Source organism: Pirellulales bacterium (assembly GCA_035499655.1).
Lineage (GTDB): Bacteria > Planctomycetota > Planctomycetia > Pirellulales > JADZDJ01 > DATJYL01.
In genome coordinates, this window is record DATJYL010000179.1 from 1 (window position 1) to 57,671 (window position 57,671).

The following is a 57,671-nucleotide window of genomic DNA, read 5'->3' on the forward strand; positions in this document are numbered from 1 at the left end:
AGCTGGCCAAGGGTGATGTGCTGGAAGTGTCCCGGCTGGCGGGCGTTATGGCCGCTAAACGAACCGCCGATTTAATTCCCCTGTGCCATCCTTTGCCGCTGGATGGCGTGACGGTCGATTTTTCATTTCCCGACGATGAGCGCGGCGCGCCGCCAGATGCGGGCCTCATCCGCATCGAGGCCACGGTTTCCTGCACCGGCAAAACCGGCGTCGAGATGGAGGCCCTCACGGCGGTCAGCGTGGCCGCGCTGACCATCTACGACATGTGCAAAAGCGCCGAGCGCGGCATCACCATCGAGCGCGTGCAACTGGAAGAAAAAACTGGCGGCCGCTCCGGACATTGGAAGGCAGAAGCATGAAGTCGGCCAACGCCGCCCGCGCTTATTTGGGCGCGCGCTTCGCTTCGGCCAAAATCGGCTTCAGCTCCTGGACAAAGTCGCGCAAGTCCTTGAATTCGCGGTACACGCTGGCAAAGCGAACATAAGCAACCTGATCTAAATCACGCAAGTATTGCATCACCAGGTTGCCCAGGTAATGGCTGTCGACCTCGGTCTCGAAATTCGTGAAGGCGTCGTTTTCCACTGCCGTCACAATGGCTTCCAATTGTTCATCGCTCACCGGGCGCTTCCAACAGGCTTTGAGCAAGCCCGATTTAATTTTTTCACGATTGAATGGCTCCCGCACGCCGTCTTTTTTCACGACGTTGATCACCGGCTCCTCGACGCGCTCGTAGGTAGTGAAGCGGCGATTACAATGCACGCATTCCCGGCGGCGACGAATGGCAAAACCGTCCTGCCCCGTGCGGGAATCGATCACCTTGTCGTTATCCACTCGGCAATAAGGACATCGCATGCGGTTGCTCTACAAGAGCCTAGGATGAGTTTACAACGCTGGGAACAACTTGAAATGCCAGAATAAATGCCAGCAGATGCAATCGATCATCCGAATTGAATTGGCGAGTCTCCGTCCAGCGGCGTTGGCTGCGGGTTAGCCGCCGAATTACTGCTGCTTGATGTTTCCTGATGGGTCGCTTCCGCTGGCGGCGGACTGCCCTGGGGCCCCACCGGTAAACCATTTGGCAACGGCGGCAGAGCTTCCACTGCGGGCGAACCATTTTCCTTCGGCGCCTCGCGCGCCGTCGCCGTCCAATCTCGACGCTGGCGCGAACTGGGAATGTTCATCGCCTTGCGGTACTTGGTCACCGTGCGCCTGGCGACCGTCAGGCCGTGTTTGCCCAACTCACTGACCAAATCATCGTCCGAAAGCGGGTTGGCCTTGTCTTCCTTGTCGATGATTTCCTGCAATTTCATCCGCACGGTGTCCCAGGCGACTTCTTCGCCAGCGGCGCTGACCGTGCCACCCACAAAAAACCGCTTCAGCGGAAAAATGCCGCGCGGCGTTTGAATCCATTTATCATCCACCGCCCGGCTGACCGTCGTCACATGCACGCCTACCTTGTCGGCAATTTGCTGCATTTTCAACGGTTCGATCGCTTCCGGACCTTTGTTCAGGAACTCGGTTTGATGATCGACAATCGCCTGCGACACTCGGGTGAGCGTGTTGCGGCGCTGTTCGATCGATTCGATGAGCCACTGCGCGGCGTTGATTTTCCGCTTGATGTATTCCCGCGTTTTTTCATCCGTGTCGGGGCTTAACAGCAATTTGCGATAATAGGGGCTGATGAACAAATTCGGCGTGCGGCCGTCTTCCAAGCGGATTTTATATTTCCCGTTCTCGCCCAATTCCACAAACACGTCCGGCTCCACCGGCTGCACGTACGTCGAAGTGAACGCGGCCCCCGGCTTGGGATTGAGATGCCGCAAATGCTCCAGCGTTTCTTTAATTAGCTCCAGTGAGTAACCGGTTTTGCGCTCGATCTGCGGCAGCCGATTGTGCTCCAAATCTTCCAGGTGATTGGAAATCAGCGTTTTCAACTGCTCGTACTTTTCCATTCCCGGAACAAGTTGCAACAGTAAGCATTCTTTCAGGTCGCGCGCGCCCACCCCCGGCGGATCCAGCTTTTGCACAATCGACAGCGCCTGCCGCGCTAATTCCAACTGCGCCGGCGGCGCATCGGGCTCTAAAAAATCTTCCAAGCGGCCTTGCAGATAGCCGTTGGCGTCTAAATTGTAAATAATGCGGTCGCACCACTGGCGAACCGTCGGATCAATCTCGAACCAACTAAGTTGATGGTGCAGATAATCGTTGAGCGATTCCGGCCGATCCACGGCGTTGGCCATGGCATCGTGCTTGCGCTCCCCTTCCTCTTCCATGCGCGAGGCCGAGGGACGGCTACGCTCCTCGAAGTGGTCGGGCCATTCCTCGTCGAGTTGCAGCAGGCGTTCAAAATCGTCTTCGTTGTTCTTTTTTTCGTCGACGACCAGTTCGCGCTCTTCGACCGTGGGGGCGTCGGGGTTTTCCTGCTCGGCCGCTTGCTCCTCCGGCAAATCCGGATCAAGCTCCTGCAATTCCAGCGCCTCGTTTTCCTGCATTTCCTGATCGATCCGCTCCTGCAAAGCCAGGATCGGCAGTTGCAAAATTTCCATCGACTGAATCATCCGCGGCGCCAGAATTTGCTTCTGGACCATCCGCAGCTCTTGTCCGAAGGAAAGTCGCATAACGGGGTTCAGGGGACAGGGTTCGGAGTTCAGGATCCAGGATTCGGGAAACTCAATCTCGCACCATCATCCATCGGCTTGCGGTTTAGCATCAACCTCATATACACTCTCCCGCCACCATAACTCTACCACGTTTGGTTAAAATTTCTGTCGCCCGGACAGGGCATCGGCCAAAATTTCTTTATTCGCAAATTCCAACACACTGCCAGTGGTAATGCCGCGGGCCAGCCGCGTAATCTCTACGGGAAACCCCGCCAACTGCTGCGAAATGAACAGCGCGGTTCCGTCCCCTTCCAGGGTCGGATTGGTCGCCATAATCACTTCCTTAAATTCGCCGCTTCTCACCCGATTTACCAACCCCTCGATGGTCAACTGCTCGGGGCCCATTCCCTCCAGCGGAGCAATCCGGCCCAACAACACGTGATACAGCCCCTTGTATGTTCCCGGCTGCTCCAGGGCAATCAAATCGCGAGGCTGCTCAACCACGCACAACAACCGCCGGTCACGCTTGGGGTCGCGGCAAATTTCGCACTCGTCGCTTTCCGACAGATTGAAGCACGTTTTACAGTAGCGAACGTTCTCCTTCACATCGCGAATGGCATCCGCCAGGGCCAGCGCATCGATTTTCGAAACTCGCAACAAATGGTAAGTCAGTCGTTCCGCGCTTTTCCGCCCAATGCCTGGCAGCTTGGCCAGTTGCTCGATCAGCTTGGTGACGGACTGGGTAATCAAGGTTCAACAGTACAACTTTCAAAATGGTTGAAGTTTCAAGTCGGTTTCGATTGGACGCCGGGTGTCGATTCCACGTCGGCCGCGGCGGCCAACGCTTCCTTCAATCCTGGCAAATCCATGCCATCGGTCAAACCACGCAGCACTTCAGCGTGGAGTTCCTTCGATTTGGCAATCGCCGCATTGACCGCCGCAGGAACCAAATCTTCCATCAATTCGCGATCCTTGCGTTCCACCAACGACGGATCGATGGTGACGCGCAGCACTTGACCCAACCCATCGACTTCCGCTTCCACCATGCCGCCGCCTGCCTTGCCGGTGGCGCGGCGAGTTTTAAGCTCGTCGTTCATGGCCTGCATGCGGCTGCCAACCTGCTGAGCTTGCTTAATCAGCGACGCTAGATTGGTAAGACCTTTGAACATAATATTGTGTATTTGCGAGCCGTGTTTTTTATTCCAGGTTGGAAAGCGAAGGCGAATCGTCGGGATCCGTTCGCTGTCAGCGTCTAAACAAACCTTGGGTCAGAGGCGTCGAATAACTCCATCGCTTGCCGAACGAAAGTCCGCTGACAAGCTTCGTACATTCGCTGCCGCGAATTGACTACTTTTTGCGGCCCCTCCGGTTGATGCGGCTCGTCGTCATTCAACCGAAACTCCAATCGTAGTTCTTGGCCTGCCAACCGCGACAAGTTGTCTCGCAATTGTTGAGCGATTTCAGGTCGCTCACAGAACTGCTTGCAAAAATTATACCTTTTAGGAAATGTAACTACTAGCTGATTCGGCGCGCAAATTGCAGCATTTTCGGCCTGCATCGCCTTTTCGCCTGCTAACCCTCCCAATTGTTCCGCGGCCAATTGCCAGATATCCCAAGTCGAACCCTGGGAGGTATCGCTGATTTGTGAGGTCCGCCGGGTAAATTCTTCCGTCGGTGCGCTTTGTTCCCCTAGTTCAGCCGGCGGCGCGTGGCTTTTACCATTTCCCTGTGAATCACCGGCTAGAACCGTCGAACCGACGGCGGATGTGTTATCCGAGACAGCCGCGTCTTTGACGAAAGCCGATCTCAGCGCAGTTCCCCCCAAGCTAGTAGATTTCGTTCCCTCTACCGGCTCATCATACTTTTTTTTTGACGCCGCTGCGGATCCCAGCGGCTGGGCAGTCGCGCTGGCAGCGGTTCCTTCAGGTATCGCCGGCAATCCCTCGCGGATTTGAGAAATGAGTTGCGGCAGGGCGTCAAGATCTTCCAACTTGCAAATTCGCACCAAGGCGATTTCCGCCACGGTGCGCGGATGCGTCAAATACTTCAGCCGAGAAATCGTTTGATCCAGAATTTGCAGCACGGCTAAAGTGGTCTCCAGCCCCAATCGCTGACCGGCGCTTTGCACGGCCGCGACTTCCCCCGCCGAAATGTGTAACAGCGCATCGGCCGGACAGCCAACCGTCGCCGCCATCACATCGCGGAAGTATCCCAGCAATTGATCGAGCAACTGCCCCACGTCCACCCCTTCCGTTACCGCTCGATCGAATTCAGCCAGCGTTCCTGCAGCATCGTGGGCAATTAGTTTTGTCGCCAAGCCGGCGATCCGCTCCGCGCCGGCGGTGCCCAGCAGGCGATGCACGTCGGTCACGCTGATTTGTTTCGATCCAAACGCCAGCAATTGCTCCAACAGCGATTGGCTGTCGCGCATCGAGCCTGCCGCTCGCCGGGCCAAAATCTCCAACGCTTCCGGTTCTGCTTGTGCCCCTTCGCCGGAGGCAATTTGCCTTAGCCGCTGGACAATTTGCTTCGTCTGAATGCCGGCAAAATCGTATCTCTGGCAGCGAGAAAGAATCGTGATCGGGATTTTTTCCGGCTCGGTCGTGCAAAAAATAAACTTCACATGCTCCGGCGGCTCTTCCAGTGTCTTGAGCAGCGCGTTGAAGGCCGGTTCGGTCAGCATGTGCACTTCGTCAATGATGTACACTTTGAACCGCGCTCGGCTGGGCCGCACATTCACGTTTTGCCGTAGTTGGCGAATTTCGTCGATGCCGCGATTGCTGGCACCGTCGATCTCCAACACATCCATGTCGTCGCCTGCGGTAATGGAAGAGCAAATATCGCACTGATTGCAAGGCGTCGGCGTCGGGCCATGCTCGCAATTCAGCGCCTTCGCCAGAACGCGGGCCGCCGAAGTTTTTCCGGTCCCGCGCGCCCCGGTAAATAAATAGGCGTGGCCCACGCGGCTGGCCGCAATCGCCGCCGCCAAGCCCTGGGCCACGTGCTCTTGGCCAATCAGTTCCGCGAACGTCTGCGGCCGATACCGCCGGGCGATGACCACATATTCGCCGCTAGTCCGCCTAGCGGCTTCTTGCTCCAAACCGTCCGTGGTGATTTCATCGGCCATGCTGATCGATTGAATCTGTCGCTTCGAATTTATTTCGCCCCCGTCGTCTGCCCCGTCGTTGCCGAGCCATCGCACTTTCCAAGCGGCCTCCGATGAGAGGCCCACCGCACAAAGAGGTGACCGCTTATGGCTGCTGTATTTCTACCCTGACCAGGTTCACAGGCCTCCATTGCGGGGGCCTCTCATCCGAAGCCGCCGCGCCACTACCATTGTTTTACGGCCAATGGGGCATGCCGTCAAACCGCTAAACCGTTACGATAGTACCAACGACTTTTTTTCACATGGAGCTTCTGGAATGGACCTTAAACAACGCATCGTTTGGCAACTTCAGGTCATTCGGCAATTGAGCGATCAAATGCTCTCCGCGTTCACCTCGCCGGAAGAATGGACCCGCCAATTATTTCCCGGGGCAAACCATCCCTTGTGGATCGCCGGTCATGTGGCCTTCGTAGACAATCGCATTTTGGGAGTCTTTTTTTCCAAGTCGATGGAAAAACCTGGATACGCGGAAAAGTTCGGCAGGTCGTCCAAACCTTCGCCCAATCCGGCCGACTATCCGCCGCCGGACGAGGTGCTAAATTTCCGCCGCGAGCGCCGGTCAACTTTGCTCGATTGCATCGCTACGCTCTCCGATGCTGATTTCGAGAAGCCAGTTCCCGCCGGCCTGCCTCCATTCGTACAAAATTATGGACAGATGTTCGCCTTCTTGGCCGTTCACGAGGGCACGCATACCGGTCAGCTTTCCATGTGTCGCCGGGTGCTGGGCCACGCCCCGGTGGTTGGATAGTTCCAGCAAAACGCAATCAACGGTAGCGACGAGATTACGGCCGCGCCACCAAAAGTTTTTCCGCCACGTCGCGCCCCAGCGAAGTCACTTGCCCGGCCACTTCGACCGACAGCAAGCCCGCTTCGGTCCGATTGGCCACCACCCGCCCTTGCGTGCCCGGCAAAAGTTCCGCCGTAGTCAAATAACGCAAAAACTCCGGCGATTGGTCCAATACGCGCACCATGCGGAAGCGTTCCCCCTCGCGGCACGAAGCCAAGCTGTGCGTCGTCGGCGCCGCTACCGAGCCATCGGCCCGCGGAATCGGATCGCCGTGCGGGTCGGAGTCGGGGTAGCCCAAATAGGCATCGATCCGATCAATTAGCAAATCGCTGACCGCGTGCTCCATGTGTTCAGCTTCTTCATGAACTTCATCCCAAGTCAGATCCAGTGTCCGCACTAAAAACAACTCGATCAACCGGTGCCTCCGCACAACGCGCACCGCCAAAGCGTGCCCCGACGGCGTCAGCCGCGCCCCATGATGCGGCGTGTACTCCGCCAAATTGCTTTCCCCCAGCGTCTTGAGCATGCTGGTTACCGTGCCGGGCGAAACCCCCAGGGCCGCGGCCAATTGGCCGGTGCCCGCCGGCCCACCATTTTGCTCCGCGCAAATTTGATAGATCGCCTTGACGTAATTCTCAACGGTTAAGCTGGGCAAGTTCTGTTCCTCCATTCGGGTGGCCCGTCACGGCACTCAATTCTAGCCCCGTCGGGCAATTCCGCAAACCGGCCCAATTGCGAGAAATCCAAAACCACGACATGATGGATGTCTTTAACTTCTCACTTGCAGTGATCTTTTCATTAGCGTCCTTCAAGGCACGGGCAATGTTATGGAATCGACGACCACACGTCTCGCTTCGCCATTCGCTCGAATGGAACCGCCTGCGGTGAACGTGGCACTTCGATTAGCCGATTTCGCCCGCACCATGCCCCGTGCTGTCGCCGTGGCCGAAGCGTTGCGAATCCGCGCCGCCACCGCGACCCACGCAGCAACCATTGATGTCGCGATTTCTCCGCCTGGTTACCGTTGCCTGTCCTTCGCACAGCTCGAAACAGACAGCACCAACATCGCCGCCGGGCTGGCCGATTTAGGGATTGAGCCTGGCATGCGGCTTGCGTTGCTCATGCGTCCGGGCATCGATTTTGTTTCGTTAGTTTTTGCACTGCTCAAACTGGGCGCCGTGCAAGTGTTGATCGACCCTGGCATGGGCCTACGGAACGTTGTTCGCTCGCTGGCCGAAGTGCAACCGCAAGGATTCATTGGCGGGACCTCCGTCCAGGCAGCGCGAGCGCTCTGCCAAAAACAATTTCCCAAAGCGCGTTACAACATCCATGTTGGTGGCGGTTGGCTCGCTCGCATCCCAACGCTGGAACTCATCCGTCGCCGCGGCGCCGCGCAATCCGGTTTCAAAACCGCCGCTTCCACCGGCGAAACGCCCGCAGCCATTATCTTCACCAGCGGCAGCACAGGCCCCGCCAAAGGTGTGCTGTATCGCCACGGCAATTTTGATCGACAGGTGACCGAAATCCGTGACTTTTACGGCATTCGCCCGGGCGAGGTTGATGTCTCCTGTTTCCCGCTGTTCGGCCTGTTCAACGCCGCGATGGGCGTCACCAGCATCATTCCGCGGATGGATGTTACCCGACCGGCCCGCGTCGATCCGCGCCGAATCATTTCGGCCGTTAAGGATTGGAATGCCACGCAGGCGTTCGGCTCGCCGGCGGTGTGGAACGTGGTCGGGCGATATTGCGAAGCCGAACATCTCCGCCTGCCAAGTTTACGCCGCGTTTTTTCCTCCGGTGCGCCTGTTGCGGCCCACGTCCTGCGCCGCATGACGGCGTGCATTCACCCGCAGGGAGAAATGCATACTCCCTATGGCGCTACCGAGGCCTTGCCCGTGGCGTCGATTTCAGCCTCCGCCGTCCTGCGCGAAACGTGGCCCCGCACCGAGCAAGGCGCCGGCGTGTGCGTGGGCAACCGCTTCAAAGGCATCCAGTGGCGCGTGATTCGCATCACCGATGGGCCAATCCGCGACTTGGCCGAAGTGGAAGAACTGCCGCGCGGCCAGATCGGCGAACTCATCGTCCGAGGCCCGGTGGTTACGACCGAATACGTCACTCGAACGCAAGCCAACGCCACAGCAAAAATTCGCGACGGCACAGGAAACAGCTTTTGGCATCGCCTGGGCGATGTTGGTTATTTGGACGAACACGATCGCTTCTGGTTTTGCGGCCGTATGTCCCAGCGTGTGGTTGCGGCAGCGGCACACGGCACCAATGCCACGCTCTTCACTATCCCGTGCGAAGCTATTTTTAACCGCCATCCTGATGTCTTTCGCACGGCATTGGTCGGCGTCGGCCCACAGGGTGCTCAAACCCCGGTCATCATCGCGGAACCACAACCCGGTTGCTATCCGCGCGGACCGAAGCAGCGCGAAAAACTGATCGCCGACTTACGCAAGCTCGCCCAAGCCGGCGACTGCACGACGATGATCCAAAATTTTCTCATTCGCAAATCGCTCCCAGTCGATGTCCGACATAACGTGAAAATCAATCGCGAAGCATTGGCTCGTTTGGCCGCACGCAAGCTCCGCCCCCGGCCGAAATCGCAAGGGCACAACACGTGAGCGTTCTCGTCACCGGAGCCGCCGGCTTTCTGGGTCGCCACCTCGTGCAACAATTGCTGGCACGAGGCGAGCGAGTCCGCGCCTTTTGCCGCACGCCAAACGATTCGTGGGCCGGGCTGTTTGGCCCCGCTGCCCCGCATGTCGAAATTGTGCTGGGCGATGTTCGCGATCCCGCGGCCATCGGCGCGGCGCTGCGCGGCGTAAGCACCGTATTCCATACCGCTGGCGTGGCCGGCCTGTGGGGACCCTGGAAACATTATTTCGAAGTGAATGTGCTGGGCACGCGTAACGTCATCGCCGCCTGCCGCCGCAACGGCGTGCAGCGCCTGGTGTTCACCAGCAGCCCCAGCGTGGTGTTCACCACGACCGATCAGCACGGCGACGACGAATCGCTTCCCTATACGCGCCGATGGCTGTGCCATTATTCTCACAGCAAAGCGCTGGCCGAACAGGCGGTGCTGGCCGCCAGCGGCAGCGGCAGCGGCGATTTGCTCACCTGTGCGCTGCGGCCACATTTGATATGGGGTCCGGGCGACCGCCACCTTTTGCCTCGTCTGTTGGCCCGCGCTCGTTCCGGCCGCTTGCGCCGCATTGGCGACGGAAGCAACCTCATCGATACCGCCTATGTTGACAACGCCGCTGCCGCGCATTTGCAGGCCGCCGACGCATTGCTCCCCGGCTCCCGTGTTTGCGGGCGACCCTATTTCATCAGTCAAGGCGAACCGGTGAATTGCTGGCAATGGATCGACCAACTGTTGGCCTTAGCCGGCCTGCCGCCGGTCGCACAAACCATTTCCATCTCACAAGCGTGGCGTGCCGGACTGACGATGGAAACCGCTTATCGGCTCCTGCGGCTCCGCAAAGAACCGCCGATGACTCGCTTTCTCGCCGCTCAACTCGGTCGTTCCCATTGGTTCAATATCGCCGCCGCTGGACGCGATTTCGGCTACCAGCCGCACGTATCCACCATCGCCGGCATGCAGCGATTAAAAGATTGGCTTGCTGCCGGACAATCTGCCGACCTGGCGTATTCTTAACACTGTTTACCGGGCGATGTTCCGCTCTGCGCGCGGCACTTGCTACAATAACACTGGTGCTGCGCACGACCGCCGAATCCCTAGCCCGATTGACGAATTTGCCTCCATGAAAACCATTGATGTCCTGCTCGAAGAAACGGCGATCTCGCTCGACGAACTGTCGGCCCGCGCGGGCTTGCCGATCGAGCGCGTAGCCGCTATTGCCGACGGCCGCTGGACTCCCAGTCCGGCCGAACGCGAAAAATTGGCCGCGGCCTTAGGCGTGCCGGGCTCGGAAATCAGCTGGGGCCACACCATGAACCCACGCAACGTCCGCTATCACCGCTTTGGCCTGAAAGAGGATTTTTGAAGGGCTGAATCAACCGCGGAGACGCTGAGTCGCAGAGAAAGAATTGTGAAAACACAACAGATGAATGCCTAAAAGCCTCAATGACGAAATGACTAAATGCTTGCCAAAAATCCGGGAATAGGATTTCATCATTTAGTCATTGAGAAATATAGACATTCAGTCATTGGACATTCATTCGTCATTCGAATTTAGTCATTCGTCATTCCTCTCCGTGTCTCTGTGCCTCCGTGGTGAAAAAACAGGTGCTTTATGCCGCAAACCGTCGCCGAATTATGCATCTCGCAAAGCATCAGCTTCGAACAATTGGTGGAGCGGTCCGGTTTGGAAGCGGAGCGCGTAAAAGCGATTCTATTGCGCCGCTGGACGCCCAGCCCTACTGAGCGGCAAAAAATCTCCACCGTGTTCAACGTGCCCGTCGACGACATCGTCTGGGGCCATGCCACCCCCATCCAACATCTCTACGGCCACGGGCCGGGGTAAAGCAGATTGGCCTGGCCACAGCTTTCGCCCGAACGCTACTTGCCGCGGCGCAAGCCTTATTCTTTGCCTGCCCGCCGTGGCGGGCACGCAGGATGGCCGGGTAGTCCCTGAACCTAGCACGGTCCTGTGAGCTTTTTGACCAACGGGAATCAGGCCGATTCGAGACCTGGCCACGCCACGACTCCAAATTCCTATAACTCCTGGAATCGCGATTCATGTGGTGCCGAAGGCCCGACCTGCAACAACGATTCATGTGGGCCGAAGGCCCGACCTGCAAAAGCCAGGGGCATCGCCCCTGGAACTGAATCGCGCATAATAGACCTCGAAGCCCCAAGGGGGCGTTCTGCCGCGTATCAAGATAAGGTCCGCCGTGCCGCAATCATTATCGTCAATTCTGATTCACTTAATGTTCAGCACCAAAAACCGCGAACCATGGATTCGCGCCGCCATTGAATCGGAGCTGTTCGCCTACGGCACGACCGTCCTGAAAAACGCCGGTTGTCCGACGCTGGCCATGAATGGCACCGCCGATCATATTCACGCGCTGTTGAATCTGTCGCGCACAAAATCAATGGCCCAGATCGTCGAAGAATTGAAAACCAGCACATCCAAGTGGATCAAAACCAAGGGGCCTGATTTTCGCGGGTTTCATTGGCAGGCCGGTTACGGCGCGTTCTCAGTGAGCCCGTCAAAAGTTGAGGATGTCATCGAATATATCCGTCGACAAAAAGAGCATCATTGCGGGCAATCGTTCCAAGATGAATTCCGTGCGCTGTTGGAGCGGCACAAAATATCATTCGATGAGCGTTATGTGTGGGATTTATGGTGGTCGGCCAGCGCCGTCAAAGCGCCCCGTTGGGGCTTTACAAAAACGTTGTCGCGCCCCGAACCAGGGGCGATGCCTCTGGCGTATCACAGGTTGGGCCAACGGCCCACCGTTTGCCCCAACGGGGCAACCCGCATTAGCCCAGGCCAAGTTCCGGCCGCCGGGACGTCGGCCTGGGATCAAAGATCGACAAGATTATTATCAAGCCCCAACGGGGCGCGCTGAGCCAACCGCCGACAGCACAATGGTGATGATCTCGTCGCATCGACGGCATTTGTTCACCCATCGCCGGCCACGGCAAGAGCGCCCCGTTGGGGCTTTACAAAAACGCTGTCGCGCCCCGAATCCAGGGGCGTTGCCCCTGGCTAGCGCAGGTTGGGCCGTTGGCCCACGACGCGGGTTATTCGCCCGTCCGAAACCAGGGTGCGCGACGCCTAGCTGGCGCAGGTTGAGCCTTCGGCCCACACTCACTTGCGCCTCCTGCGTAACGCTATCATCAAACCACAGGCAATCCCCGCTAACACTGCTGTACTTGGTTCAGGAACAATTGCCACACGGAATCCGACGACGGCGTTGTCGTGGTCCTCAACCGACGGATTGATGTCGTACCGATACGAGGATGACATGTCGAACGAGCTGCTGCCCCACGAACCCCCGCGCAAGCCACGAAACGAACCGATCTGCGTCTCGTTCCACTGAAACACATCCCCACTCTGGTCAAACGTGCCGTAGGGGCTGGCCGAGGCGGTATAGGCCCCCACATCGGTCAAATAATTCTGACTGCTGCTGTAACTCGATGAGCCTGTAACGGCGAAGTTGCCTGTGTTGTCATCTTCGTAGTTAGCGGTGTTGGGTGTGTTTCCTGGCGGGGCTGAAGCGGGCGTAGTGTTCGTTCCGGTGGCGTAGCTCCAGTAGTGGCTGTCCGACGGTGGCCCACCTTGTGCCGTGGTTCGCGGGTCATATTACGCCGCTTTGTACCATTTGTTTTCCGTCGGGATGACCCACGTGGCGTTGGTGTTGCGCCCGACGTTGATGGGATTGGCACCGTTTAAGCTGTAGGAACCGCTCTCGGTGGTGTTCATACCTTCCGCGCCCGTCGGTTGGCCGTTATAGAGCCAATTGGCGAACCGGGCGGCATCAAACCAACTAACATACGTAATCGGATGATTGGCCGAGCCGATAACGCTGTGCGTGTAATTGCCCGAAGAGCCATTCTGCTGAATGCCGGCGACGTTCCCATCGCTCGCCATGCTGGGATTGTAAAGGCTGTACGTATCTGTCGCCGCCACGGCATTCAGAAATGCCGTGTGCTGGCCGACAGTGACATCGTAGGTGCCGATGCTGTAGCTATACGACACACCGCCATATACATTGCCAGTGTCGGGGTCATTGGCGTTGCCCGGATTGCCCACCGGCACGGTGAGCAGACTGGTTTGCCCAGCAGGCATGTTGAACACGTCGGGCAAGGCGGCCTGACAATGAACAAGCGAAGCGGCGCAGAACAGCGCCACGGAAACTAAGATGCGTCTCACAAGTAGGCTCCTATTTTGAATTCCTGGAGCCTCGCCTCGGTACCGGCAACCCGATTCAATCAGCCGGCACTATACCATCGCACCCCCCCCAATTGTCTAGCATTTTGCGCGGTCATGCAAAAATCCGCTAAAATGGCGGAAGATGCCTTAAAAGCAGCGTCCAAGCCCAGGGATTGTAATCCCCGGGATACACAGTGTCTGTGTTCAAAGCGAGCGCGGGGCTACGCTTCGCGGGCGGAAATCCGCCTCCAAGTCGCCATCGGCCGGCGTCAGGCTGGTCAACTCCACCAGTCCTTCGCGGCCATCGTCAATCCGCAACAAATACTGCCGCTCCAACTCCAATTGACTGCCATGCTGCGCCGACAATCGCAATTTTCCGGACAACAACCAGGCGCTGGAATTCAGCGCCGGCTCTTCCCGATCCAATTCACCATGCAGTTGGCGCAATGCCAAACCGCCAATAAGCAACTCGCCTCGTTCAAACGCGTGCATGTGGGCTCCTCCCGACAAAACAACAGGTTAGTGTGTAGCGAATTCAAGCCTCCGTATGTTCCATGATGATTCCTTCCGCAAAGCCTGCGGCCAGCACTTCGTGGGTGGTGTGGATTTCCGTATCGTCGTCGAGCTCCAGCACCGGAGGACTGACCGACTTGATAACACCACTGATCCATTGGTTCGCGTGGCAATCGCGATATTTAATTCGTCTGCCCGCGACAAGCCACGGTAGCAATACGCCCTCGACCACTCGCCCCTTGCCAGCGTATCCGCTGCTGGCAAAACCGGTTCCCGCCGTAATTTCCGTGGGCTTAATGGGCGCTGTTTCGGGCCCAGCAGCTTTCGCGGGGCTCCGGGCGCTGGAGGCGCCTTTCTCTTTGGCTCCCGTTTCCTTTTTGACCGCAACCGCTTTTCCGCCGCGCAAACCGGCCAAATCTTGTAATAGGTGCCAGTTTTCCAGCCGATCGGCCTTGGCTCGCAACAGCGTCTCGCTCGGATTTCCATCCTTGTCAAAATGCTTGCCGAACCGCCCTTCGCTACGGGCAAAGTCGATGAAATCGACAACCTCGCCCGTCTTCGGGTTGGTCCACCAATCTTCACTCACCGCTGGATTTCCCTGCAGTGACAGCCGCTCCCGCAGCGTATCTCCCTTGCGCGGATCGTAAATCAACAGGGGGAAGGCGCGCGTGTCAACGGCCAGCCGTGCCTGATCGGTGGCCATGTTGTCGGCCACACCATGCTCCGGCTGACACGTCGTGTAGCAGCAAACCAGCGCCGGCCCGTCAAACTCCAACGCATCTAGCACGCTGCGATAAAAATGATTCACATGGGCACATGTGGTTTGCGCCACAAACGTGCGCGGGTGCATCATCGCGATCTGCGCGATTTCCTTGCGCCGCTCCTGCTTACCGGCAATCGCTTTGCCATGCACGCTCATCTTCGTGTTCTGACCGGTGTAGCTGGAAGTCGAGGCTTGCCCGCCGGTGTTGGAATATACCTGCGTATCGAGAACAAACACTTTGATGTTCATGCCGGAAGCGAACATGCGAGATAGTGCTTGGAAGCCGATATCGAACATCGCTCCATCGCCCCCCAAGCACCACATGGGCTTATTGCCCCATCCCATTTGATCCCACCTGGAGCGCACGCCCATGGCCATGGCCGGCGCGTTTTCGAACAGCGAATTCGTCCACGGCACCAGGTAAGGATTGTACGGATACGTGCTGGTATACACCGTATTGCAGCCCGTGGCCGCGACAATGGCCCAATCGTCGCCGTACTTGGCGCCGGTGGCGGCGCACATCATCCGCAGCGCCGTTCCCTCGCCGCAGCCGGCGCAACTTCCAGCGCCCCCCGTGTAAATGTGCGTTTGCTCCTTCAGCATCATGTCCACGAGCAAATTGTCGTTTACATAGCGCGGATCAGACGGTCCCACTTGCTTGAACCACCGATGACTCTTCCGCACGTGCGTCATCACCTGTTCGGTCTTGGGAATCATTTTCAGCGCCAAATCATCGCACACCGTCACGCATTCGGCGCAACCCTTGCATTTGCTTGGGTCGATCATGATCGAAAACAGCCCGCCTTCGCCGACTTTCTTCGCCGGTCCCTCGTAATACTTGCGGGTTTTAGACCACTGGCTGCGAAAATCTTCCCGTTCCACTGGATCGCTGATGGCCGCCACGCGCTTTTCAAATTCGCTTTCGCCTAAAACTTTCCCCAAGATGGCCGTATCCGGACACAGCGTGACGCAATCCATGCAGCCGGTGCAATTGCTGGGAATGTATTCTGGAATGTCCGGAGCGATATAACTGAAGTCGCGCAGCGTGGCGGTGCCCGCCGGAATGAGCGATCGGGCGACCGATAAATCGGCGGCCAGCCCTTTTTCGGCCGTGCCTTCTTCGTAAGAGCGAATGATCCGCTCGTTGAAATCGTTCACGTCAAGAATGGGCAGCTTGACCGATTTATAACCGCTATCGACCAGCGTACCGTACGAATTATTGTTGTATGGATCACGCGGATTGGCTTCGTTCATCGACGGCACTTTTTCTACCGTGGCCATGTATAACCTCGAATTGTTAATCCTTCAGTCGATGAACCGCAGAGGCACAGAGACGCAGAAAAATCAGAAATTGATTGTTTTCTTCGCGCCTCCGCGTCTCTGCGGTTCAAATACTTTCTTAAACCGTTACGGCTTCTTCCATCATCGCCTGCGGCACTTCGTGCAGTTCTTGGTAGCCCCGCATGACGCATTTCATATTGTCTTGCACCACCCGGTCACCGCGCTTGCCGAAATATTTCCGCAGCGCCTTTTCCACGCCGGCGTACACTTGCTCGTCGCTCATTCCGCTTTGCCGGCCGTAGGGGGTCAGCTTGAGGAACGCTCCCAACAGCACAATGCCCTGCATGCGCATTTGCAAATCGGCCACCGACGCCACCTCGCGGGCAATTTGCACCATGTCGGCATAAAACACGCGCAAGTGCTTCTCACGGATCGTGGCTTTGTGGTGCTCCGGAATGCGCTGCCACACGTCGTGCGGATCGGTATAGATCGATTGCATCACAATCGCCCCGCCGCCGATCAAACCCTCCAGCGGATTGCCGCTGAATAAGGCCGTGGTGTCGTTCAACACGACCAAATCGACGTATTCCAATTCGCTGTGCAAATAAATGTGCCGCTCTGCAATCGTCAGGTAATACGTCGTCGGCAGTCCCTTCTTTTCCGAGCCGTACTTGGGATACGCCTGCACGTCCTTTCCGAACACGTCGCCGCCAATCGTGGCGATCACTTTATTCGTGGTCACCGAGCCAAACCCGCCGATGCTATGCCCACGCATCGAAAATGTGCCCGTCTCGCGCAAATCGGGGTCTTCGGTCACTTTCAGCGCCAGTGCATGATCGATGCCCACGCAGAAGTAATCCCGACCTTCTTCTTGCATGTTTTCGACCACGGCAATGATATCGCCGGGCCGCACGTCACGGCTCCCCAGCCCCGCCGCGCCGGAATAAATTTGCGGAATGCGTTCGATTTTTTCCAAGCCGTTTTGCCCGGTCACAGCGTCACAAAACGCCGCTTTAATTTCCCGCGTTAAATGATTGCCTGTGGTCGAAAGCGGATCGTCCATCCGCTCCAGCACGGTGAACGCTTTGCAATGCTGCAAGGCTTCGACAATCTGCCGACTGGGAAACGGCCGGAAACAGCACACCGTCAGGCAGCCCACTTTAATGCCCCGCGTGTTTCGCAAGTAATCGACCGTGGCCTCGCACGTTTCCATGTAACAGCCCATGCCGACGATAATGTACTCCGCGTCTTCGCAGCGATACGGCAGCACAAAATCGTATCGCCGCCCCGTGTTCTCATAAAACACGTCGAAGGCATCTCGCAGCGCCGGACTAACCCGGTCGTAATACCACCGCTGCGCTATTTTCCCCTTCATGTACGAATCTTGATTTTGCACCACGCCCGACATCATTGGATTGGCCGGATCCATCAAATTCACCAGCTTTTCCGCGGGACTGCCGATGTACTGCTTCATGAATTCCGGCTCCGGCAAGCGCACCCGTTCCACGGTATGCGTCGTGAGGAAGCCGTCCTGCACGTTGAAAAACGGCGTGACCGAGGCTTCCGCCGCTCGCCGGCAAATCAGACATAAATCGCCCGCTTCCTGGGCGTTGCGGCCAAACAGCATGCCCCAGCCGCAATCGGCCACGCTCATCACGTCGTCATGCCCGGCATGCACGTTGAGCGAATGGCTGGTTAGCGCCCGCGCTCCAATGTTCATCACCACGGGCAACCGTTTGCCGGCAATGGTGTACAGGACTTCTTTCATCAACACCAAGCCTTGGCCCGACGTGAAATTGGTCACCCGGCCGCCGCTGGCCGCGAAGCCTTCACAAAACGAGGCGGCAGAATGCTCGCTTTCCGGCTCCACAAAAATCAGCGTGTCTCCCCACAAATTCTTCCAGCCGTTCATCACGGCATTGTTGTATCCGCCGCCCATGGTGGTGGAGCTGGTGATCGGAAACGCCCCAGCTCCTTGCGTCACGTAAATTTCCACGTGCACCACGGCTTCCGCGCCGTCGCAAGTCGTCGCAATGCCAGGATACGGAACCTGCTTGCCGTTTTCATTGGCTGATGTAATGCCGCCGGTCTCGCTGGAACGGATGACCATCGATACGATCTCCCGAGAAAGAAAATCCGCGCAATGCGCACCGTGAACTCATCTCACGACGATGCGCCAGATCAAGTCAACACGACGCACGCCGCCGCTCGCCTGGAAAAAATCAGGGCGAGTAGTTACCTCAATCGACCCAAATTCCTAAATCAACGCACCGCGCGGTTGTTCCCGCTCGATGCGGGTGTACTCGGTTGTAACGAAAGGAAATGCGGTCTCGGTCGTGCGAAGCGGACAAGCGTGAAAAGAATTTCGAAGTAGAAAAGACGTGTTGCCTAAATGAAACCACGCTTGCGCCGGCCCACTGCCATTAAGATATGACAAATCGAACGTGCTGTCAAAGAACTGCCACCTGGTTTCTCGCAAATCGGGCGTCTGCAAATGCCAGACCACAACTCCAGATTCAATCTCCGCCGAGCGATGTGTTGCCCTTGGACCGTGTTGACGGTGGTGTGGTTTCCGGCTGTTTCGGCGGGTATGCGGAAGGTGGAATTTCCCCGCGCAGCAGCTTGCCCCCCATCCCCACCAGCCACAGATAATAGTCGCTTGGCAAGCCTTCAAATGTCAAAAACTTGCTCTCACCCACGGGCGGGTCCCCCGTGCATTTGAAAATAGCCGTCCCTTCATCCATTTCATCGAACATGGCCTGATAAATCATCGTGGCCCCGGCCTGCTTGGCGTCGACGTACTGCCGCCACAAAAACTCTCCCTTCAGCCGGGGAATTTGGTCCGAAGGAGATTTCGGATTCATGTTGTGCCAACTGAATCCGGGAAATACCACCGGCAAATACTCCTTGCCGTGGTCGCGGCACCATTGGATATCGGGCCGAATATCGTGCTGGGCATGCTTGTCAACGCCTTCCAGCGTCGAATATCGCCCTACAGTCCACGGGCTAATGATATCGGCCTTGAGCAGCGTGGCCGTCAACGCCGGGTCCGCAGTAGTATCGCGATCCAGCGTTCGCCAACCGGTCGGCACGCCAACCATCACGGTGTTGCCGCCGTAGATTGGATCGTTCTTCAAAAAATTGATAAAGCGGTCGCAATCGGCCAGCGTGTAAGCCCGATGATCGTTGAACCCCACGCCCCACACGGCCACCACCGGCTTGCCGCCGTGATGCAAATAAGCGTGGTCTCGCTCATCGTGGCCGATGCGCATTTTATCGACCAGCAGCTTCCAATCGTCGATGGCCGACTGCATCCCGCCGGCTTGAACGCCCGACAGATCGTACATCACCGCGTAGCACCTGCCGTAACGGTTGGCCCCCTCGCGGCAGGAATTCAACACTGTGTTGCAATGCCGCAAATTTAGCGGCGGAATGGTTTCCACCACAAACCGCTGCACAAACACGCCGTCCAAACCGTATTGCTGCATCCACTGGAAATGCCGCAGGATGGTTTTCGCCTGATCGGAACTAAACACGTAGGCCACGCTCCCATCGGCGTGTGGAAATGGCGTGGCGAATTTTTCATCGGCGTCCAATTCGCTGACGTCAGGCCAAAAATCGATGTTGCACCGGCCCGGCCGAAACTCCCCGTGCGATTGATAGTGATGCCACCCCAACTCCGCCGAGTCGCCTGCGCACGTAAACCAACCTTGATATCCGGCCATCACTTTACCCGCGAGCGTGCTGCAATCGACACGGCTGGTTGCTGTCGCCGAATCGTTGGCCGCATCGAAGGAATGCATGGCCGCAATGACATCTTCGCGGGTCGGCTTCGGTGTTGGTGTCACCGATTGGTTCGGTTCCGCGGCGGCGCTAAGAGCAGCTAAAACGACAATCGCGAAAATGGCAAACAGGATTGCCGCCAGCCGACCAAGACAAAAGCCATTCATGAAAAATTGCCGTCGCTTAGTGTCCGCCTGCCTCCACCACCGTAACCAGCGCCTCCTGCACCGGCCGCTGAATTAAGGGCTTGCTCGACGGCGTCGCAGGGGCGCGATCCTTCGGCTCTCTGGGGTCTTTCGGCTCCCCTTCCCGCCAGCGCCGGATGCGGCGCATTACATCGTTGATTCCCTCGATCACGTAGAAAAACACCGGGGTTAGGAAAATTCCGAACAGTGTCACGCCCAACATGCCGCCGAACACGGCGGTGCCCAACGTGCGCCGCATTTCGGCTCCGGCCCCCACCGACAGCACCAGCGGTACCACACCCAAGATAAATGCAAACGACGTCATCACAATCGGGCGCAATCGCAAGCGGCAAGCCGCTAGCGTGGCGTCAAACCGGCTCATTCCGCCTGTCCGCCGCGCCCGCGCGAATTCCACAATTAAAATCGCATTTTTGCACGCCAGCCCAATCAACACGACAAAGCCCACCTGCGTGAAAATGTTGATATCCAGCTTCGCAAACAGCACCGCCGCAATCGAGCACAACAAGCACATCGGCACCACCAAAATCACGGCCAGCGGCAGCGACCAGCTTTCGTATTGCGCGGCCAACACCAAAAACACCAGCACTACGGCCAGCAAAAATACCATCATCGCCGTGTTGCCCGTCTGCAATTGCAACAGCGCCAGTTCCGTCCACTCGGAGCGCATCGACCAACTCAAGTTTTTGTTCACCACGTCCTGCATCATCTCGATGGCTTGCCCGGAGCTGACGCCTGGATCGGCGCTGCCGTTAACCGGCGCCGCCGGATACATGTTGTAACGGTTGATCAGCGCCGGCCCGGTAATGTCGCGCACCTGGGCAAACGAGCCGAACGGCACCATTGCACCCCGGTCGGTGCGGACCTTCAGCTGCTTCAAATCGTCGATCTGCTGGCGAAAATCTTTCTCCGCCTGCACGTTCACCTGCCAGGTGCGGCCAAACAGATTGAAATCGTTCACGTACAATGAGCCCAAATACACTTGCAGCGTGTTGAACACTTCCGCCATCGACACGCCCAGCGTTTTGGCCGCCGTCCGATCGATATCCAAATACAACCACGGCGTGTTGGCCCGAAAACTGGTGAATACGTCGCGCAAACCGGGCGTTTGCAATCCGTCGGCGACCACCGCATCGGCCACGTCTTGCAGCCCTTGCAAGCCGCTGTTGCCTCGGTCTTCGATCATGATTTTGAAGCCGCCCACGTTGCCCAGACCTTCCAACGGCGGCGCGCCCAGCACATTGACAATTCCCTCGGTAACGTCGCTCTGCAGTTTTTCCTGGAGCTGAGCGGCAATCGCGTCGGCCGACAAACCGGGCGATAACCGATCGTGAAAATCGTCCAGCATCACATACATCGAACCGAAATTCGGCGAATTCGCCCCCAGCAAAATCGATTGGCCCGAGATCCCCACCGTATGTTTGACACCCGGCATCTCGATGGCCTCTTTTTCAATCCGCTCCATCACTTGCTCGGTGCGGCCCACCGAGGCCGAATCAGGCAGTTGCAAATTGACGACCAAATAACCCTTATCTTGTGACGGAATAAATCCCTTAGGCGCCACATTGAAGCCGACATACGTCAGGTACAACAGGAACCCGTAACCCGCCAGCGCTAGTAGCGAAATCCGCAACAGTTTGCCAACGGTCCACGTGTAAAACCTCGAGGTATAATCAAACCCGCGATTGAACCATCGGAAAGCGAAGCCGAACACCTTGTTCAGCGGCCACGCCACCACAGCCCCACCCGCCGCCCCCAACGCCGCCGCCATCCACGGCGCGCTGGTGGCCGTAATTTCAATCGGCAAATGGTTCCCCGCCGCCGCCAACCACTTGGATAAAAACTCCCACCCCGCCCACGCGCCGGCAATCACAAACGCCGGCCAGGGTAGCGGCGGCGCGGCATGTTTATCTCGGGGCCGTAATAATAACGCCGTGAGCGCTGGGCTAAGCGTGAGCGAATTAAACGCCGAAATCACCGTCGAAACCGAAATCGTCAGCGCAAACTGCCGGAAAAACTGTCCCATAATGCCGCTGATAAACGCGCAGGGAATGAACACCGCGCTTAACACCAAACCCACCGCAATGACCGGTCCCGAAACCTGCTCCATCGCCTTAATGGTCGCATCTTGCGGCGACAATCCGTTTTCAATGTGGTGCTCCACCGCTTCCACCACCACAATGGCGTCGTCCACCACAATGCCAATCGCCAACACCAGTCCGAACAGCGTAAGATTGTTCAAGCTGAAGCCCATCGCCGCCATTACGGCAAACGTGCCCACAATCGCCACCGGCACAGCAATCAGCGGAATAATGGCCGACCGCCAATTTTGCAAAAACACCAAGACCACAATCGCCACCAACACCACGGCGTCGCGCAACGTTTTGAACACCTCACTGATCGATTCGTCGATAAACGGCGTGGTGTCGTACACAATGGAATAATCGATCCCCTGGGGGAACCGTTTCTTCAAATCATCCATCTTAGTCCGCACGCGCTGGGCAATATCCAGCGCGTTGGAACCGGGCAACTGATAAATCGACAGCGCCACCGATGGCCGCCCATCCAGCCGGCATGTTTGATCATAACCCTGCGCCCCCAGCTCAATGCGTGCCACGTCGCGCACCCGAACAATGCGGCCCGAGGTGTCGGCCTTCAAAATCATGTCCGCGAATTCGTCGGGGTCGGCCAGACGACCCATCGTCGAAATGGTGTATTGAAATGTCTGCCCCGTGTTGACCGGCGGCTGGCCGATTTGCCCGGCGGCCACCTGCGTATTTTGTTGCTCGATGGCCTGCACCACGTCGTTGGCCGAGAGATTGAGCGTGGCCATTTTCTCCGGATCGAGCCACAGCCGCATGCTGTAATCGCGCTGGCCGATGTACGCAATATCCCCCACGCCGTCCAGCCGCGACAATTCGTCCTTCAATTGGATCGTGGCGTAATTGCTCAAATACAAATTGTCCCGGCTGCCGTCAGGCGAAAACAAATTCACAATCATCAGCGTGCTGGGCGATTTCTTCTTCACCGTAATGCCGCGGCGCTTCACCAGGTCGGGCAAAATCGGCTCGGCCAGCGCCTCGCGGTTTTGCACCAGCACTTGGGCCATGTTCAAATCGACGCCGTTGTGGAACGTCACCGTCAGCACGTATGTCCCGTCGTTCGTGCACTGGCTCGACATGTACAACATGCCTTCCACACCCACCACTTGTTGCTCCACGGGCGCCGCCACCGTGTCCGCCACCACTTGCGCGTTGGCCCCCGGATAGTTGGCCGAAACCTCGATCGTCGGCGGCGTAATCAGCGGATACTGCGCAATCGGCAGCGTATACAGCGCCACACCGCCGGCCAACGTGATGATGATCGACAGCACGCTGGCGAAAATCGGCCGCTTGATGAAAAAATTAGAAAACATCGCTCAAGAGTTCAGGGTTCTGTATTCAGGGTTCAGGGTTCAGCAATTCGGTTCTGCGCTCTACAGCGGGGCTGATCCCACGCTTGCGGTTTAGCACCAAAGAATCCGTGATCGAAGGCTCGGACACCGGTTTTGGAATTTCAGCCGCATCAACGTGTGTGTTAGCCAGCCCATTTCCATTGGAAGCAACGACAGCGGTGGTATTGGCAACGACCGTGTCGGCCGATGACCTTCGGACCACCGGCTTTGCTGCCCTGCGAACCCGTACCCGGTGTGCATACTCCCGCACCGGCCGCAAGCTGACAATGTTGATCGACCACCGACCGACAAACCGCGCCAACCACGATGCAAACAGCGGCGTGCCGCCTAGCCAATCGATGGTCGAGAAAAACACCGGTGTCAAAAATATGCCAAACACCGTCACGCCCAGCATGCCGCTGAATACCGCGGTGCCCAGCGTGCGCCGCATTTCCGCGCCGGCGCCGGTGGCCAACATCAGCGGCAGCACGCCTAAAATAAACGCCAGCGAAGTCATAATGATGGGCCGCAACCGCAAATGGCACGCTTCCAACGTGGCCTGACGGCGCGATTCCCCTTCTTCCCGTCGATGCTTGGCGAATTCCACAATCAAAATCGCGTTTTTGCTGGCCAATCCCACCAGCACCACAAAGCCGATGCGCGTGAAAATATTGATGTCCATCGCCGCCATCCGCACCCCAACAATGGCGCTGAGCAGGCACATCGGCACGACCAGAATCACCGCCATCGGCAGCGACCAACTTTCGTATTGCGCCGCCAGCACCAAAAACACCATCACCACCGCCAGCCCGAAAATCACCATCGCCGTGTTTCCGGCCAGCAATTCCAAATAGGCCATGTCGGTCCATTCGAAGGTCATCGACGGCGGCAATACGTCCTTCGCCGTCTTCGCCATCATTTCAATGGCATCCGCCGAACTGACCCCCGGCAAGCCTGTGCCGTTGACAGGCGCCGACGGGTAGCTATTGTAGCGCGAGATAAGCAGCGGCCCGTTCACTTGCTGAATGCTCGCCAGCGAACCCAGCGGCACCATGTCGCCGGAGTGGCTGCGAACTTCCAGCCGCGGCAGGTCTTCAATGCGGTCGCGGAATTGCGGCTCCGCTTGCACAATTACTTCCCACGTGCGCCCGAACAAATTGAAATCGTTGACGTACAAAGAGCCCTGGTAAATTTGCAACGTGTCGGCAAAATCTCGCAGCGTAACCCCCTTTTCCATGCACTCGTGGATGTCCGGCTCAATTTTTAGCTGCGGCACGTTCGCCCGGAACGGGGAAGGAAAAACCATGATTTTCCCAGGGTTCTGCTGCGACGCCGCCGCGACCAAATTTTCGGTTTGTTCCTGCAACTTATTCGGACCTAAATCCCCGCGGTCTTCCACCATCAGCATGAACCCGCCGGCCCGCCCCACGCCGCGCACCGGTGGCGGCGGAAACACCATTACTTGGGCGTCGTAAATTTTGGCGGCGAATTGCTGCGTCAACGAAGCGATGATTCGATCGCTCGATAAACTCGGATCGCGCCGCTCCGAATAATCCTGCAACCCGATAAATACCGAGCCGAAGTTCGAGCCAAACGCGCTCAGCACGAACGACATGCCGGTGATCGCCGATGCATGTTTCACGCCCGGCGTATGCTGCGCGATGTCACTGAGCTGGGCCATCACTTTTTCGCTGCGCTCCATTGAAGCCGAATCTGGCAACTGCACGTTGCACAGCAAGTAACCCATGTCTTGGCCGGGAATAAATCCCTTGGGCGTGTGTTCCAAATCTTGGTACGTCAAATACAGCAGCCCGCCATAAAGCAATAACACGACCGGCGTGACATACAGCATCAGCCCGACGATCCAGGTGTATCCAATGCTTAGGCCGTTGAAGAATAGATTGAATCCGGCAAACAACAGCGCCAGCAGCCGGTTCAGCGGCCAACTGACAATGCCGCCTCCCACGGCCCCTAATGCCGCGGCAATATACGGCATCATTTCCGGTCCCACGCCATGCGATTGCAACCAGCCCGACAGATGCGGCGTCAAATACTCCCACCCAGCCCAGCCGCCTGCAATGACAAACGCCGGCCACGGCAGCGGCGGTGTGGTATGTTTGCGTTTCTTGTCAATCGGCTTGAGCAGCAGTGCCGCCAGCGCCGGACTAAGCGTGAGCGAATTAAACGCCGAAATCACCGTCGATACTGAAATCGTCAGCGCAAATTGCCGGAAGAATTGTCCTGTGATGCCGCTAATGAAAGCGCAAGGCACAAACACGGCGCTCAGCACCAGCCCCACGGCAATCACCGGCCCAGAGACCTGATCCATCGCCTTAATGGTCGCCTCGCGCGGCGGCAGGCCCGTTTCAATGTGATGCTCCACCGCCTCGACCACCACGATGGCATCGTCCACCACAATGCCAATCGCCAGCACCAATCCAAACAGCGTTAGGTTATTTAAGCTGAATCCCAGCGCGGCCATGGCGACAAACGTGCCGATAATCGCCACCGGCACGGCCACCATAGGAATCAGCGACGACCGCCAGTTTCGCAAAAATATCAGCACCACCACCGCCACCAAGGCCACGGCGTCGCGCAAAGTTTTAAACACCTCGTTGATCGATTCCCGCGTGTACGGCGTGGTGTCGAACGCAACTTCCCACTTCACCCCTTCCGGAAAACTCCTTTCCAGGTCGTGCATTTTCGAAATCACCTGGTCGTACGTTTCGAGCGCATTGGCGTCCGGCAATTGAAAAATCGCCAAAAACACGGTCGGCTTGCCGTCCAGCTTCACGTCGACGTCTTCGTTCTTCGAGCCCAACTGCACACGACCAATGTCTTTAATGCGGACGTTATCTCCGCGGCCGTCGGTTTTTATAATAATGTTTTCGAACTGCTCGACGTCGCTCAGCCGCCCCAGCGTACTCATCGTGATTTCAAAATCTTGCTTGCTTTGCACCGGCGGCGCGCCAATCATGCCGGTGGCCACTTGCTGGTTCTGCTCGTGAATGGCACGCACCACGTCGCCGGCGCTTAAGTTTCGGGCGGCCAGCTTGTTCGGATCGACCCAAATCCGCATGCTGTAATCGCGTTCGCCGAACAGCTTCACGTCGCTAATGCCGTCCAGCCGCGACAGCTCGTCACGAATTTGCATTAAAGCGAAATTGCTGAGATACAATTGGTCGTACCGCTGTTCGTCCGTCGTCGTGATGGCCAAGCCCACCAGAATATCGGGAGATTGCTTTTTCACCGTCACGCCCGTTTGCCGAATGACGTCGGGCAGCGACGGCAGCGCCAAATTGACGCGGTTTTGCACCAACACCTGGGCCATGTTCAAATCGATGCCGTGCCGAAACGTCACCGTCAACGTGTAAGAACCGTCGTTGGTGCTGTTGGACGACATGTAGTACATGCCTTCCACGCCGTCGACTTGCTCTTCGATGGGAGCCGCCACCGAAGTCGAAACATCCAGCGCGCTGGCGCCCGGATAATTGCATGTGACCTGAATGGTCGGCGGCGTGATTGTCGGAAATTGCGCAATCGGCAAATGGAACAAACTGATGGCGCCGGCCAGCGTGATCACAATGGATAGCACCGAGGCGAAAATCGGCCGGTCGATAAAAAATCGAGAAATCAAGTTCGCCTCGCTGGTCTGACTCAGAAATCAGCAACGAACCACGGCGATCAATACAAACTGCTACGGGTAATCGCTAATTGCTAACCGCTGGCTTCTAATTGCTCGCCGTCGATGTCACCATCTTCGGTTCCACGACCACGCCTGGCCGCACGCGCTGCAATCCGCTCACCACCACGCGCTCGCCAGCGGAAATGCCCTTCAATATGACACGCTGGGTTCCCTGCAAGCGGCCAATTTCCACCGGCCGGTACACTATTTTGTTTTGATCGTCCACCACGTAAATGAATTTTTTATCCTGATCGGACCCCAACGCCTGCTCCGGAATCGTCAGCGCCTGATACGGCTCACCGAGCGGTAGCCGAATGCGCGCATACAATCCCGGCAAAATCGCCCGCTTGGAATTCGGAAACTCGCCGCGCACTTCCAAGGTTCCCGTGCCCGTATCCAGATGGTTGTCGATGAAGCTCACATTCCCCGGGTGCGGAAAACCATCTTCATTCACTAAACCCATCAGGACCGCAACCTGTCCTTTTTCGTTGGTTTTCACCATCCCTTTGGCAACGTAGGAATGAACCTTCACCAGCAATCGTTCATCCACGCCGAAGGTGGCGTAAATGGGGTCCAAGGCCACGATCGTCGTCAATACCGTGTCATCCGCTTTCACCAGGTTGCCTTGATCGTACATCGTGCGGCTCAATCGGCCGCTAATCGGCGCCGTAATCTTGGTGTAACTCAAATTCAGTTTCGCCAAATCCAAACTCGCTTTGGCCACACCCACGGCAGCGTCAGCTTCCGACTGGTCGCCAATCACCTGATCGTATTGCTCCTGGCTGATGGTGTGGTTGGGCAACATCAGCTTAGCCCGCTGCATGTCTAAATTCAGCCGATTCAAATGCGCCTCAGCCTGCGAAACGTTGCTTTGCGCGCGATCGACTTCCGCCTGATACGGCCGCGGATCGATTTCGTACAATAAATCCCCTTCCTTCACGTCCGCCCCTTCCGTGAAATAAATCTTGTCCAAATACCCCGTCACACGCGGCCGAATATCAATCGTCGGCTTGGCCATCGTGCGGCCTGTGAAGTCTTCATACTCAGTCACCTCCGAAGTCGTTGGCATACTGACCAACACTTCCGGCGGCTTGGGTGACGGTTGTCCCGGCGCTCCGCCTCCTGCGGGCCCGCCAGCGGCCGCTCCCGGCGCCCCGTTGCCTTGCGAAGGCATAATTTTATCACACCCGGCCAGCACAAAGCCGGCCAGTGTAAAACCGCTAACAAACATTAGCAATCGTTTGTGATTTCCCAAAGCAAACACGTCTTGGTTCTCGAAAGTTGTGATTAATTTTTAAGCTCTGCGCACAATCCGCGCCGCTTGAGTTCCCGCGGGGAAAGAATTCCGCGGAACACCACGTCGATAATGTTGTCCGCCTCCACATCCACCGAGATGGGCCGCCCGCTGAAATAATTCATAAAAATCGTCCCGTACAGCAAACTCCCCAGCACGTCGGTAATGCGTTCGGCCGGAATCTTGCGTACTCGATCTTGTGCCATCAGGTCTCGGTAAAACGCCTGCCAGCGCTCCGCATTCATCGCCCGATGTTCGATGAACGTGGGCCGCGTGCGATCCTTGAACAAAGCACGCTCTTGAATCAGCAATTCCACGAAGCCGGGGTTCTCGGCAAAAAACGCGAGAAACTCCCGCACACCAATGATCAACTGTTCCAGCGGATCTTCAATTTGCACCATCCGCGCATCAATCCGCTGACACAGCATCCGCATCACTCGGTCGGCCGCCGCTAAAAAAAGTTCGCGCTTGCTGGGAAAGTGCCGATACACCGTCCCCTTTCCCACGCCCACCGTTTCCGCTAGCAGCGTCGTGTCGGTCTTGTCGTAACCGCGCTCGGCAAACAGCCGAGCAGCCTGGGTTAGAATCTCCTCGCAACGCGCCGCACATTGCGGATCATCAACAGCGCGTTTCGACGAACTTTTCCCGGTCGTTTTTGCCGGCATTGCCATGTAAGCCATCCCACACTTTAGAGCGGACTGACTGGTCAGTCAGCTTACAATTATCCACACTTTCGGTTGCCAAGTCAATCGAATTTGCTGCCTTTCCCCGCAAGCGTAGATAGGATCGCCTGAAAGACACAACTGGTGTCGGAAAAATCATTTACGTCGATGCCGCGAGTCGGAGCCGCTGAAATGATTTCGGAAAGCCGACATGCGATCGAGGCCGGTTGTAATGTAGCGCCAGCGGAGTTGGCAGCAATTCGGGCCACGCGCACTGCTGTCAACGATTTTTTAGAAAAGATTTTCGGCCAATGAAAGCCACGCCCGGAAGGATGTGTGGCTGATGGCCAGCTCTAGAAGTACACGCCCGTTTTCAGACCCACGGTGTACATCGTCGAGTTCGGCTGAAGCCAGCCGTCCGAAATGGCCGATTGCGCCCAGCTCATCACTTCAAAAAACGCCCCCACAAACAACCGCTTTCCGCGCACTCCGGCTTCGGCCTCCGCCTCCAGCCCAGGCTTCGGATACAGCGTCACTGATGGAATTACATCGGCATTTTGCAAAGTGAAGGCCGTCAGTCCAATGCGTCCCGCGGCGTACCATTCCAAATCGGCCTGCGGATTGTGCCGCGTTTCGATTCCCAAATACGGATAAAGGGTCCACCACGTCTCCTGATAACCCAAAACAAAGCTCCCCTCTTCCGTAAAAGCGTTCGGTAACACGCGATACCAAAGGCGGCTGCCCAAGCCCACGTAAAAGTCGATTCGCGGAAGCGTTTCCGGTTCAAACAAATATTCGTATTCGACCCGGCCACCCAGGTAATTGGTGTGTGACGAAAGCGGCTCGATGTCGCCGCCGCCAAAATCGACGTCCGAGCCCGAATGTACCTGACTGCCGAAAAACTCCGCCCGAAATCGATTGTGTTCCGCGCGCCATTGATAACCCACCGTATATAGCGGCCCTTCTTCCGTCTCAAAATTCGCCCCATCGACGGTCTCGTTCCAATGAAAATATTCGATCTTCGTATACCAAGACGATTCGAGCCCGCATCCCGCCGGACATGTCATGGGCGTCGGACAAACCGTCGGCGGCACATAATCAATCGCCGGCTGTTGGGTCGCCCACGTCGGATTAGAATACGGCGCTGGAACCTGCGCTACGACAACCGGCACGGGCACAAGCGCTGGACCGGGCGCAGGACTGGACAGTGCAGCAATCGGCGGCACTGGATTGGAAGTCGCTGGATTAGGCAACGCGACGATTTCCGGCCCGGCGGGCCCTTGCGTCTGCGCTGGCTCATCGAGCAGTCGAAATGTATCCGCGGAATTCGGCGTCCCGTACCCGGCGTAATCAAACGCCAACACAGGAGCGCAAAGTATGGCTGCAACGGCAACCAAAACGGCCGCGATTCGGGCAACCTGTACTACACCGGCACGAATGTGCGAAGAGATGTTCATAAGGGCCGCGTACCGTACCTCGTCCGCGATCCAAGTGCGACCCCAATTTAGGGGTCGCTGCTAGCTATTCACACTGCTAGCGTCTTGCACTCTAATGACGTTTGATTTTGCGCACCGCAGATTCTTTCCACACTATCATTTTTGTTCGCAATCCCACTCATGCGCTTTCGTCTTCTCAGACTCATGCTTGTTGCACTGTCATCACCAGCATGGATGACTTGGCTTACCTGCGCCGGCTGCCAAAAAAGCCCGTCTGCTGCCGAGCCGCTGGTCACCGGCAAAACCATTACTCCTCGGCTTAGCATGCAGCAAAATGTCGGCAACCTGCCCATGAACATCGCGCTCAGTCCCGACGGCCTGTATGCCGTCACCACCGACATGGGCAACCGCCAGGCACTATGGTCCATTCGCACCACCGATGGCGTCGGTGTCTCGCACGTCGATTTTCAAAACAAGCGTAAATCGGCCAAATCGGCTGACAAAAAAGGCGAAAGCGGCGAAGCTGCGGAAGAAGAAACTCCCTCCGGCTCCCCCTATTCCATCGGCTTGTACTATGGCCTGGCATTTTCGAAAGATGGCCTGCTGTACGCCGCCCAAGGCGGACACGACAGCATCGCAGTTCTGTCGCTCGCCGCTGACGGCCAATTGAAACTGCTCGATTCCATCGCGACCAAGCCCAAAGATTTTCCCGCCGGGTTGGCGATCGACAACCGCGGCTGGTTATACGTCGGCAACAATGCTTCCGGCGGCGGCAATCCACTGAAGCTTACCGCCAGCATGGCCGTGTACGATCCAGCGAGCCATAGCGAGCTAGGCCGCTACACCTTTTCCGAAAGTTACGGGGGCACGTCGAATTTTCCGCTGGCCCTGGCCGTGCAGCGCGATGGCGGCAAAACCTACGTCGCCGCGGAGCGCGACGATTGCGTCTACGTACTCGGCACCACCAACCCAGCGCAAATCAAACAAATCGCCCGCGTCCCCACCGGCGCCCATCCCGACTCGGTGCTGCTTACTCAAAACGGCGATCGCTTGTTCGTCGCCAACTCGCTGGGCGATACCATTTCCATCCTCGACACCGCCGCCAACCGCGTCACAAACACCATCCTGCTTCGCCCCGCTTTGGTCCGCGATCTCCCCGGCGCAACACCCACGGGCATGGCTCTTTCGCTTGACGAAAAACAACTTTACGTTGCTCTGGGCGATATGAACGCAGTCGCCGTCATCGATGTGCCCGCCGCCAAAGTGCTCGGCTTCATTCCGGCCGGCTGGTATCCGACGGCGGTGGCTATGACCGCACCGGGCCAACTGCTGGTCGTCAACGCCAAGGGCACAAAACTTCGCAGCCCCGATAACATGCCCGATCCCTACGATTCCAAGCGCAAGCACGCCTACATCGGCAGCCTTCTAAACGGAATCGTAGGGCTGGTCAGCATCCCCACCGGCGACGATTTGGATTCCGCCACGCAACAAGTGCTGAAAAACAATCGCCTCGACAACTTCACCCCCGCGGGCGAAAACCCGTTGGCCGGCATCGGCCTGGCTGCCGGAAAAATCAAGCATGTCATTTACATCATCAAGGAAAACCGCACGTACGACGAAGTGCTGGGCGATCTACCGCAAGGCAATGGCGATCCTTCTTTAGTATTGTTCGGCCGCGAGGTCACTCCCAATCAGCACGCACTGGCTGAGCGGTTTGTACTGCTCGATAGCCTCTACGCCTGCGGCGAAGTCAGCGGCGACGGCTGGTGTTGGAGCACCCAAGGCATGGCCGATGCCTACGTCGTCCGCAATGTGCCCTACGCCTATTCCGACCGGGGCCGCAAGTTCGATTTCGAGGGGGAAAATAACGGCTATCCCACCGGCGGCGTGCCCGGAAAAGACGAAGCCGGTCAACCGCTCTCCGCCGAAAAATCTCCCTTTCGCGCCGGCGTGCCGCCGGTGCCCGACGTCGCCAATACCGGACGCAACATTTGGGATGCCGCCCGCGAGGCCGGCCTTTCGCTGCGCAATTATGGCTTCTTCCTCTACTTTGCCGACGGCACCGTCGGCCTCCGCGGTGGACCCGATAATTATCCCGTCTCGCCCGGTTTGCAGCCCCCCGGGCACAATCTGGCGGGCATTACCGATGCCGATTTCCGCCGCTTCGATTTAGATTATCCCGACAGCGACGCCCCGCAGACGGTGTTCCAGCAAAGCGGCGAAAGCAACGCGCTGTTTAACGAGACCACGTATGGCAAATACGAAATGCCCAGCCGCTTTGCCGAATGGAATCGCGAATTTCAAATGATGCTGGCCAAAAACCCCGCCGGCGCAGCTGTGCCCGCGCTCACTTTGGTTCGCCTGGGGGTCGATCACACTTCAGCGGCCTCGGCCGGCAAGCACACTCCCCGCTCTTGCGTGGCCGATAACGATTACGCCGTCGGCCAATTGGTCGAGGCCGTCAGTCACAGCCCCATTTGGAATAGCACTGCCATTTGCATCATCGAAGATGACGCTCAAAGCGGGGCCGATCACGTCGATTGCCACCGCACCACGGCATACATTGCCAGCCCCTGGATCAAAGCCCACAGCGTCGACCATCACTTTTACAACACCGACAGCCTGCTCAAAACGATGGAGTTTCTGCTGGGGCTAAAGCCCCTTTCGCAGTACGATGCCGTGGCCGATCCAATTTTAGATTGGGATGCCTCTCCCACCAACGCCGAATCGTTCCAGGCCATCATGCCCAGCGCCGAACTTATCGCCCAGCGCAATCCACGATTGCAAGATTTGGGCGCTTTCGATCCGCGGCGTGAAATGGTTGTCGCCTCGACCGCGATGGACTTCACCCACGCCGACGCCGCACCGGCAAAAAAAGTCAACGAGATTATCTGGCGCTCTATCAAAGGGATCAATTCGCCCGTTCCGCTGCCGCGCGGCATCCCCATCGGCGACGACGATGACGACGAGAAGTAGGGAATTCACTGGACGTCGGCTATGCGGCTGCTGTCCGCTGCCTCACCCAGATGCTAGATTTGTTCTATGCGAAAAGGCATTGGGGTTTCACCGGGCGTGGCCGTCGGGACGGCTTATTGCATTCACGAAATTTACGTGAATCCGAATACCCGTCGGCTGGCGGCCGCCGAAGTCCAGCCAGAATTGGCCCGCTACGAAAAAGCCCGCGATGCCACCGCCGCCGATTTACGGGCTCTGCACGCCAAAGTTTCCAGCCAGGTTGGCGCCCAACAGGCCGCCATTTTCCTGGCGCACGAATCGATTCTGCACGACCCGGCCTTCACCGAAAAAATCCGCCGCTGGATCGTCGACCAAGGGCAATCGGCCCCCGCCGCCTTGCACAACGTGCTGAACGAATACACCAGTCTCTTTGCCCGCACCAAGGACGAATACATCAAGGAGCGGCTGACCGATGTCCGCGACGTGGCCGTCCGCCTCAGCGGCCACTTGTCGGAAATGCTCCAGAAAAAAAACAAGCCCCCCGTATCCGGTCCGCTCATTCTCATCGCCGACGAACTGCTCCCATCACAAGTGGTCATGCTGGGCGATCGCGAAGTGCATGGCATCGTCACGCAGGCCGGCGGCGAAACCAGCCACGCCGCAATTTTAGCTCGCAGCCGCGGTATCCCCGCCGTTTCCGGCGTCCGCGGCATGCTCAAGCACGTGAAAAATGGCGATTTAGTCGTCGTCGACGGTCGCGAAGGCCACGTCATCGTCAATCCTGATGCCGAAACCGCTTCCGCCTATCGCAAACTGCAACGCGAGTTCTTCGATCTCAAAGATCATCTCGCCGCCAACCGGCACCAGCAGGCCATCACCGCCGACAAAATCGAGGTCGAGCTGATGGCCAACATCAACAATTTATCTGACGCCAAAGCCGCCGGCGCAATGGGTGCATCGGGCGTCGGCCTGTTCCGCACCGAGTATTTGTTCCTCACCCATCCCGACGTCCCCGACGAAGAGGAACAAACCACCGCATACAAAAAAATCATTGCCGCCAGCCCCAATCACCGCGTCACCATTCGCACACTCGATTTGGGCGGCGATAAGACCATCCCTTACCTCGGCCATGCCAGCGAAGCCAATCCTTTCCTCGGCTGGCGCTCCATCCGCCTTTCGTTCGAGCACCCTGAGTTTTTCGCCACACAAATTCGGGCCGTCCTGCGTGCCTCGGCCGGGCCCAAAAAGCACGTCCGGCTCATGTTCCCCATGATTACCACGCTGGAAGAAATTCGCAAAGTGCGCAGCATGGTCGATCGGGCCCAACGCGATTTAAGCAAGCAAGGCAAGCCTTTCGGCCGAGTTCCCATTGGACTGATGCTCGAAGTCCCCGCCGCCGCCGTCATGATCGAATCGCTGCTGGAAGTCGTCGATTTTGTTTCCATCGGCTCCAACGATTTGGTGCAGTACTTGATGGCCGCCGACCGCGACAACCCTCGCGTCAGCCACCTGTGCCAACCACTCAGCCCCGCCGTGTTGCACGTCCTGGCCAACACCATCGCCGCCTGCAATCGGGCCCATAAGCCCGTTACCTTGTGTGGCGAAATGGCCGGCCGCCCCCGCGCCGTGGTGTTGTTGTTCGGCATGGGCCTGCGCAGCTTCAGCATGAGCCCGGCGTTCATTCCCACCATCAAAGAATTGATCTCGAATCTGACGCAGACCAAAGCCGAAAGAATTTTGCAGCGTGCCTTAAAGCTCAAGACGACCGCCCAGGTGATCCGCTACATGGAAGAAAAAATCGCCGAGCTGGCCCCCAACGTCAAACTTCTCGACACCGCGTGAGTGTGACTTTCTCATCGGACAGCGGCATCACCATCACCAGAATTCCAGTCAACCAAATTTCCAATAAAAAAGCCCGGGTAAAAAACCCGGGCTTGCCGTGGGTCTGTTTGATTCTAAGTTATTATTTTACTGTCCGTTGCTGGCTTGCCAGCCGTCCATCGACGCGCCACTGTCCGTGCCCGTGGTCCAGCCGCCATTGGCAGTTTGCTGGGCATTCGGTTGATACGTGGCCTGGTGGAACACCGTGCTGCTGTCCGCTGTGTTGAAAATCGCCTGGGTGATCATGGGTGGATTCATCGGCGAGGTCGACGTGGTCCGGTCCTGCGGATCCAACAACCGCGGAGCGCTGCCGGAATTGAACTTGTCGGTATCTGGAATCGGCGTCGTCGGCATCAGCGACGAATTGACCGGCGGCGCCGCGCTGGGTTGCGCTGTGCCGCTCGGCTGGAACGTATTCGGCATGCCGCCGCTAGGTGGCGGCGCCGGCGTCGGTGTGCCCAGGGCCGGTGCGCTCATGCCCGGCGAACCCATTCCCGGTGCACTGGCCTGCACGCTGTACGATGGCTGAGCGGTATAGGCTGGGCCCGTCGCATACGCCGGGGCGGCCGCATAATTCGGCGCTGCATAAGCTGGCGCTGCATAAGCTTGTCCCGCCGCGACGGCCGGCTGGCTGTACGACACCGCTGCCGCTCCGCTGTAATACGGCGTGCTGGCGCCACAGCTTGTGCATGCCGGAGCCGCATAATTCAACTGCGTCACGACCGGCCGATAGCTGGTGTACGGCACCAGCACGGGCCGCCGCACATAGCTGGTCACCGGCTGCATCACCGTTTGCGCTCCGCCGCACGGATCGCACGTGCTCACCGGCTGGCATGAAGTGCACGGAGTGCACGTGTATTCGGTGCGGTAGCTCGTCGTCGGCACGTAGCTGATCTGCTGCGGGCAAACGGCACACGCCGGCGCAGGCGCCGGGCAAACCGGCGCGGCTTCTTTTGCCTTGAACCAATTGCAGCAGCACCAGTCGGTAAAGCAGCAAGCCTGACTCGCTCTGGTGTTCAACAGCATGGAACTGATGACCACCACCACCGACATGCCCCGGACAAATTTCTTGAACATAGTATCGCTCCGATACGCAACAGGAACCCTTATTTTGTTAAATCCGTAAGTCGACGGAATGTCAATCAGCGCACCCGCACCAGCGACCATTTGGAAGAATTTTATTCGTGGGCAACACGTCTGCATTGCACAAGGTGTGCCGATGGTGTGTTGCTTTCACTCAACTCTTCACCAACGCTAGTGCGAACCGTGCGCCGAAGCGCCACGGCGCGCAAATCTCGCGCCCACCGCTTGTCCAAGCGTAGGTTACAAAAACGCAACGTTGCAAAATGTATGAAAACATTGCAGGGTGACGTTTGCCAGCGATGACGCCGCTGTAATTGTTACAATCGTTACAAACGAAAGCTGCAAACGATAGCGACCCGCAAAGCCTGAACCCGCATCCGGCAAGCCGTGTCCTGGGCAAAGACGTGTCCTGGGCAAAGAAATGAACTGCCAATGCGTAAACTGCCTCGAACCATGCTCACTCTAAAGAAAAGAGCTGATACGCTTCGCACATTGCTTCGTCAAACCACAAGTGAGCACAAACTCAACAAAGCAGCGGCAAAGGTACGTGACGCAAGAATCCAAGTTGTGCGCGCACAAATCGGAGAGATGCCGTCAGTGAAACTAACGGTCCAGCAAAAAAGACGAATCGCAAAGCTTGACCTGCAAATTGAATCACTACAGGCCAAGACACCAACTGAAATTCTGATCGAATTCCGACGGATGGCTAAAACCGCGAAGTTAATCCAAACAGAGCTGCTACCCACTTCTCGGGGCGATGCAGCCGGCTAATTAGAAATGTGCCGGCGCTGCTCGAACAAATCGTACAGCGCAAACAATGCTTCGCGAACATTGCCCTGTTGGCTGTGGAAGGCCGTCGCCACATCTTCGTGATGAATATATCCACCGTGCGGCGGCAATACTCGCTCGACCATGTGTCGAAGCGTCGGCAAATCGGCGGCCGTGCGAAACAGCACCGGGAAATCAAAGAACTTTGAAAAAAAGATCGCAGGGAACTTGTTTCGGCGAGGCTCTCGATGCATGGTAACCAGCAATCCCCATCCGCTGCGGCGGCACGCTGTCGCCAGCCGTCGCCGTGCCCACCAACTCAGCTGTTCGTAACCATCGACAACAATCAACGCCGCCGACCGTTCTGATTCCCGCGGTCCTGTCTCCGACGATTTCTGTAAAAGAGGTAGCGTGAGCACGCCTTGCGGCAAATTTCTCTGCCCATTGTGCAGCGTGATCCACCGCACGCAGATGCCCATGCACTCGATCAAGGGAAGCAGCGTGGCCAGCAGTGTCGATTTCCCACTGCCGTGCGGACCCACAATCGCGCCGCGCCAATTTGCCCGGCGCAATTTTTCGATCAGTAATTTGGCATTTGCCTCCGGCGAAAAAATATACGGCACGGCCCCGGGCCGCACCCAGCGCGTGGCAAACGGATTGCTCATTCGTGTGGCGACTACCGTTTGTGCCTGTGTTTGCGTTTCGGCACTCATTGACTCACCACCTGCTTTATTTGCCGCCGGCTTCCATTACTCGCCACCGGCCTGGGCATCGCTCTTTTTTTCCACTGCTTCTTCAGCCTGCGGCTGGATCAGCGGCACGTTTCCAAGCTGAAACGATTTTTCCGCCACAAAATCGCGCCCCTGCCGCAAAAACGCCCGCACTCGCACACACCAACAGATTTTCACTGACAGCCCTTCATAACTCAGCGGGCTGTTGGGCAACACGGTTTGAAACCGCCGCCGCTGGTGCAAATTCAATTCGGGAACATCGGCGGCTGACCAACGTTCAAAATAATGCACGCCCAGGTCTTCATCGCCTGTTCCCTCGGTGAACCACAGCACGGAAATTTCCACCGAACTCAATTCCGCCGGCTCGACGGCATCAATTTGAAACGCTCCGGCCAGCACTTCACCAGGCTCGAACACCTGCTGGCGCTGGTCAATTTGAATGCTAATCAGCGGCTGGCTGAGCATTTTGATCATATCGCGATTCGAACTCACCCACTCACAGGTTACACGCCGACTTCGTTCCGCACGTGATCCACAGGCTCTGCCGCAACATTGCCGTTGGTCCGCGGCGGCGGATAAACCACAACCGGATAACTTCGTTCGAACGGCGGCCAGCCCTCGGCTTCGCCCCGCACCGCTAACCGCCATTGCACCTGATTATGGTCAGCCTCAAACGAATGCATGGCTCCCTCCGGCACTCGCAATTCACAACGGGTTTCGAAGTGTTCGCCCGGCAAAATTTGAAAGTCTCCGGTTCGAAACAGCCGCTGGCTGAAGACTTCCCGCCGATCGGTCCGCGTATCGGTCCCTTGCCGAAACGTGGCTTGTTCTTCGCACCGCAGCAGCACCTCCAGCGATTTCATCGACAAATGCCCCTGCTGCGAGACATACACCTGGTACGCTTGGCCCGGCACCAGCGGATGATCGGAAATCTCCATAATCGTGGGGCCCACGCCGGTGGCAATTAAAATTTCGCGGACAAAGTAATAGATCAAAAAGCCACCCACCAATAAAAACGGCAGTACCAGCAAATCGAGCCGCCAATCGAACTCTCCTTGCACATGCTTCCGCACCGCCAATACGACAAATACCGCCACCAAACCGTTCCAAATCAGGCAAGCCGCGGCGGCCCCCAGCAATCGCCACCCTTGCGATCTGCTGCTGGGCAAGCGAAATTGAAAATGCGTGCCGGGGCTGTTCGTTAAATCCGCATCGTGCGGAATGGTGGGAAAATCTTTTTCCCGCGCGCCTAGTTCTTCGAATAAGTCGATCCGCCCCAGTTGCCCGCGCGCCGCCTGATGCTCCGGCGATTTCCCCCAGTGCCACAGCGTATACGCCAACCGCCCGCCCCCAATCAGCATGAAGCCCACCGGCGCCAAGAGCAACATCCAAAACCACAAACTGTAGCCACGCACCAACACCGCCACCTCTGGGTTCAACGGATCGTACCAACAGGGATACGTTTGTCCCACCTCGAATCGATCTAACAGCGCTTCCGCATCGGCGTCGCGGCTATAAGAGCTGGCCGAAATGTCGTAGGTCCAGATGTCGTCCGGCGACTGCTCATCATGAATCTTTGCCTGCGGGACAAACAAAAGATTTCCGTCGGGATCGTGCCGATGCTCAATCCGCTTGTCGAGGACCGTGGCCGTGGTTTCCAGAAATTCGTGATTGGCGCGCCATTCCGGAATCACCTTCCGCGCCAACAGCAACACCAAAAAGGCCGTTCCCAACACAAACAACAGCGCGAAGAACAAAATCTCGCCGGCATTCCGCAGGGTTTTTGACCCGGTGCGACGATGGCCGCGCTTTTTACCGAACATCCGGAACGATCGAGCCACGTCTGTAACTGGGTTGGGGAAAAAGATGAAAGGCCGAGCGCACGAAAACGGCGCGCCGCCGGTTGAGTTTACACCCTATCCGCCGCAAAGTCAGCCTGTAGCCATTGCACGGAACCACCTGGCGACGGCCATCCGACCGCTTCACAGCACTTTCCTGCGGCTAAAACAGCCGTTTTTCCCTGTCACTCTTCTACGCCACACTGGCTTCCGGGTATCGACTGCGCCGATAAAAACCGATGCTTTCCAGCGCTTTGTAGACTTCTTCCAGCGTCTTTTCGCCGAAGTTCGAAATGCTCAGCAAATCTTCCCGGGTGCAATGCAGCAAGTCGTCCACCGTAAAGATGCCCCGCTCCTCCAGGCAATTGGTGGTCCTCACCGACAGGCCGATTTCCGCGGTGCTCATCTCCAACCGTTCGGCCAAATCGTCTTGAGGATTGCTGATCGTGTTCAGCGGAATGCGAGTCCGACTCATGGGTTCCCTCCCGTCAAGCAAGCAATAGTGTGCTGGCGCGCGACCCCACCGTGAGTTCGATTTCACGCCAGATATCAAGCGGTAAGTATAGCGATTTTTGCAATCTCGCCAACTACCTTGCCTAAATTTCCCAGAATTTTTTGTGCCCGCCATCCTTCGCTTACACTCGCGCGGCCGATGCTAGCAACCAACTCCACTACGCCGCATCGGTGCTAGCGGTATACTGATGTATGGTATGTGAGGGTTTAGGGTTCAGAAGTCAGGGTTCAGAAATTCGTGAACTGAACTGTGATCTCTTCCCTGCCTCCCAGGACCCTGAACCCTTCCCCCTGAACTCCGACGCATGAACACCGAGCAACTCACCCCTGTTCAACTCGCCGCTGTCCGGCATGTCGATGGTCCGCTGCTTATTCTGGCTGGACCCGGCAGCGGCAAAACGCGCGTGGTCACACACCGCATTGCGCATTTGCTGGAGTTGGGCATTCCCGCGCGGAACATTCTGGCGCTCACCTTCACCAACAAAGCTGCCGACGAAATGAAGCGCCGCGTGGCCCTGCTCGCCCCACTGGCCGCCGTGTGGATGAGCACCTTCCACCGCTTTTGTGCCCGCCTGCTGCGCGAATATGCCCCGCACATCGGACTGCCCGAAAACTACACCATTTACGACACGTCCGACAGCGCGCAAGCCCTGCGGCAAACGCTTGAAACTCTCGATTTAGATCTCACCCACACTACGCCGGAGCGTGTGCAATCGGCCATCAGTTGGGCGAAAAACAATCTCATCACGCCGGAACAATACGAGCCGCGCAAAGGCAGCCCCGTCGGCGCCATCGTGGCCCGCGTGTATCCGGAATATCAAAAACGGCTGCTGGAAAGCGGCGCGGTCGATTTCGACGATCTGCTGCTGCACACCGCCGTGCTGCTGCGCGAGAATCCCGAAATCCGTCGCCGCCTGGACGAACGCTACCGTTACATCCTGGTCGACGAATATCAGGACACCAACTTGGCGCAGTACACCATTGTGCGGGCGATGTCGGTCGACTATCCCAATCTGGCCGTCACCGGTGATCCCGATCAATCTATTTACGGCTGGCGCGGCGCGAACCTCAGCAACATTCTCGATTTTGAACACGATTACCCCAACGTCAAAATTGTGCGGCTGGAACAAAACTATCGCAGCACGAAACGGATTTTGCGCGTCGCCGACCGGCTCATTTCCTTCAACAAACGCCGCAAGCTGAAAACGCTGTTCACCGATAACGCCGAAGGCCGCGCGGTCCAATTGATTTTTCATCCCACGCAAAAAGACGAGGCCGAGCAAATTGCCAGCGTCATTGAAGGCGACGTTCGCGCCGGCCGCCGCCGCCCGCGCCACTTCGCCATTTTTTACCGCACCAACGCGCTCTCCCGGGCATTGGAATTTGCGCTGCGCGAATACGGCATTCCGTATCAAATGATCAACGGTCTGGAATTTTATCAGCGGAAAGAAATCAAAGACGTGCTGGCGTATTTGCACTTGCTGAACAATCCGCGCGACAGCGTGGCTTTCACCCGCATCATCAACACGCCGCCGCGCGGCATCGGCCGTGGGACCATCGCCAAACTGCAAGAATACGCCGCCGCCCGCGGTCTCACACTTCTTTCCGCCGCCCGCGAGGCCGGGTTGATCGAGGGCTTAACCAAGCGGGCCGCTGTGGCCGTGGCCAAATTCGTGGCTTTGTTCGATCATCTGGCTATTTCGGCATCCGGCGCGCCGGTGGAGGAAATCATCGGCCGCGTGCTGGCCGATTCCGGCTATCACGACTTCCTCAAAGAATCGGAAGACGATGATGACGAGGAACGGCTGGCCAACATCGAGGAATTGCTCACCGCCGCCCGCGAGTTTGACGAAACCCATCCCGACCCCGGCGCGCTGGAAGCGTTTTTGGAACAGGCGGCCCTGGTCAACGACACCGACGCTTGGGAAGTCGACGACGACCGCGTCACACTGATGACCGTCCACGCCGCCAAGGGTTTGGAATTTCCCGTCGTGTTCATCATTGCTCTGGAAGAAGGCATTTTCCCGCACGAGCGCAGCCGCAACGAGGAAGATCAGCTCGAAGAAGAACGCCGCCTGCTGTTCGTCGGCCTCACTCGCGCCCGAGAGGAACTCCATCTCAGTCGCGCTTGCTACCGGCATTACCGCGGACAATTTCGCCCCACCGTGCCCAGCGCGTTCCTCATGGAGCTGCCGCAGGAAGAACTCGACTTCCAGCAACCCAAAGCGGCGCCGCTGGGTGATGGAGGACTTGCTGACGCCGGACTATCCGAATTGCACGGCGAGCACATGCACCCCGACGACGCCATCGATTTCGATCCGCACGATTTAGAATTCCCGCCGCGCGATTCAACAGCCGGCGAAGAAACGCAGAGTGAGGGCGCCGTCTCCATTCCCACACTTCGTTTAACCACTGCCGCCGAACTCGCCGCCCGCAGCGCGGGAACAGCCGCCAGCGAATCGACTTCCGCACCGCCAGTCTCGCCGGAAGTGTTTCACCAAGGCATGGTCGTGCGCCATCCCCATTACGGCCTGGGCAAAATCGTCGCTCTCTCCGGCAGTGGCCTGAAACGTAAAGCCACCATCATGTTCGCCTCCGGCGCCGGCGAAAAGCATTTTCTGCTGGCCCACAGCCCACTCAGTCCTGCATCTTCATAAAGCCGTCCCGGCGCGCCGGGACCGGTCGCGCCGGAACTGCCGATACGCGCCGCTATCTACGGATAACTCACATCCGCCGCCGGCGCCGCCACTTTATTTCCCCACAGCTTCACTTCGGCAATGTCGCACGTGTCGTCAAAGGTCCCTACCCCAATCCGGCCCGAGGCGAACGTTTTGTCGTGCGCGGTCATCAGCGGCTTATCGGCGTCGGTGAATGGCGCATCGTCTTCGTGAAAATACGCCTCAATCAGCCCGCTGTCGGCGTCTCGCACAATCTTCAACCGATGCCAGGTTTTTTGATCGCCCCATTTCGCGCCGGCCGAAAGATGATCTTTGTCCGTAATCGCCGCTCGGTCAGCATTGTTCACGATGAATATTTGGTCCGCGTGCGGATCGCCGGTCACGGGAGCAAAATGCACGTAATAAAAATGCGACGGGTCTTGATAGCCAAACAGCAAGCATGCATCGCGGTGCGGATACTCGTGGGCTGTTTCCCGCATTTTCACTTCCAGCACGAAATCGCCGACGTTCACGTCCTTAAGCAGAGCCACGTCCCACGGACTGCGATGCGGCAACTTCTTCGTGAGATTGGTCACCTTGTCGTTGCTGAACGCCTTGCCGCCGCCGTCCAGATCGATGATTTTCCACGCTTCCGGACTGGCTGGCTGCCAGCGGTCCGCGCCGCCTGAAAATGTTTCGTCCAACAGCAGCGGCAAATTGCTTAGGGAGCCGGCCGCCTTCGCCGCCCCCTGATCCGCCGCCAATGCAAAATAGCACGACCCCGTGAATGCAATGACTGTCGCCTGCCAAAATATAACTCGGCTCAATCGAATCTCGCGCATGATGAACTCCCTCCGACTTTCACATGAACACCCCGATTATTCTGGCCATCCGCCCACCCCCCGTCAATGAAGCGCCGTAAAGAATCGCCGCAAACCTCGCGACCACGCATTCCTATGAGCCAGCAACTTCTCGTCAGGCTAACGTACTCAAAGCGACGCTAAGCACGCTTTCGACGCAAAACACATAATCCGAGCAAGCTCAAACTTCCAATCCAGCCCAGTGTCATCGAACCAGGTTCCGGCACGCCCGTGAATTCCAAAAATAAACTTCCCCCTTGCACGTTGGTAGAAAAACCAGCAGCAATCGAAGCAAAATTACCGCTAATGCTGCTGGCGGCGCCGATTTTCCACGAGTCGCCCACTTTGGGCAAATAGCTGTTGTCCAAAACCACGTCGAGCGAGCCCCCCAATGACAATTGACTGTCGACCGCGATGGTGTCGAAGCTGGCCAGTGACGCCAAATCGATCTGCAGCGAACCGCTTTGCAGCGTCAAATTCCCCACCACGTGCGTGCTGCCGACAAACGGCAAAATGGTTTCCAAGTTATCGTTGATGTCGGGCATCGAGGCGGCGGCGATCAATTGCAAATTCAAGTCGCTGCCGGGGGCCAATACACCCCCGGCATTGGTCAAACTGAAATTCACCGTGTTGGCGTGCAGCGTTCCGCCGGTGAAGTTGAAAGTTCCCCCCATCGCTCCCTGAGTCAGCAACGGCGTGGCCAAGGTTCCGGCGGAAAGCGTATAGGTTCCCGCGTGATTGGTCCCGCCAATGACCACGGAATTGCCGGCCCGCACAATACCCCCGGTTTGGTTCACTTGCCCGTTGCCGCCCGGGCCGATCATCAAATCTTGAGCCACGTCCAGCCAGCCGGCAGTCACTGCCAACGTGGCTGTGTTTCCGCTGCTGGTAGCAATTTTGAGCGTTCCTGCGTGCTGGCCGACCACGTCGATCGTTACCGTGCCGCTGTCGCATTGCACCGTGTCATAGCGCGTCGGCTTGTACACCCCGGTTTGCCAGTTGCCGATTTCCGCATAGCGGCCGTTGCCATTGCCGTTGCTGAAAATCAGCGCGGTGCTGGCGGGCCAGGCGGCCAATTCATTCAGATAGCTATCCAAATTCGTGTACCCGTCGTTCATGACCGAGCCATTGTTATCGGCCACCGCGGGATTCAAGCCCATCGCCAGTTCCCAAACATCGGGCATGCCGTCACCGTCGGTATCAAAGTTGGCAGGTCGGGTATAAGTTGAGCCTGTCGCGCCAACCCCATTGGCGGTGCTCACCCCCGGGTTGTTCGCCGAACGGAGTTCCAATAATTTGTTCCATTCCAAATCGGGATCATTAGGATCGTTGCTCATGTACACGCCGGCGCTGTTGAAGCCGTTGTTCGGATCATCGAACGCCGCAATTTTTCCCGTGCCGGTCATGACTTCGTTCACGAGCCGGGTGTCCATGGAATCGCGATTCTGCCAGTTCGCGCCCACGTAGTTGAGCACCTGGTTGTAAGCGACCGCTGCGGTGTCGGTGACGCCGTTATAAGGAATTTGCGTGTATGGCCCGCTTTGCAAAGGTGAGCTGCCAAAACTCGAATTGGCGAGTGTCGTCGTCGTGCCATTCGTGTTCTGCAACACATTTCCCGTTTGATACACCATGGTCGAACTGGAGTTACTGAACGGACTGGTGCCGCCGGCGCTTTGATGAATGGTGAAGTCCGTATTGTTACCCGAGGAAGAATCACCGCCGGGCCCGACTTTGTAATAGTTCCCTTCGAATTCGCCCGCCCCGGGTTCACCGGAAGAGCCGTAGCCGGCATGGCCAAACCAGTTGTACACCACATTGTCGCGGAAATCGGTGTAAGCGGGCACGTTGTTGGTCAACTTCGATGAAACTGTTTGAATGGTGGGAATTCGGCCGTTTTCGTTCGCGTACAAATTGTGCGAAAACGTGCTCACCGCATTGGAACCCAGGCCCCACAGGTCGCCGAATGCATGGCTGGTGTAGACGCCATTGTTTTGGGCATCGGCCTGGGGATAACTTTGCCCTTGGGCAATGGTTGAATATTGAACCGTCACGTGACTGGCCATCTCGTTGGCCGAAATCGATTCGTCGGTGGCAAACAGGGCCGTGACGTGATCGACAATCACCTGGTTCGAATTGATGTCCATGTTGTCGTAGGTGTAATTGTCGTAATAATTGCTGGTGCCGTTGGCTTTTCGCTCGCCATAGCCGATGGCGAGCGTAACATCGCGGATAATGTCGTTGCCTTGGGGCAGAGTTTGACCCGCCACGGTTTGGCCATTGACTTTAATTTGCGCGCCCATCAGCGTAATTCCGCCGGGCGCGGTCTGGCCGGCAATGGTGACATTAGGCGGAATGTTGATCGAGTTTTGCGTGTCCCAGCCTTCGTTATCCGTGGTCTTCAGGCCGAGCCAAATCGTGCCGCCGACATCGAACACAATGGTGGTTGGCCCACTGGCATTTTTCAATCCGTATTGCAAAGTGCCCGGCGTCAAGTCACCCAGTTTGGAATCCAGCACCGTGACGTGATAAACCGACCCGCCGGAGCCGCCTGTGGCGGCCGCTCCCGCGCCATCGGCACCGGGAAACGAAGGCACCGCAGCCAGTGAAGCAGCGCTCCACAGCGCGGCCAGCGAAGCCGCAGCCATTAACAAGGAAATAACCAAACGAACTGGCAACGACCGCAATTTCATTACGCCTTGCCTCCTCAAAGAATTCAGACGCTTCGACCAAGCTGTTCCGCGGCACAGGTCCCAAAAACCTGTACTCTAAAAATGCGAAGCGGTGTCGATCCGTAAGTTCCCGGTCCTAATTCCCCCCAATCCAGATGCTCCCCTGATGCGCGTTCGACGCCAATCGATTTCAACAGCGCATCACCGACGAAATTGCACAATTCGTTGGACCCTATCATAACGTGGCGGAATCAATCATTGCAAGAAAAAAGACTGCAATTGCCACGTCGGTGCGCAAATGTTGGAACTGGAACGACAACGCTGCGACGTCCCACTTTCATTTACTAAACGCTGAACTTAATGTGCAAAATGTCTCCCTCTTTCACGACGTAATCTTTCGGCTCCTGCCGCATCAGGCCCTGCGCTTTAATTTCTCGTTCGCTCCCCAGGCGGATCAAGTCGTCGCTGTGCATCACTTCGGCTCGAATAAAGCCACGCGCTAAATCGGTGTGAATGTTCTCCGCCGCTTCCAAGGCCGTGCCACCGGTACGCAAAATCCAGGTCCTCACTTCTTTCTCGCCGGCGGTAAAGTACAGCATCTGCCCCGAGGCTTTCATAATCTGCCGAATTACATGGTCCCGATCGACCCGCTCCAGGCCGAATTCTTTTTCGAAGTTGTGGCGATCTTCCGCGCTCATCTCAGCCAAATCCATTTCCAGTCGCAGCGGCACCGCGGCCCAAGCCAACGACGGCGCACCCTTCTCTGGACTAGCAGCGCTTGACGGCGGCGGGTATTTGTCCGCGGGGTCATCATCCGCCAAATTCACCAGCACCATTTTCGGTTTTTCGGTCAGCAACCGAAACGACCGGGTGAACTTCCATTGCTCTTCCGAAAGCGCCGCCTCCCGCGCGTGTTTTCCCTCTTCCAATGTCGCCAACAAAATCTTGAGCGCTGCCAGTTCGTGTTCTTCTAGTTCCCGCTGATCTTTTGGCCGTGGCTTTTTCAGCGATTCCTCCAAGCGCTGCACGCGGCCGGAAACAATGTCCAAATCCGCCAGCAGCAAATCTTCTTCGAAGGTGCGTAAATCGACCAGCGGATCGGCCCCCCCGTGCGCGGCCACGGTGAGCAGCAAACAGCCCGCCTCGCGAATCAGCGCCAGCCGGGCTGCATTCCCTTCATGAGTGCGCGCCAGTCCCGGCGTATCGACGATTTCCAGCGCCGCCATGGTCACCTTTTTGGGATGATAAATCCCGCACAGCGGTTCAACCCGCGCCTCCGGAATGGGCGCCATCGCACTTTGCGAAACGTGCGCCAGCGCCGGGTCGGCTTTCACGCCGGTCAACCAATGGAACAGCGTGCTTTTGCCGGAACCCTGATAACCCACAATGCCGATTTTCATGGAAAACTGTTCTACTCTTCCCTCTTCCGCGCTGTCCAGGGCGTGAAGCGGCCGTCAGAACGCAAACCAGCAGTCCTCCCCGCGATTCGCTCTGCTGCGCGCGAAAAAACAACTCAACTTCGCCCAATCGCTACACACCGCATTTTCGACATGGACAGTGCGCCTCGCATCGGGCCGGAGATTCCTCGCCCCACGCGTCGATGATGATTCGGGGCGGTCGGTGTGCCACGGCGATGTCGCCAATGTTCCGGCCGCCGATTATTTGCAGGAGCTCAGAAACATGTGGCGCTCATTCTTTCTCGCGGTCGGTCTGTTTCTGGTCGTCTTAGGCGTGGAATCGATGCTTATCGACCAGGCCACGCTCACCAATCCCAGCAGCGACAGCGGCGGACCAGCTGAAATCACTGTCGCCCCGCCCGATTGGGTTCCCTGGAGCCTGGTCTCCGCCGGCGCGGTGACCATCCTGTACTCCTATACCCTGCCGCAGAAATTCAAGGGATAAGCTGGCGGAACGTTGTGCCGTTTCAAAGTAGGTCTGTGAAAACTGGCCAGCGAAAGCCGGCCAGGCCGGCGACCTCATTCCTTCGCGCACAAAGGTAATTCAGGCTTTCCTGCCTCACGATTACGAGCACAGCTCAGCCAGGAAAGGCTGATTCACGGGACAATTGCTTTAATTCGTGACGGCGTTGCCGTCTTTGTCCCACTGCACCCAATGACCCACGGGCGAACCGTGGAAGAAGTTATTCACGGCCCAAGGACGGCCATCTTCGTACCAATAATCAATCTCGCCATTGAGCTGGTCGTGGAAATATTTTCCGACGGACCGCACCTGGCCGTTATCGTACCACTCAGTGTACGGTCCTTCGCGCAGCCCATCTTCGACCGAAACTTCTAACTCCTTTTGACCATTTTCGTGATATGTAATTTGCTTTCCCTGATACATTCCGTGCTTGTAATTCCGCTCGGCCGATAGCGGATGCACCGGAGGTTTTTCGTCCGTCGGCGCATCGCAGGCGGTTTTAGCATCCGCTGGGTTCTTTTCGCCGTCTTTGCCGTTCTTCTGGCCGTCCAGTTTTTTGTCGCCGGCAGCAGTTGTTTTGCCGGCATAGGATGTCTCGCCGGCATCAAGTACGCTCGTCTTATCGCTCACTGCATCCTTTCCGTTGGCATCGTTCACGACAGCCGGGTTGTCCAAACCGCCCGCCGAAGTTGCGGCGGAATCTGCGGTTGTTTTGGCAGTGTCCGCCAAATGCTTCTTACCCTTGTCAGCTGCTGCCTCTTCGTCCGGAAGTTCCTTCCATTCCTTCCAGGTTCCATCCATTTGGCCATCGACATACTGCCCGACGCTTTTCAGCGCCCCATCGGAAAACCATTCCTGGATTTTGCCGTTGGGCGAACCGTGTTTATAATCTGCCAAAAATTTGAGCTGCCCGTTCTGAAACCATTCGCGATATTCGCCGTCCCGTAATCCAGCAACGTAGTTGCCCTCGACGAACTTTCGCCCATCAGGATACCAGCGTTGCTCCGGGCCTTCCTGTATGCCGGCTTTGAAATGCCGGACCGAGCTGGGCGCTCCGTTGGTGTACCATTCCTGCCCCACGCCAACGAGTTTATCGTGGTCGTATTCTGCCTCGTAGACTTTGCTCGTGCCTTGCCAATCCGTCACTTTCCCATTCCGCTGGCCGTCTTGGTAATGCAGCTCACTCGACTTCTGCCCGTCTTCGGTGTACCGCGTTTCCAAGCCGTCTTTTTGCCCGTGATGATATGTGCCTTCGATTTTGAGCTGGCCCGAAGGGTAATACTCGCGCCAGGGTCCCTCTTTCACCCCCATGCGGTATGTCACTTCCGAGTCCTTTCCTCCGCCAAGCTGATAATGCGTTTCTACCCCGTTAGGAACCATTTTGCCGAGCAAATTATCGGCCACTTCCTGGCGCATTTTGAGCGAGCCGTCCGGCCACTTCTCGACGTTTACCTTCACATCGGCCGAGGCCCAACTCGCTAGCAACACGCCCAGCAATAACAGTGCTTGAAACATACAGAAGTGCCCGAATGCCAATGGCGAAAGTTTCGCAGCCCCGCGCTCAACCTACCTCCATTATAACTTGCAAATCTCGCGGCAATTTCGGCGAAAGAACCGCCGGCGAACGCCCTACGGCCCCTGACGAAAAGCGTCGAAGTATTGCTGCACGTGGTCGCGCTCCTGGCGCGGCAAGCGTTGGCCGGTTAACGGGTCCGACGAATCATGCTTAGCCGCTTCCATTTCGCTTTTAATCTCTTCGGCCACTTGTCCCTTGGCGTTGGGCCCATCCACCAGGCCGGTAATCGCCGCCGCACCATGGCCGATCTCTTGCTTCACTTTCGAATCGAAGAATTTGGAACCGCCCAGCGCGTCCGGAATTTGCCCATCGCCGCCGGCGCTGCTCCCTGGCTTTGTGCTGCGATCTTCCCCGTTGCGGCACGCACTGGATCCCAAGGGGCAGTTGATGGCGAATTTCGCGTCGTCGATTTCGTCCAGCGTGGTTTCCAACATTTCCATCTCCGCCAGTTCCTGCTGCGACTGTGTCAAATCCTGCGCCATTTCGCTCAACACCGCCTGGGCCTGGCCGGTATCGCCGGACTTCATCTCCCGGCTCGCTTGGCCAAACATGCTGGCCATCTTCTCCAGTTGATCCATCTGCTGTTGTCGCTCGCCCAGCTTTTGCAACTGCTGCTGCAGTTTTTTGGCCGCGTCTTGATTGCCCGCCTTGATGGCCAGCGCAAGTTGCCTTTGCAATTCCTCCTCTGTTTTTTGCTGCGCGTCGGCAATTGTCTCAAGCGCCAACTTCATGGCGTTGAATTGCTCGGCCAACTGCTTTTGCTTGTCCGGATCGAGCTGCCCTTGCGACAATTGCGCTTGCAGCTTTTCAATTTCCTGGAGCGCTTTGTCGAAGTCGCCATTCTTCAATTCCTGGGCCAGCTTGTCGGCCGGACCACCGGGCAGATTTTTCATCCCGGCCAATTGTTCCTTCAGCCGTTCCCCCTCGGCCAGTTGACCGCGCCGCTGCTCCAATTGCTGGGCCAAATCGTTCAGCTTGGCCGTGGCCTCGTGGCGATCGGTCTCATCCTTCTTCGCCAAATCGCGAGTTCCTGCCTCGAGCTTTTTGAACAAATCCTCGGCGTCTTTCAGCCCCGCATCCGCCGCCTGCTTGGCGCGCTCCGCCAGCTTCGATTGCAGCGGCTTCACCGATTCGTCGATTTGCTGTTTCACCGCCACCGTGTTGGCATTGGCATCCGCCTGCATAGGCCGAGTCGGATCTGCCGATAAACAAAGCGCGAACGCCGCCGTCGCCGGAATCAGTGGCAACCATGCGCGCCGCTCAAGCCCAATCGGAAACCGCCCAACCACTTCCAGTTTGTCAACTCGTCCCCGCGCATCGTCCATCAACGCCCGGCCAAACGGCGTTTGCAACTCTCCCGCAGTCAGCGCCAGCGCACTGGAAACGCGCTCCTTCAGTCCGAACCGGCGATCAATTTCGATGGCCGCTTCCAATTCCGGCAAGCGATGCATCCACGTCCACACCGCTGCCGCTATGATCGCCGTTCCCACAGCCCCGACCAACCAGCACACGGCCCAATGCCAACCGTCCACATTCGTCAGCAACCATTTTTGTATGCCGATGGCCACCGCCGCCGGCGCCAGTGTGACAAACAGGCTCTGCACCAGCGCAGCCAAAAACCGCTGCAGCATCAATCGCCGTCGCGCTTTGCGAACTTGTTTAATAAGCTCGTCCATAAGTCGTTCGATCCGTGGCTTTACGTTGACCAACCCACGCTGCTTGCGGTTTAGCATATCCCGCCAACTCAACACCTATTATATGGCATCTTTTCTCGATCCGGCATTGCCGTCATTTTTCGCCGAGAAAAACGACGGCGGACGCTAATAATTCTATTCCGATTGCATTTTATCCGAACACCCGAAAAACGTATAATTCCCCAGTCCTGCGAATCAGGCTTCGTAATCACCCGTTCCTTATATAGATTCAGCCTTCATGACTGTTGCCGTCCCCGGCCAACCTGTCGCAGAACATTTGCCGACGCCGGCCCAGCGCCCCGATGCCGATATTGTCATCTACGACGGCAACTGCCGCATGTGCACGGCCCAAATCCGTTCGCTCGTTTGGTGGGATTGCCAAGGGCGGCTGTCGTACCTGTCGTTGCACGATCCGGAAGTGGCCCGCCGTTTTCCCGATCTCACGCACGACATGCTGATGGCGCAAATGTACGTGGTCGATGGCCAAGGCAATCCCCATGGCGGGGCGGCGGCCATTCGTTATCTTTCGCGCCGCCTGCGACGGCTGTGGTGGTTCGCTCCGATCTTGCACATTCCCGGCAGCCTGCCCCTGTGGCAATGGCTTTACCGCCAAGTGGCCAAACGCCGCTACCGCTTCGGCAAGATCGAACAATGCGACAACGACACCTGCAGTCTGCACGGAAGATAAGCTTTGAAACCTGCACGAGCGATAATCTTTCCGCTGGCGGCTTAGCATGTCGGCCCTAACGTAATCCGATCGCACCCGTTGCCGCAATCTTTCGCCTTCCATCGAATGGGCAAACTGCGTTATCATGGCGGTTTACCGCAGCCGCCGCATTGCGCGACCACCGGTCGCGGCTTTATACTGAACCCTGCCGCCTGAACCCTTCTTCATGCCCGATTTCCGCACCGAACACGACAGCATGGGCGAAGTCCGCGTCCCCGCCCAAGCTTATTACGGCGCGCAAACGCAGCGCGCCATCGAAAATTTTCCCATCTCCGGCGAGCCGCTGCCGCCCGAACTGATTCACGCCCTGGGTCTGGTGAAATACGCCGCCGCCATCGCCAACCGCGATTTGGGCAAGCTCACCGGCACGGGCAAAAATCCGCTCAATCAAAAACAAGTTGAGGCCCTGCTGCAAGCCTGCCGCGAAGTGGCCGAGGGAAAATTCGACGAGGAATTTCCGCTGGACGTCTTTCAAACCGGCTCTGGCACATCGAGCAACATGAATGCCAACGAGGTCATCGCCAACCGCGCCATCGAGCTGACCGGCGGCGACCGCTTCGCCGAGCAGAAGCCGATTCATCCCAACGACCACGTGAATATGGGCCAGTCGACCAACGACATGTTCCCCACCGCCATTCACGTGGCCGTGGCGCTGGCGATCAAAAACGATCTGGCCCCCGCGCTGGAAAAGCTGCACAAAACGCTGGCGGAAAAAGCCACGGCCTGGGATAAAATCATCAAAATCGGCCGCACCCACTTGGCCGACGCCACACCACTGCGGCTCGGCCAGGAAATCGGCGGTTTCGCGCGTCAGTTGCACTTGTCGATTGGCCGCGCCGCCAGCGCGCTCAAAGCCGTGCATGAACTCCCGGCCGGCGGCACCGCCGTGGGTTCCGGCATCAACACGCATCCTGAATTCGGCAAGCGTGTCGCTGCTGCCCTGGCGAAAGAAACCAGCATTCCCTTTATCGAAGCCCTCAATCATTTCGAAGCCAATGCGCAGCGCGATGGTCTCGTCGAAGCCAGCGGCGATTTACGCACCATCGCCGTCACGCTGTTCAACGTGGCCAACAACATCCGCTGGCTCTCCAGCGGGCCGCGCTGCGGCTTCTACGAAATCAAACTCCCCGATCGCCAGCCCGGCAGCTCCATCATGCCCGGCAAAGTGAACCCGGTCATGTGCGAAAGCATGATGCAAGTATGCGCCTGGGTGATGGGACACGATCAAACCATTGCCTTCAGCGGCGCGACCGGCGGCCAATTTCAACTCAACGTTATGATGCCCGTCATGGGCCTGGCCGCGCTGGAAAGCATCACGCTGCTGGCCAGCGCCACCCGGGCCTTTGTCGATTTTTGCGCCGCCGAAATGGAGCCCAACCCCGAAGCGTGCGAAGCCGCGGTCGAGCAAAGCCTGTCGATGGTCACCAGTTTGAACCCGCTCATCGGTTACGAAAAAGCCGCCGCCCTGGCGAAGGAAGCATTCAAAACCGGCAAAACCATCCGGCAATTGTGCCGCGAACAAAAACTGCTTCCCGACGACATGCTCGATAAAACCCTCGATCCCTGGCGCATGACCGAGCCGCAAAAATAGGAACTAGAGGGGTTAGGGATGAGAGAAAAGAGTTCAATAAATTATTCCGCTTGCGGTTCAGCCGCGACCCGAAGGGGAGCGTGCCCCCGCATTCACACATGGAGGTTATCCGATGCGTAGTTTCACTGTCGCCCGCTTTTGCCTCGCCGCCACCCTCAGCACGGTGTTCGCCACACTGGCGTCAGCTCAACAAAGTTCTCCAGCAACCGGCCCGGGCAACGCTTCCGGTGCAGCATCGGCCGATGCCAAGCCCGCGATCAGCGCGGCCGACCAAAAAATCAAAGCCGCCTACGAAAAAACCAACTCCGCCTCCACGCTGGACGATTTCAGCCAAATCATCTCGCTTTGCCAGGACGGCCTCAGCGAAGGTTCAACCGGCGAAAGCGCCGCTTATGCCCGCCAGTTGGAAGCCTGGGCCTACAACCGCCGGGGCGAAAAATACTCCGAAGGCAACAACGAAAAGCAAGCCCTCAAAGATTTTGAAGCCGCGCTGGCCCTCAACGACAAATTGTGGAAAGCCGTCCAAAATCGCGGCGTCAGTCGCGCTTACCTGGGCGACACCAAAGGGGCGCTGGCCGATTTCGACTCGGTGATTCAGCTCAATCCCAATTACGCCAACGCCTGGTTTAATCGCGGCGAGTTGAAGTACGCCCAAGGCGATGTCAACGGCGCCTTGGCAGATTACGATCACGCCATTCAGCTCCAGCCTGGCGACGCCGGCTTTTATAACAGCCGTGGGCACGCCAACTACCGCCTGGGCAACTTCCGCGAAGCCCTGGCCGATTACAACCGCGCTGTGCAAATCAATCCCGATGACGCGCTCGCCCTGGTCAATCGTGGCGATGCCTACCGCGAACAGGGCATTTACGGCGCCGCTGCATCCGATTATCGCGATGCCGTCCGCACCGATTCCAAACTCGGCCGCGCCTATCTCAGCACCGCCTGGCTGATGGCCACCTGCCCCGATCCGCGCTATCGCGATGCCGACAAAGCCATCGCCGCCGCACAACGGGCCATCGAGCTCGATGGCGACAAAGATTACCGCTATCTCGATACGTTGGCCGCCGCCCAAGCCAGCGCCGGAAAATTCGACGATGCCAAAACCTCAGTCCACAAGGCCCTGAACGAAGCTCCCAAGAACGAAGCGGCCCACATCCAACAGCGGCTCGATTTGTACGAAAGCGCCCGGGCATACCGCGAAGGCGCCCCCGCCGAAGCCGTCAAACCCGCCAGCGCCAACCTCCGCGCGCCGTAGTGCGCCGTTTAGCCGCGACGCGGAGTCCTCGGAGCGGCCGTTTAAACGGATTCCGCTGCCAGGCTTTTCAATCCGCTTGTGGTTTAGCCGAAATCACCATGGATCGCCCATCCGCTTGCGGTTTAACCGCGACGCGCTAGTAGAGCGCGCTGTGGGCATGCCCGTTGCCCTCCTCACATCAGCCACCACTGGCCAATTGGCGATCGTGTTAAAAAGTCAGCAAAAGACGATCCGCAACAACCTCCGACTCGAGCGACTTTCCTTCCATTTGAAATCGCTTCAACATCGATCGACCACAACTTAGCGAAAGCTCCTGGACAAATAATCCATCGGGTAATGGAATGTTGCACATCTGCCCACCCGACTTTTTTGTCCCGTCGATACTGAGAACAACATACACTCCCCGCGATTTGCATCGCTCGATCGCCGAGAACAGTCTGGAAAGCGAAAAAGTCTGCGCTCCATATAAAATGGTTTGACTGTGCGAATATGGCGGATCGCAATAAACCAAATCACCCTTCTTGGCCATATTCATGATTTCTTCAAAATCGGCATGCAGAAAATTTGTACGTTGTGTCCTTTTGTGCCAGATATCGACACGCTGAGAAAAGGCCGTCGGAGATATGGGTTGATGCACACCGCAAGGCGTTGACATAGCCCATCCCGCTAAAGAACTAGAATTAGTCTCAAATTTTCCAAGATTTCTGCAAATGTTCGCGGTTGATCCCAGTTGCAAATAAGTTCATACCGAATGAGGCGAATTCCCAATTCGGCTGCTCTACTGAGTACAGTCTTTGGAAACGCTTCTGCAATTACGGCTTGGCCAACACATTCAACTCCAAATTCACTGGTGTAACCTTGCAATTGTGACAGGTCCTCTAACTCAGCCTTAGCCAACTTCGCCTCTAAAATAAGCTTATGGGCGACTCCAATTGGGATTAAATCTTTTATCAAAATATCAACGTGACCTTCCGAAACAGCTTTCTCGCTGAGAACTTCCAAGACATCCGCTTCCAAAGTGTCAACTCCGAGCATGCCAAGCATGCGTTCTAAATAGCTTTTTTCTGCGATTTGGCGGCGGATAGCAGCTTGTAAGATCAGTTCGTTAAAGGGGCAAACTAAAGGCACATTCACGTCGGACTTGCGACGTGTAAAACGCGGAACAAATGCAGAATATGCCGGAATTTCAAAGGATTGTGCGGCTTCTGTTGCAACGCTTCCCATCTGCGAAACAACTTGAAGCGTTGTTTGGTCAGCCTGGAAATGAGTCTTGCGATACCCTGCCCTTAATAACAGATTCTCTGCAACATATGCAAATTCGGCTCTGACAAGCGGCTCTGTGAAATGCCTTTCACATTGAAGATAAAGCCGAATTGGATAGTAATACGTCTTATTCGACTCCCTGAAGGTTACAGGAGGCCACGGTGCAGCCTTCTGGAACTCGATAATCGCTTCTTTCCGGATGACCTTGTAAAGGTTGAAAGCACGTGCAGCATAAAGAAACGAAATGTAATCACCTTCTCTGATATCGACGTACGCCCAAACGCCAGTACCGCTGTTAGAAAAGCCAGCGAGGGCGTGTCTGATGCAAAGGTCTAGGTTCTGCCGATTTGAAACTGCGAGAAGAAAATATGACTGTCGCATAGTATTCGGCTGGAAGACGCATTTTTGCACTAAATGCCATATCCGATTTTGGGATATTTATCCCGTGGCATTATAAAAGGTCATATCGCCTCCGCCATAGCAGATTGTGCGTGCCCTATTGTCGTCAAAAGAGTTGATAGATATGTGGAAATGTCCGAAATGCGGTCGATCTCGGCTTAATGTGTACTTTCGGGAAATTATCTGCCGCACATACGTCATGATACGACCCGGCGATGAATGGGAAAACGATAATGTTGTAGAGACGGAGGCTTGTGTCCGGCTTGAATGTGCCAACTGCGGCATAGATCAATCCAAACACCGTGGGATTGTGAAGAAATACGCCAGCCACACCTCCTACGGATACATGCCAATAGACACTGCTACAGATTAAGGAATCTATTCAGAAAAGCGATCTGAAAATTGCGCAGGAAACTCTGCCCCAAATGTCCATTGCCTATGAACAAACAAAAGAAAGCCAAAAAGGCTAATGCATATTTTTCCGGGATTATAAATATGCTAATTGAAAGCAACTGCGAGGGCATGCCTTGTGATTATGCTCCGGGAGAATTAACAACCATCACACGCGATGGAGCGCCTTACCGAACGCTTGCACGGCGTATCGATGGGGCATTTCCACGAACAGTGAATCCTATCGCTGTCTGGGAAATAAAAGAGTATTACTACACCACAACTTTTGGCAGCCGCGTTGCTGATGGCGTGTACGAGTCACTTCTCGACGGCATGGAAATCGAGGAAGCGCGTACAGAAGAACCTCACATCAAACATTACTTAATGATTGACGATTACTTTACGTGGTGGGAATGCGGAAGATCCTACCTGTGCCGGATCATCGAC

Annotated in this window: 44 protein-coding genes and 1 other RNA gene (1 of these 45 running past the window's edge); 16 read left to right on the forward strand and 29 right to left on the reverse strand. The window is 57.2% G+C overall.

From position 1 onward, the window contains the following. A partial coding sequence (gene moaC, locus VMJ32_12490; protein ID HTQ39839.1) for a cyclic pyranopterin monophosphate synthase MoaC occupies nt 1-359 on the forward strand: 359 nt, incomplete at its 5' end. 22 nt (nt 360-381) lie between these two features. Here moaC and nrdR read toward each other — a convergent pair. The 6 genes from nrdR to ffs form a co-directional block, all read right to left on the reverse strand. After that, entirely contained in the window at nt 382-852 is a 471-nt protein-coding gene (gene nrdR, locus VMJ32_12495) for a transcriptional regulator NrdR (protein HTQ39840.1), read from the reverse strand. Between the two features lie 86 nt (nt 853-938). After that, nucleotides 939-2,618 carry an RNA polymerase factor sigma-54 gene (rpoN, locus tag VMJ32_12500; GenBank protein HTQ39841.1) on the reverse strand — a complete coding sequence of 560 codons (1,680 nt, stop codon included), beginning with the start codon at nt 2,616-2,618 and terminating at the stop codon, nt 939-941. Between the two features lie 138 nt (nt 2,619-2,756). Beyond that, nucleotides 2,757-3,350 carry a recombination mediator RecR gene (recR, locus tag VMJ32_12505; GenBank protein ID HTQ39842.1) on the reverse strand — a complete coding sequence of 198 codons (594 nt, stop codon included), beginning with the start codon at nt 3,348-3,350 and terminating at the stop codon, nt 2,757-2,759. Nucleotides 3,351-3,385: 35 nt separating this feature from the next. After that, a complete protein-coding gene (locus VMJ32_12510) occupies nt 3,386-3,769 on the reverse strand; it encodes a YbaB/EbfC family nucleoid-associated protein (protein HTQ39843.1) in 384 nt (127 codons plus the stop codon). A gap of 83 nt (nt 3,770-3,852) precedes the next feature. After that, complete coding sequence (dnaX, locus tag VMJ32_12515) at nt 3,853-5,802, reverse strand: DNA polymerase III subunit gamma/tau (protein HTQ39844.1); 1,950 nt, start codon at nt 5,800-5,802, stop codon at nt 3,853-3,855. Nucleotides 5,803-5,815: 13 nt separating this feature from the next. Then, an RNA gene (gene ffs, locus VMJ32_12520) (signal recognition particle sRNA small type) lies at nt 5,816-5,914 on the reverse strand. A gap of 108 nt (nt 5,915-6,022) precedes the next feature. Between ffs and VMJ32_12525 the strand changes: the two genes are divergently transcribed. Continuing rightward, on the forward strand, nt 6,023-6,514 hold the full coding sequence (locus tag VMJ32_12525) for a DinB family protein (protein ID HTQ39845.1): 492 nt from the start codon (nt 6,023-6,025) through the stop codon (nt 6,512-6,514). Between the two features lie 34 nt (nt 6,515-6,548). Here VMJ32_12525 and VMJ32_12530 read toward each other — a convergent pair whose 3' ends face one another. After that, the gene (locus tag VMJ32_12530) at nt 6,549-7,208 is read right to left on the reverse strand and encodes a metal-dependent transcriptional regulator (GenBank protein ID HTQ39846.1); all 660 of its coding nucleotides are present in this window, start codon (nt 7,206-7,208) and stop codon (nt 6,549-6,551) included. Nucleotides 7,209-7,443: 235 nt separating this feature from the next. Here VMJ32_12530 and VMJ32_12535 point away from each other — a divergent pair, with 235 nt between their 5' ends. The 5 genes from VMJ32_12535 (at nt 7,444) to VMJ32_12555 (ending at nt 12,094) form a co-directional block, all read left to right on the forward strand. Continuing rightward, nucleotides 7,444-9,177 (forward strand): fatty acid CoA ligase family protein, encoded by a 1,734-nt coding sequence (locus VMJ32_12535; GenBank protein ID HTQ39847.1) that lies wholly within the window; start codon nt 7,444-7,446, stop codon nt 9,175-9,177. Beyond that, nucleotides 9,174-10,214, forward strand: a complete 1,041-nt coding sequence (locus tag VMJ32_12540; GenBank protein HTQ39848.1) for an NAD-dependent epimerase/dehydratase family protein — start codon at nt 9,174-9,176, stop codon at nt 10,212-10,214. The genes VMJ32_12535 and VMJ32_12540 overlap by 4 nt, the downstream gene beginning before the upstream one ends. Nucleotides 10,215-10,320: 106 nt before the next feature. Further along, entirely contained in the window at nt 10,321-10,563 is a 243-nt protein-coding gene (locus tag VMJ32_12545) for a helix-turn-helix transcriptional regulator (protein HTQ39849.1), read from the forward strand. Nucleotides 10,564-10,812: 249 nt separating this feature from the next. Next, nucleotides 10,813-11,043: a hypothetical protein gene (locus VMJ32_12550; GenBank protein ID HTQ39850.1), complete on the forward strand. Its 231-nt coding sequence runs from the start codon at nt 10,813-10,815 to the stop codon at nt 11,041-11,043. A 370-nt stretch (nt 11,044-11,413) separates the two neighbouring features. After that, nucleotides 11,414-12,094: a transposase gene (locus tag VMJ32_12555; protein ID HTQ39851.1), complete on the forward strand. Its 681-nt coding sequence runs from the start codon at nt 11,414-11,416 to the stop codon at nt 12,092-12,094. Between the two features lie 737 nt (nt 12,095-12,831). On the opposite strand, the gene VMJ32_12560 is transcribed toward VMJ32_12555, so the two are convergent. The 10 genes from VMJ32_12560 to VMJ32_12605 form a co-directional block, all read right to left on the reverse strand. Further along, complete coding sequence (locus tag VMJ32_12560) at nt 12,832-13,401, reverse strand: SUMF1/EgtB/PvdO family nonheme iron enzyme (protein ID HTQ39852.1); 570 nt, start codon at nt 13,399-13,401, stop codon at nt 12,832-12,834. Nucleotides 13,402-13,605: 204 nt separating this feature from the next. Next, on the reverse strand, nt 13,606-13,893 hold the full coding sequence (locus tag VMJ32_12565) for a hypothetical protein (protein HTQ39853.1): 288 nt from the start codon (nt 13,891-13,893) through the stop codon (nt 13,606-13,608). Nucleotides 13,894-13,936: 43 nt separating this feature from the next. After that, nucleotides 13,937-15,958 carry a thiamine pyrophosphate-dependent enzyme gene (locus VMJ32_12570; GenBank protein HTQ39854.1) on the reverse strand — a complete coding sequence of 674 codons (2,022 nt, stop codon included), beginning with the start codon at nt 15,956-15,958 and terminating at the stop codon, nt 13,937-13,939. Nucleotides 15,959-16,076: 118 nt separating this feature from the next. Beyond that, on the reverse strand, nt 16,077-18,068 hold the full coding sequence (locus VMJ32_12575; protein ID HTQ39855.1) for a 2-oxoacid:acceptor oxidoreductase family protein: 1,992 nt from the start codon (nt 18,066-18,068) through the stop codon (nt 16,077-16,079). A gap of 406 nt (nt 18,069-18,474) precedes the next feature. Further along, complete coding sequence (locus tag VMJ32_12580; protein ID HTQ39856.1) at nt 18,475-19,908, reverse strand: glycoside hydrolase family 71/99-like protein; 1,434 nt, start codon at nt 19,906-19,908, stop codon at nt 18,475-18,477. A 16-nt stretch (nt 19,909-19,924) separates the two neighbouring features. Further along, nucleotides 19,925-23,359, reverse strand: coding sequence for a multidrug efflux RND transporter permease subunit (locus VMJ32_12585; GenBank protein ID HTQ39857.1), 3,435 nt, complete (start codon nt 23,357-23,359; stop codon nt 19,925-19,927). A gap of 25 nt (nt 23,360-23,384) precedes the next feature. Further along, complete coding sequence (locus tag VMJ32_12590; protein HTQ39858.1) at nt 23,385-27,014, reverse strand: multidrug efflux RND transporter permease subunit; 3,630 nt, start codon at nt 27,012-27,014, stop codon at nt 23,385-23,387. Between the two features lie 94 nt (nt 27,015-27,108). Beyond that, nucleotides 27,109-28,293 (reverse strand): efflux RND transporter periplasmic adaptor subunit, encoded by a 1,185-nt coding sequence (locus VMJ32_12595; GenBank protein HTQ39859.1) that lies wholly within the window; start codon nt 28,291-28,293, stop codon nt 27,109-27,111. A gap of 56 nt (nt 28,294-28,349) precedes the next feature. Next, nucleotides 28,350-29,027 (reverse strand): TetR/AcrR family transcriptional regulator, encoded by a 678-nt coding sequence (locus tag VMJ32_12600; protein ID HTQ39860.1) that lies wholly within the window; start codon nt 29,025-29,027, stop codon nt 28,350-28,352. A 344-nt stretch (nt 29,028-29,371) separates the two neighbouring features. Beyond that, nucleotides 29,372-30,475: a hypothetical protein gene (locus tag VMJ32_12605; GenBank protein HTQ39861.1), complete on the reverse strand. Its 1,104-nt coding sequence runs from the start codon at nt 30,473-30,475 to the stop codon at nt 29,372-29,374. Between the two features lie 213 nt (nt 30,476-30,688). On the opposite strand from VMJ32_12605, the gene VMJ32_12610 reads away from it, so the two are divergent. Next, nucleotides 30,689-33,430, forward strand: a complete 2,742-nt coding sequence (locus tag VMJ32_12610; GenBank protein ID HTQ39862.1) for a hypothetical protein — start codon at nt 30,689-30,691, stop codon at nt 33,428-33,430. 66 nt (nt 33,431-33,496) lie between these two features. Beyond that, nucleotides 33,497-35,251: a phosphoenolpyruvate--protein phosphotransferase gene (gene ptsP, locus VMJ32_12615; GenBank protein ID HTQ39863.1), complete on the forward strand. Its 1,755-nt coding sequence runs from the start codon at nt 33,497-33,499 to the stop codon at nt 35,249-35,251. 126 nt (nt 35,252-35,377) lie between these two features. Here ptsP and VMJ32_12620 read toward each other — a convergent pair whose 3' ends face one another. Then, nucleotides 35,378-36,367 (reverse strand): hypothetical protein, encoded by a 990-nt coding sequence (locus VMJ32_12620; protein HTQ39864.1) that lies wholly within the window; start codon nt 36,365-36,367, stop codon nt 35,378-35,380. A gap of 459 nt (nt 36,368-36,826) precedes the next feature. On the opposite strand from VMJ32_12620, the gene VMJ32_12625 reads away from it, so the two are divergent. Next, a complete protein-coding gene (locus tag VMJ32_12625; protein ID HTQ39865.1) occupies nt 36,827-37,144 on the forward strand; it encodes a hypothetical protein in 318 nt (105 codons plus the stop codon). Here VMJ32_12625 and VMJ32_12630 read toward each other — a convergent pair. From VMJ32_12630 to VMJ32_12645, 4 genes are all read right to left on the reverse strand, one after another. Continuing rightward, complete coding sequence (locus VMJ32_12630) at nt 37,141-37,854, reverse strand: hypothetical protein (protein ID HTQ39866.1); 714 nt, start codon at nt 37,852-37,854, stop codon at nt 37,141-37,143. The two genes, VMJ32_12625 and VMJ32_12630, sit on opposite strands and share 4 nt — an antisense overlap. A gap of 36 nt (nt 37,855-37,890) precedes the next feature. Further along, nucleotides 37,891-38,346, reverse strand: coding sequence for a hypothetical protein (locus VMJ32_12635; GenBank protein HTQ39867.1), 456 nt, complete (start codon nt 38,344-38,346; stop codon nt 37,891-37,893). A gap of 29 nt (nt 38,347-38,375) precedes the next feature. Next, nucleotides 38,376-39,713 (reverse strand): DUF3592 domain-containing protein, encoded by a 1,338-nt coding sequence (locus VMJ32_12640; GenBank protein ID HTQ39868.1) that lies wholly within the window; start codon nt 39,711-39,713, stop codon nt 38,376-38,378. Between the two features lie 190 nt (nt 39,714-39,903). Further along, entirely contained in the window at nt 39,904-40,185 is a 282-nt protein-coding gene (locus VMJ32_12645; protein HTQ39869.1) for a DNA-directed RNA polymerase subunit alpha C-terminal domain-containing protein, read from the reverse strand. Between the two features lie 343 nt (nt 40,186-40,528). Here VMJ32_12645 and VMJ32_12650 point away from each other — a divergent pair, with 343 nt between their 5' ends. Then, nucleotides 40,529-42,880 carry a UvrD-helicase domain-containing protein gene (locus tag VMJ32_12650; GenBank protein ID HTQ39870.1) on the forward strand — a complete coding sequence of 784 codons (2,352 nt, stop codon included), beginning with the start codon at nt 40,529-40,531 and terminating at the stop codon, nt 42,878-42,880. Between the two features lie 56 nt (nt 42,881-42,936). On the opposite strand, the gene VMJ32_12655 is transcribed toward VMJ32_12650, so the two are convergent. The 3 genes from VMJ32_12655 to VMJ32_12665 form a co-directional block, all read right to left on the reverse strand. Then, nucleotides 42,937-43,722: a hypothetical protein gene (locus VMJ32_12655; protein ID HTQ39871.1), complete on the reverse strand. Its 786-nt coding sequence runs from the start codon at nt 43,720-43,722 to the stop codon at nt 42,937-42,939. A 158-nt stretch (nt 43,723-43,880) separates the two neighbouring features. After that, the gene (locus tag VMJ32_12660) at nt 43,881-46,385 is read right to left on the reverse strand and encodes a hypothetical protein (GenBank protein HTQ39872.1); all 2,505 of its coding nucleotides are present in this window, start codon (nt 46,383-46,385) and stop codon (nt 43,881-43,883) included. Nucleotides 46,386-46,753: 368 nt separating this feature from the next. Next, on the reverse strand, nt 46,754-47,809 hold the full coding sequence (locus VMJ32_12665; GenBank protein ID HTQ39873.1) for a DUF933 domain-containing protein: 1,056 nt from the start codon (nt 47,807-47,809) through the stop codon (nt 46,754-46,756). A 280-nt stretch (nt 47,810-48,089) separates the two neighbouring features. Between VMJ32_12665 and VMJ32_12670 the strand changes: the two genes are divergently transcribed. Then, entirely contained in the window at nt 48,090-48,311 is a 222-nt protein-coding gene (locus VMJ32_12670; GenBank protein ID HTQ39874.1) for a hypothetical protein, read from the forward strand. 168 nt (nt 48,312-48,479) lie between these two features. Here the strand turns inward: VMJ32_12670 and VMJ32_12675 are convergent, their stop codons facing one another. Together VMJ32_12675 and VMJ32_12680 are read right to left on the reverse strand one after the other, a co-directional pair. Then, entirely contained in the window at nt 48,480-49,844 is a 1,365-nt protein-coding gene (locus tag VMJ32_12675; protein HTQ39875.1) for a hypothetical protein, read from the reverse strand. Nucleotides 49,845-49,958: 114 nt separating this feature from the next. Next, nucleotides 49,959-51,581 (reverse strand): hypothetical protein, encoded by a 1,623-nt coding sequence (locus tag VMJ32_12680; protein HTQ39876.1) that lies wholly within the window; start codon nt 51,579-51,581, stop codon nt 49,959-49,961. 256 nt (nt 51,582-51,837) lie between these two features. Here VMJ32_12680 and VMJ32_12685 point away from each other — a divergent pair, with 256 nt between their 5' ends. From VMJ32_12685 to VMJ32_12695, 3 genes are all read left to right on the forward strand, one after another. Next, nucleotides 51,838-52,287: a DUF393 domain-containing protein gene (locus VMJ32_12685; GenBank protein ID HTQ39877.1), complete on the forward strand. Its 450-nt coding sequence runs from the start codon at nt 51,838-51,840 to the stop codon at nt 52,285-52,287. Between the two features lie 205 nt (nt 52,288-52,492). After that, nucleotides 52,493-53,917 (forward strand): class II fumarate hydratase, encoded by a 1,425-nt coding sequence (locus tag VMJ32_12690; protein HTQ39878.1) that lies wholly within the window; start codon nt 52,493-52,495, stop codon nt 53,915-53,917. Nucleotides 53,918-54,029: 112 nt separating this feature from the next. Then, complete coding sequence (locus VMJ32_12695) at nt 54,030-55,172, forward strand: tetratricopeptide repeat protein (GenBank protein ID HTQ39879.1); 1,143 nt, start codon at nt 54,030-54,032, stop codon at nt 55,170-55,172. A gap of 208 nt (nt 55,173-55,380) precedes the next feature. Here the strand turns inward: VMJ32_12695 and VMJ32_12700 are convergent, their stop codons facing one another. Both VMJ32_12700 and VMJ32_12705 read right to left on the reverse strand, forming a co-directional pair. After that, entirely contained in the window at nt 55,381-55,827 is a 447-nt protein-coding gene (locus tag VMJ32_12700) for a DNA adenine methylase (protein ID HTQ39880.1), read from the reverse strand. A gap of 11 nt (nt 55,828-55,838) precedes the next feature. After that, nucleotides 55,839-56,816, reverse strand: coding sequence for a hypothetical protein (locus tag VMJ32_12705; protein ID HTQ39881.1), 978 nt, complete (start codon nt 56,814-56,816; stop codon nt 55,839-55,841). A 456-nt stretch (nt 56,817-57,272) separates the two neighbouring features. Between VMJ32_12705 and VMJ32_12710 the strand changes: the two genes are divergently transcribed. Further along, nucleotides 57,273-57,671: the 5' portion of a hypothetical protein gene (locus tag VMJ32_12710; GenBank protein HTQ39882.1), read on the forward strand. The gene runs 114 nt beyond the window's last position; the window shows 399 of its 513 coding nt (coding positions 1-399); it begins with the start codon at nt 57,273-57,275; its stop codon lies off the right edge, out of view.

What these genes read in the sequence shown, in the direction of transcription:
- nrdR (HTQ39840.1), bottom strand. Translation starts at nt 852, where the DNA reads ATGCGATGTCCTTATTGCCGAGTGGATAACGACAAGGTGATCGATTCC.
- rpoN (HTQ39841.1), bottom strand. Translation starts at nt 2,618, where the DNA reads ATGCGACTTTCCTTCGGACAAGAGCTGCGGATGGTCCAGAAGCAAATT.
- VMJ32_12510 (HTQ39843.1), bottom strand. Translation starts at nt 3,769, where the DNA reads ATGTTCAAAGGTCTTACCAATCTAGCGTCGCTGATTAAGCAAGCTCAG.
- VMJ32_12525 (HTQ39845.1), top strand. Translation starts at nt 6,023, where the DNA reads ATGGACCTTAAACAACGCATCGTTTGGCAACTTCAGGTCATTCGGCAA.
- VMJ32_12545 (HTQ39849.1), top strand. Translation starts at nt 10,321, where the DNA reads ATGAAAACCATTGATGTCCTGCTCGAAGAAACGGCGATCTCGCTCGAC.
- VMJ32_12550 (HTQ39850.1), top strand. Translation starts at nt 10,813, where the DNA reads ATGCCGCAAACCGTCGCCGAATTATGCATCTCGCAAAGCATCAGCTTC.
- VMJ32_12565 (HTQ39853.1), bottom strand. Translation starts at nt 13,893, where the DNA reads ATGCACGCGTTTGAACGAGGCGAGTTGCTTATTGGCGGTTTGGCATTG.
- VMJ32_12570 (HTQ39854.1), bottom strand. Translation starts at nt 15,958, where the DNA reads ATGGCCACGGTAGAAAAAGTGCCGTCGATGAACGAAGCCAATCCGCGT.
- VMJ32_12575 (HTQ39855.1), bottom strand. Translation starts at nt 18,068, where the DNA reads ATGGTCATCCGTTCCAGCGAGACCGGCGGCATTACATCAGCCAATGAA.
- VMJ32_12580 (HTQ39856.1), bottom strand. Translation starts at nt 19,908, where the DNA reads ATGAATGGCTTTTGTCTTGGTCGGCTGGCGGCAATCCTGTTTGCCATT.
- VMJ32_12585 (HTQ39857.1), bottom strand. Translation starts at nt 23,359, where the DNA reads ATGTTTTCTAATTTTTTCATCAAGCGGCCGATTTTCGCCAGCGTGCTG.
- VMJ32_12595 (HTQ39859.1), bottom strand. Translation starts at nt 28,293, where the DNA reads ATGTTTGTTAGCGGTTTTACACTGGCCGGCTTTGTGCTGGCCGGGTGT.
- VMJ32_12600 (HTQ39860.1), bottom strand. Translation starts at nt 29,027, where the DNA reads ATGGCAATGCCGGCAAAAACGACCGGGAAAAGTTCGTCGAAACGCGCT.
- VMJ32_12605 (HTQ39861.1), bottom strand. Translation starts at nt 30,475, where the DNA reads ATGAACATCTCTTCGCACATTCGTGCCGGTGTAGTACAGGTTGCCCGA.
- VMJ32_12610 (HTQ39862.1), top strand. Translation starts at nt 30,689, where the DNA reads ATGACTTGGCTTACCTGCGCCGGCTGCCAAAAAAGCCCGTCTGCTGCC.
- ptsP (HTQ39863.1), top strand. Translation starts at nt 33,497, where the DNA reads ATGCGAAAAGGCATTGGGGTTTCACCGGGCGTGGCCGTCGGGACGGCT.
- VMJ32_12620 (HTQ39864.1), bottom strand. Translation starts at nt 36,367, where the DNA reads ATGTTCAAGAAATTTGTCCGGGGCATGTCGGTGGTGGTGGTCATCAGT.
- VMJ32_12625 (HTQ39865.1), top strand. Translation starts at nt 36,827, where the DNA reads ATGCTCACTCTAAAGAAAAGAGCTGATACGCTTCGCACATTGCTTCGT.
- VMJ32_12630 (HTQ39866.1), bottom strand. Translation starts at nt 37,854, where the DNA reads ATGAGTGCCGAAACGCAAACACAGGCACAAACGGTAGTCGCCACACGA.
- VMJ32_12635 (HTQ39867.1), bottom strand. Translation starts at nt 38,346, where the DNA reads ATGATCAAAATGCTCAGCCAGCCGCTGATTAGCATTCAAATTGACCAG.
- VMJ32_12645 (HTQ39869.1), bottom strand. Translation starts at nt 40,185, where the DNA reads ATGAGTCGGACTCGCATTCCGCTGAACACGATCAGCAATCCTCAAGAC.
- VMJ32_12650 (HTQ39870.1), top strand. Translation starts at nt 40,529, where the DNA reads ATGAACACCGAGCAACTCACCCCTGTTCAACTCGCCGCTGTCCGGCAT.
- VMJ32_12655 (HTQ39871.1), bottom strand. Translation starts at nt 43,722, where the DNA reads ATGCGCGAGATTCGATTGAGCCGAGTTATATTTTGGCAGGCGACAGTC.
- VMJ32_12660 (HTQ39872.1), bottom strand. Translation starts at nt 46,385, where the DNA reads ATGGCTGCGGCTTCGCTGGCCGCGCTGTGGAGCGCTGCTTCACTGGCT.
- VMJ32_12665 (HTQ39873.1), bottom strand. Translation starts at nt 47,809, where the DNA reads ATGAAAATCGGCATTGTGGGTTATCAGGGTTCCGGCAAAAGCACGCTG.
- VMJ32_12670 (HTQ39874.1), top strand. Translation starts at nt 48,090, where the DNA reads ATGTGGCGCTCATTCTTTCTCGCGGTCGGTCTGTTTCTGGTCGTCTTA.
- VMJ32_12675 (HTQ39875.1), bottom strand. Translation starts at nt 49,844, where the DNA reads ATGTTTCAAGCACTGTTATTGCTGGGCGTGTTGCTAGCGAGTTGGGCC.
- VMJ32_12680 (HTQ39876.1), bottom strand. Translation starts at nt 51,581, where the DNA reads ATGGACGAGCTTATTAAACAAGTTCGCAAAGCGCGACGGCGATTGATG.
- VMJ32_12685 (HTQ39877.1), top strand. Translation starts at nt 51,838, where the DNA reads ATGACTGTTGCCGTCCCCGGCCAACCTGTCGCAGAACATTTGCCGACG.
- VMJ32_12690 (HTQ39878.1), top strand. Translation starts at nt 52,493, where the DNA reads ATGCCCGATTTCCGCACCGAACACGACAGCATGGGCGAAGTCCGCGTC.
- VMJ32_12695 (HTQ39879.1), top strand. Translation starts at nt 54,030, where the DNA reads ATGCGTAGTTTCACTGTCGCCCGCTTTTGCCTCGCCGCCACCCTCAGC.
- VMJ32_12700 (HTQ39880.1), bottom strand. Translation starts at nt 55,827, where the DNA reads ATGTCAACGCCTTGCGGTGTGCATCAACCCATATCTCCGACGGCCTTT.
- VMJ32_12705 (HTQ39881.1), bottom strand. Translation starts at nt 56,816, where the DNA reads ATGCGACAGTCATATTTTCTTCTCGCAGTTTCAAATCGGCAGAACCTA.